This window comes from Kitasatospora sp. NPDC003701, from assembly GCF_053587085.1.
Window position 1 is genome coordinate 228,048 of the sequence record NZ_JBSFNM010000003.1, and the last position, 56,563, is coordinate 284,610.

At 73.4% G+C, this 56,563-nt stretch carries 48 protein-coding genes and 7 tRNA genes (2 of these 55 only partly in view); 14 read left to right on the plus strand and 41 right to left on the minus strand.

Features of this window, described 5'->3' with window-relative positions; genetic code table 11:
- A protein-coding gene (locus ACWDRR_RS04645; protein WP_449770717.1) for a DUF349 domain-containing protein crosses the window boundary here: on the plus strand, positions 1–687 show its 3' portion. The gene continues 543 nt to the left of window position 1, outside the view; 687 of the gene's 1,230 nt are visible here — the last part of the coding sequence; its start codon lies beyond the left edge, outside the window; it ends in the stop codon at positions 685–687.
- 108 nt (positions 688–795) lie between these two features.
- On the opposite strand, the gene ACWDRR_RS04650 is transcribed toward ACWDRR_RS04645, so the two are convergent.
- The 16 genes from ACWDRR_RS04650 to pgsA all read right to left on the minus strand — a co-directional run bounded on the left by ACWDRR_RS04650 (position 796) and on the right by pgsA (position 16,731).
- Positions 796–3,276, minus strand: a complete 2,481-nt coding sequence (locus ACWDRR_RS04650; protein ID WP_449770718.1) for a RelA/SpoT family protein — start codon at positions 3,274–3,276, stop codon at positions 796–798.
- Positions 3,277–3,403: 127 nt separating this feature from the next.
- Positions 3,404–3,955: an adenine phosphoribosyltransferase gene (locus ACWDRR_RS04655; RefSeq protein WP_449770719.1), complete on the minus strand. Its 552-nt coding sequence runs from the start codon at positions 3,953–3,955 to the stop codon at positions 3,404–3,406.
- A 25-nt stretch (positions 3,956–3,980) separates the two neighbouring features.
- Complete coding sequence (gene secF / locus ACWDRR_RS04660; RefSeq protein WP_449770720.1) at positions 3,981–5,093, minus strand: protein translocase subunit SecF; 1,113 nt, start codon at positions 5,091–5,093, stop codon at positions 3,981–3,983.
- Between the two features lie 4 nt (positions 5,094–5,097).
- Complete coding sequence (gene secD / locus ACWDRR_RS04665; protein ID WP_449770721.1) at positions 5,098–6,873, minus strand: protein translocase subunit SecD; 1,776 nt, start codon at positions 6,871–6,873, stop codon at positions 5,098–5,100.
- A gap of 145 nt (positions 6,874–7,018) precedes the next feature.
- Positions 7,019–7,426: a preprotein translocase subunit YajC gene (yajC, locus tag ACWDRR_RS04670; RefSeq protein ID WP_449770722.1), complete on the minus strand. Its 408-nt coding sequence runs from the start codon at positions 7,424–7,426 to the stop codon at positions 7,019–7,021.
- A 247-nt stretch (positions 7,427–7,673) separates the two neighbouring features.
- A complete protein-coding gene (gene ruvB, locus ACWDRR_RS04675; protein WP_449770723.1) occupies positions 7,674–8,765 on the minus strand; it encodes a Holliday junction branch migration DNA helicase RuvB in 1,092 nt (363 codons plus the stop codon).
- Positions 8,766–8,833: 68 nt separating this feature from the next.
- Positions 8,834–9,445, minus strand: a complete 612-nt coding sequence (gene ruvA, locus ACWDRR_RS04680) for a Holliday junction branch migration protein RuvA (protein WP_449770724.1) — start codon at positions 9,443–9,445, stop codon at positions 8,834–8,836.
- A complete protein-coding gene (gene ruvC / locus ACWDRR_RS04685) occupies positions 9,442–10,014 on the minus strand; it encodes a crossover junction endodeoxyribonuclease RuvC (RefSeq protein ID WP_387887425.1) in 573 nt (190 codons plus the stop codon). Before ruvC ends, ruvA begins: the two co-directional genes overlap by 4 nt.
- A 155-nt stretch (positions 10,015–10,169) precedes the next feature.
- A complete protein-coding gene (locus tag ACWDRR_RS04690) occupies positions 10,170–10,928 on the minus strand; it encodes a YebC/PmpR family DNA-binding transcriptional regulator (protein WP_329486820.1) in 759 nt (252 codons plus the stop codon).
- 99 nt (positions 10,929–11,027) lie between these two features.
- Positions 11,028–11,651 (minus strand): pyridoxal 5'-phosphate synthase glutaminase subunit PdxT, encoded by a 624-nt coding sequence (gene pdxT, locus ACWDRR_RS04695; protein ID WP_449770725.1) that lies wholly within the window; start codon positions 11,649–11,651, stop codon positions 11,028–11,030.
- Positions 11,652–11,748: 97 nt separating this feature from the next.
- Entirely contained in the window at positions 11,749–12,660 is a 912-nt protein-coding gene (gene pdxS, locus ACWDRR_RS04700) for a pyridoxal 5'-phosphate synthase lyase subunit PdxS (protein ID WP_387887424.1), read from the minus strand.
- 155 nt (positions 12,661–12,815) lie between these two features.
- Positions 12,816–13,316: a hypothetical protein gene (locus tag ACWDRR_RS04705; protein WP_360627364.1), complete on the minus strand. Its 501-nt coding sequence runs from the start codon at positions 13,314–13,316 to the stop codon at positions 12,816–12,818.
- Positions 13,317–13,389: 73 nt separating this feature from the next.
- Positions 13,390–13,761 (minus strand): 5-carboxymethyl-2-hydroxymuconate Delta-isomerase, encoded by a 372-nt coding sequence (locus tag ACWDRR_RS04710; protein WP_449770726.1) that lies wholly within the window; start codon positions 13,759–13,761, stop codon positions 13,390–13,392.
- Positions 13,762–13,845: 84 nt separating this feature from the next.
- Positions 13,846–15,030, minus strand: coding sequence for a glycosyltransferase family 4 protein (locus ACWDRR_RS04715; protein ID WP_449770727.1), 1,185 nt, complete (start codon positions 15,028–15,030; stop codon positions 13,846–13,848).
- 31 nt (positions 15,031–15,061) lie between these two features.
- Complete coding sequence (locus ACWDRR_RS04720; protein ID WP_449770728.1) at positions 15,062–16,066, minus strand: phosphatidylinositol mannoside acyltransferase; 1,005 nt, start codon at positions 16,064–16,066, stop codon at positions 15,062–15,064.
- Between the two features lie 17 nt (positions 16,067–16,083).
- On the minus strand, positions 16,084–16,731 hold the full coding sequence (gene pgsA / locus ACWDRR_RS04725) for a phosphatidylinositol phosphate synthase (RefSeq protein ID WP_449770729.1): 648 nt from the start codon (positions 16,729–16,731) through the stop codon (positions 16,084–16,086).
- 278 nt (positions 16,732–17,009) lie between these two features.
- On the opposite strand from pgsA, the gene ACWDRR_RS04730 reads away from it, so the two are divergent.
- Entirely contained in the window at positions 17,010–19,058 is a 2,049-nt protein-coding gene (locus ACWDRR_RS04730) for an elongation factor G-like protein EF-G2 (protein ID WP_449770730.1), read from the plus strand.
- A gap of 24 nt (positions 19,059–19,082) precedes the next feature.
- Here the strand turns inward: ACWDRR_RS04730 and ACWDRR_RS04735 are convergent, their stop codons facing one another.
- Positions 19,083–19,493 carry a thiol-disulfide oxidoreductase DCC family protein gene (locus tag ACWDRR_RS04735; RefSeq protein WP_449770731.1) on the minus strand — a complete coding sequence of 137 codons (411 nt, stop codon included), beginning with the start codon at positions 19,491–19,493 and terminating at the stop codon, positions 19,083–19,085.
- A gap of 208 nt (positions 19,494–19,701) precedes the next feature.
- Between ACWDRR_RS04735 and ACWDRR_RS04740 the strand changes: the two genes are divergently transcribed.
- Positions 19,702–21,348, plus strand: a complete 1,647-nt coding sequence (locus tag ACWDRR_RS04740) for a hypothetical protein (protein WP_449770732.1) — start codon at positions 19,702–19,704, stop codon at positions 21,346–21,348.
- Between the two features lie 69 nt (positions 21,349–21,417).
- Here the strand turns inward: ACWDRR_RS04740 and ACWDRR_RS04745 are convergent, their stop codons facing one another.
- The 4 genes from ACWDRR_RS04745 to ACWDRR_RS04760 form a co-directional block, all read right to left on the minus strand.
- Entirely contained in the window at positions 21,418–21,978 is a 561-nt protein-coding gene (locus ACWDRR_RS04745) for an HIT family protein (RefSeq protein ID WP_360627252.1), read from the minus strand.
- A gap of 79 nt (positions 21,979–22,057) precedes the next feature.
- A complete protein-coding gene (thrS, locus tag ACWDRR_RS04750; protein ID WP_449770733.1) occupies positions 22,058–24,037 on the minus strand; it encodes a threonine--tRNA ligase in 1,980 nt (659 codons plus the stop codon).
- Between the two features lie 87 nt (positions 24,038–24,124).
- Positions 24,125–25,297 carry a hypothetical protein gene (locus ACWDRR_RS04755; protein WP_449770734.1) on the minus strand — a complete coding sequence of 391 codons (1,173 nt, stop codon included), beginning with the start codon at positions 25,295–25,297 and terminating at the stop codon, positions 24,125–24,127.
- Between the two features lie 31 nt (positions 25,298–25,328).
- On the minus strand, positions 25,329–25,880 hold the full coding sequence (locus tag ACWDRR_RS04760) for a DUF4365 domain-containing protein (protein WP_449770735.1): 552 nt from the start codon (positions 25,878–25,880) through the stop codon (positions 25,329–25,331).
- A 148-nt stretch (positions 25,881–26,028) separates the two neighbouring features.
- On the opposite strand from ACWDRR_RS04760, the gene ACWDRR_RS04765 reads away from it, so the two are divergent.
- Positions 26,029–26,796 carry an exonuclease domain-containing protein gene (locus ACWDRR_RS04765; RefSeq protein WP_449770736.1) on the plus strand — a complete coding sequence of 256 codons (768 nt, stop codon included), beginning with the start codon at positions 26,029–26,031 and terminating at the stop codon, positions 26,794–26,796.
- A gap of 101 nt (positions 26,797–26,897) precedes the next feature.
- Here ACWDRR_RS04765 and ACWDRR_RS04770 read toward each other — a convergent pair.
- From ACWDRR_RS04770 to ACWDRR_RS04780, 3 genes are all read right to left on the minus strand, one after another.
- A tRNA-Val gene (locus tag ACWDRR_RS04770) sits at positions 26,898–26,969 on the minus strand.
- Between the two features lie 210 nt (positions 26,970–27,179).
- A tRNA-Val gene (locus tag ACWDRR_RS04775) sits at positions 27,180–27,251 on the minus strand.
- Between the two features lie 113 nt (positions 27,252–27,364).
- On the minus strand, positions 27,365–27,877 hold the full coding sequence (locus tag ACWDRR_RS04780) for a TIGR02611 family protein (RefSeq protein ID WP_449770737.1): 513 nt from the start codon (positions 27,875–27,877) through the stop codon (positions 27,365–27,367).
- 194 nt (positions 27,878–28,071) lie between these two features.
- On the opposite strand from ACWDRR_RS04780, the gene ACWDRR_RS04785 reads away from it, so the two are divergent.
- Both ACWDRR_RS04785 and ACWDRR_RS04790 read left to right on the plus strand, forming a co-directional pair.
- Positions 28,072–28,485 (plus strand): SsgA family sporulation/cell division regulator, encoded by a 414-nt coding sequence (locus ACWDRR_RS04785; RefSeq protein WP_030056266.1) that lies wholly within the window; start codon positions 28,072–28,074, stop codon positions 28,483–28,485.
- Positions 28,486–28,886: 401 nt separating this feature from the next.
- The gene (locus ACWDRR_RS04790; protein ID WP_449770738.1) at positions 28,887–29,456 is read left to right on the plus strand and encodes a CGNR zinc finger domain-containing protein; all 570 of its coding nucleotides are present in this window, start codon (positions 28,887–28,889) and stop codon (positions 29,454–29,456) included.
- Between the two features lie 34 nt (positions 29,457–29,490).
- On the opposite strand, the gene ACWDRR_RS04795 is transcribed toward ACWDRR_RS04790, so the two are convergent.
- Complete coding sequence (locus ACWDRR_RS04795) at positions 29,491–30,003, minus strand: hypothetical protein (protein WP_449770739.1); 513 nt, start codon at positions 30,001–30,003, stop codon at positions 29,491–29,493.
- Between the two features lie 119 nt (positions 30,004–30,122).
- Here ACWDRR_RS04795 and ACWDRR_RS04800 point away from each other — a divergent pair, with 119 nt between their 5' ends.
- On the plus strand, positions 30,123–30,623 hold the full coding sequence (locus tag ACWDRR_RS04800; RefSeq protein WP_449770740.1) for a DsbA family protein: 501 nt from the start codon (positions 30,123–30,125) through the stop codon (positions 30,621–30,623).
- Between the two features lie 16 nt (positions 30,624–30,639).
- On the opposite strand, the gene ACWDRR_RS04805 is transcribed toward ACWDRR_RS04800, so the two are convergent.
- The 3 genes from ACWDRR_RS04805 to ACWDRR_RS04815 all read right to left on the minus strand — a co-directional run bounded on the left by ACWDRR_RS04805 (position 30,640) and on the right by ACWDRR_RS04815 (position 33,513).
- A complete protein-coding gene (locus ACWDRR_RS04805) occupies positions 30,640–31,479 on the minus strand; it encodes a GNAT family N-acetyltransferase (protein WP_449770741.1) in 840 nt (279 codons plus the stop codon).
- A gap of 78 nt (positions 31,480–31,557) precedes the next feature.
- Complete coding sequence (locus tag ACWDRR_RS04810) at positions 31,558–32,388, minus strand: aminotransferase class IV (protein ID WP_449770742.1); 831 nt, start codon at positions 32,386–32,388, stop codon at positions 31,558–31,560.
- A 75-nt stretch (positions 32,389–32,463) separates the two neighbouring features.
- The gene (locus ACWDRR_RS04815) at positions 32,464–33,513 is read right to left on the minus strand and encodes a chorismate-binding protein (RefSeq protein WP_449770743.1); all 1,050 of its coding nucleotides are present in this window, start codon (positions 33,511–33,513) and stop codon (positions 32,464–32,466) included.
- Positions 33,514–33,830: 317 nt separating this feature from the next.
- Between ACWDRR_RS04815 and ACWDRR_RS04820 the strand changes: the two genes are divergently transcribed.
- The 5 genes from ACWDRR_RS04820 (at position 33,831) to ACWDRR_RS04840 (ending at position 34,350) form a co-directional block, all read left to right on the plus strand.
- A tRNA-Gly gene (locus ACWDRR_RS04820) sits at positions 33,831–33,903 on the plus strand.
- A gap of 40 nt (positions 33,904–33,943) precedes the next feature.
- Positions 33,944–34,017 (plus strand) — tRNA-Cys (locus ACWDRR_RS04825).
- A gap of 35 nt (positions 34,018–34,052) precedes the next feature.
- Positions 34,053–34,124, plus strand: a tRNA-Val gene (locus ACWDRR_RS04830).
- Positions 34,125–34,165: 41 nt separating this feature from the next.
- Positions 34,166–34,237, plus strand: a tRNA-Val gene (locus ACWDRR_RS04835).
- A 41-nt stretch (positions 34,238–34,278) separates the two neighbouring features.
- A tRNA-Val gene (locus tag ACWDRR_RS04840) sits at positions 34,279–34,350 on the plus strand.
- Between the two features lie 412 nt (positions 34,351–34,762).
- Here ACWDRR_RS04840 and ACWDRR_RS04845 read toward each other — a convergent pair.
- Positions 34,763–34,960 (minus strand): hypothetical protein, encoded by a 198-nt coding sequence (locus ACWDRR_RS04845; RefSeq protein WP_449770744.1) that lies wholly within the window; start codon positions 34,958–34,960, stop codon positions 34,763–34,765.
- Positions 34,961–35,411: 451 nt separating this feature from the next.
- On the opposite strand from ACWDRR_RS04845, the gene ACWDRR_RS04850 reads away from it, so the two are divergent.
- Positions 35,412–37,502 (plus strand): protein kinase domain-containing protein, encoded by a 2,091-nt coding sequence (locus tag ACWDRR_RS04850; protein WP_449770745.1) that lies wholly within the window; start codon positions 35,412–35,414, stop codon positions 37,500–37,502.
- Positions 37,503–37,725: 223 nt separating this feature from the next.
- On the opposite strand, the gene ACWDRR_RS04855 is transcribed toward ACWDRR_RS04850, so the two are convergent.
- Positions 37,726–38,535 carry a TrmH family RNA methyltransferase gene (locus ACWDRR_RS04855; RefSeq protein WP_449770746.1) on the minus strand — a complete coding sequence of 270 codons (810 nt, stop codon included), beginning with the start codon at positions 38,533–38,535 and terminating at the stop codon, positions 37,726–37,728.
- Positions 38,536–38,633: 98 nt separating this feature from the next.
- Here ACWDRR_RS04855 and ACWDRR_RS04860 point away from each other — a divergent pair, with 98 nt between their 5' ends.
- Positions 38,634–41,402 carry a SpoIIE family protein phosphatase gene (locus tag ACWDRR_RS04860; protein WP_449770747.1) on the plus strand — a complete coding sequence of 923 codons (2,769 nt, stop codon included), beginning with the start codon at positions 38,634–38,636 and terminating at the stop codon, positions 41,400–41,402.
- A 374-nt stretch (positions 41,403–41,776) separates the two neighbouring features.
- On the opposite strand, the gene cobA is transcribed toward ACWDRR_RS04860, so the two are convergent.
- The 11 genes from cobA to ACWDRR_RS04915 form a co-directional block, all read right to left on the minus strand.
- Positions 41,777–43,054: a uroporphyrinogen-III C-methyltransferase gene (gene cobA, locus ACWDRR_RS04865; protein WP_449770748.1), complete on the minus strand. Its 1,278-nt coding sequence runs from the start codon at positions 43,052–43,054 to the stop codon at positions 41,777–41,779.
- Between the two features lie 109 nt (positions 43,055–43,163).
- Positions 43,164–46,985 (minus strand): nicotinate-nucleotide--dimethylbenzimidazole phosphoribosyltransferase, encoded by a 3,822-nt coding sequence (gene cobT, locus ACWDRR_RS04870; protein ID WP_449770749.1) that lies wholly within the window; start codon positions 46,983–46,985, stop codon positions 43,164–43,166.
- Between the two features lie 495 nt (positions 46,986–47,480).
- Positions 47,481–48,746, minus strand: a complete 1,266-nt coding sequence (cbiE, locus tag ACWDRR_RS04875) for a precorrin-6y C5,15-methyltransferase (decarboxylating) subunit CbiE (protein ID WP_449770750.1) — start codon at positions 48,744–48,746, stop codon at positions 47,481–47,483.
- Between the two features lie 184 nt (positions 48,747–48,930).
- Positions 48,931–49,605: a GNAT family N-acetyltransferase gene (locus ACWDRR_RS04880; RefSeq protein ID WP_449770751.1), complete on the minus strand. Its 675-nt coding sequence runs from the start codon at positions 49,603–49,605 to the stop codon at positions 48,931–48,933.
- 204 nt (positions 49,606–49,809) lie between these two features.
- Positions 49,810–50,637, minus strand: coding sequence for a MetQ/NlpA family ABC transporter substrate-binding protein (locus ACWDRR_RS04885; RefSeq protein ID WP_449770752.1), 828 nt, complete (start codon positions 50,635–50,637; stop codon positions 49,810–49,812).
- Between the two features lie 58 nt (positions 50,638–50,695).
- Positions 50,696–51,433, minus strand: coding sequence for a methionine ABC transporter permease (locus tag ACWDRR_RS04890; RefSeq protein WP_449770753.1), 738 nt, complete (start codon positions 51,431–51,433; stop codon positions 50,696–50,698).
- On the minus strand, positions 51,430–52,455 hold the full coding sequence (locus ACWDRR_RS04895) for a methionine ABC transporter ATP-binding protein (protein ID WP_449770754.1): 1,026 nt from the start codon (positions 52,453–52,455) through the stop codon (positions 51,430–51,432). The genes ACWDRR_RS04890 and ACWDRR_RS04895 overlap by 4 nt, the downstream gene beginning before the upstream one ends.
- A gap of 557 nt (positions 52,456–53,012) precedes the next feature.
- Positions 53,013–53,516 (minus strand): GNAT family N-acetyltransferase, encoded by a 504-nt coding sequence (locus ACWDRR_RS04900; protein WP_449770755.1) that lies wholly within the window; start codon positions 53,514–53,516, stop codon positions 53,013–53,015.
- 289 nt (positions 53,517–53,805) lie between these two features.
- Positions 53,806–54,063: a hypothetical protein gene (locus ACWDRR_RS04905; protein WP_449770756.1), complete on the minus strand. Its 258-nt coding sequence runs from the start codon at positions 54,061–54,063 to the stop codon at positions 53,806–53,808.
- Positions 54,064–54,181: 118 nt separating this feature from the next.
- The gene (gene argH, locus ACWDRR_RS04910) at positions 54,182–55,606 is read right to left on the minus strand and encodes an argininosuccinate lyase (RefSeq protein WP_449770757.1); all 1,425 of its coding nucleotides are present in this window, start codon (positions 55,604–55,606) and stop codon (positions 54,182–54,184) included.
- 97 nt (positions 55,607–55,703) lie between these two features.
- A protein-coding gene (locus tag ACWDRR_RS04915) for an argininosuccinate synthase (protein WP_449770758.1) crosses the window boundary here: on the minus strand, positions 55,704–56,563 show its 3' portion. Its footprint extends 334 nt past the window's final position; the window shows 860 of its 1,194 coding nt (coding positions 335–1,194); the start codon falls outside the window, past its right edge; its stop codon occupies positions 55,704–55,706.

Consider the following 56,563-nt stretch of genomic DNA (forward strand, 5'->3'; position numbering starts at 1 on the left):
AAGCACCGCAAGGCCCACTTCGCGACCCTGGACGCCGAGCGCGACCAGGCCCGGGCCACCAAGGAGCGGCTGGTCACCGAGGCCGAGGCGCTCTCCTCGTCCACCGAGTGGGGCGAGACCGCGGCCCGCTACCGCGACCTGATGGCGCGCTGGAAGGCCGCAGGGCGCGCCCAGCGGGACATCGAGGACGAGCTGTGGGCGCGGTTCCGCGGCGCCCAGGACGTCTTCTTCCAGGCCCGGTCCGCGGTGTTCAGCGAGCGCGACGCCGAGCAGGTCGGCAACCAGAAGCTCAAGGAGGCGCTGGCGGCCGAGGCCGAGGCGATCCTGCCGATCACCGACCTGAAGGCCGCCAAGGCCGCGCTGCGCGACGTCAACGAGCGCTGGGAGGCGATCGGGCACGTGCCGCGCGACGCCCGGCCGAAGCTGGACGCCCGGCTGAACACGGTCGAGCGGGCGATCCGCGAGGCCGAGGACAGCGAGTGGAAGCGCTCGAACCCGGAGGCCAAGGCGCGCGCCGCCGGCATGGTCGGCCTGTTCGAGGCCAAGGCCGAGAAGATCCAGGCCGACCTGGACAAGGCCCGCGCGGCTGGCAACGCGAGCAAGGTCGCCAAGCTGGAGTCCGAGCTGGCCGGCGTGCAGACCCTGCTGGAGCAGGCGCACCGCAGCCAGGAGGAGTTCAGCGGCTGATCCGGCCGGCGCCGGACAGCACGACACGACGAAGGGCCCCGGGAGTTCCCGGGGCCCTTCGCGTTGCCGGCCGTGGCTGCCGCCCCGGGGCTGCGGGCCGGCTCGGGCCTACTTGCGGGCCGAGGTGACCCGGTAGACGTCGTAGACGCCCTCCACGCCGCGGACGGCCTTCAGGACGTGACCGAGGTGCTTCGGGTCGCCCATCTCGAAGGTGAAGCGGCTCATCGCCACCCGGTCGCGGGAGGTCTGCACCGCCGCCGACAGGATGTTGACGTGCTGGTCGGAGAGGACCCGGGTGACGTCCGAGAGCAGCCGGGAACGGTCCAGCGCCTCGACCTGGATGGCCACCAGGAAGACGGACGACTGGGTGGCCGCCCACTCGACCTCGATCATCCGCTCGGGCTGCTGGCTGAGCGCCTCCACGTTGACGCAGTCGGCGCGGTGCACCGAGACGCCGTTGCCGCGGGTGACGAAGCCGACGATCGGGTCGCCCGGCACCGGGGTGCAGCACCGCGACAGCTTGACCCAGACGTCCTCGACGCCCTTGACGATGACGCCCGGATCGCCCTTGGCCCGGCGGCGCGCCGCCCGGCGGGTGTCGTGCGTCGGCGTGGCGGTCTCGGCCAGGTCCTCGGTGGCGCCCTCCTCGCCGCCGAGCGCCTGCACCAGCTTCTGCACGATGTTCTGCGCGGCGACGTGGCCCTCGCCGATCGCCGCGTAGAGCGAGGAGATGTCCGGGTAGCGCATCTCGTGGGCCAGGGTGACCAACGAGTCGCCGGTCAGGATCCGCTGGATCGGCAGGCCCTGCTTGCGCATCGCCCGGGCGATCGCCTCCTTGCCGTGCTCGATCGCCTCCTCGCGGCGCTCCTTGGAGAACCAGGCCCGGATCTTGTTGCGGGCGCGCGGGGACTTGACGAAGCCGAGCCAGTCGCGGGACGGACCGGCGTTCTCCGCCTTGGAGGTGAAGACCTCGACGCTGTCGCCGTTCTCCAGGGTCGACTCCAGCGGCACCAGCCGCCCGTTGACCCGCGCCCCTATGCAGCGGTACCCGACCTCGGTGTGGACGGCGAAGGCGAAGTCCACCGGGGTGGCGCCGGCCGGCAGCGCTATCACGTCGCCCTTGGGCGTGAAGACGAAGACCTCGTTGTTGGAGAGGTCGAAGCGCAGCGACTCCAGGAACTCGCTCGGGTCCTCGGTCTCCTTCTGCCAGTCCAGCAGCTGCCGCAGCCAGGCCATTTCGTTGACGGCGCCGGCCTTGTCGTCCTTGCGGGTCTGGGTCGGGGTGTCGGTGCGGACCTTGGAGGCGCCGGCCACCGCGCGCTGCTTGTACTTCCAGTGCGCGGCGATGCCGTACTCGGCCCGGCGGTGCATGTCGAAGGTGCGGATCTGCAGCTCGACGGGCTTGCCCCCGGGACCGATCACCGTGGTGTGCAGCGACTGGTACATGTTGAACTTGGGCATCGCGATGTAGTCCTTGAACCGCCCCGGCACCGGGTTCCACCGCGCGTGGATGGTGCCCAGCGCCGCGTAGCAGTCGCGGACGGTGTCGACCAGGACCCGGATGCCCACCAGGTCGTAGATCTCGGCGAAGTCCCGGCCGCGGACGATCATCTTCTGGTAGACCGAGTAGTAGTGCTTCGGCCGGCCGGTGACGGACGCCGTGATCCGGGCGCCCCGCAGGTCGCCCTGGACCTGGTCGATGACGGTCGCGAGGTACTCGTCCCGCTTGGGGGCGCGCTCGGCGACCAGGCGCACGATCTCGTCGTACATCTTGGGGTAGAGGATCGCGAAGGCGAGGTCCTCCAGCTCCCACTTGATGGTGTTCATGCCCAGCCGGTGCGCCAGCGGGGCGTAGATCTCCAGCGTCTCGCGGGCCTTCTTCTCCTGCTTCTCCCGCTTGAGGTAGCGCATGGTGCGCATGTTGTGCAGGCGGTCGGCCAGCTTGATCACCAGGACCCGCGGGTCCTTGGCCATCGCGACGACCATCTTGCGGACGGTCTCGGCCTGCGCGGCCTCGCCGAACTTCACCCGGTCCAGCTTGGTGACACCGTCGACCAGCAGGGCCACCGAGTCGCCGAAGTCCTTGCGCAGGGTCTCCAGGCCGTAGTCGGTGTCCTCGACGGTGTCGTGCAGCAGCCCGGCCATCAGGGTCGGGGCGTCCATGCCCAGCTCGGCCAGGATGGTCGCGACCGCCAGCGGGTGGGTGATGTACGGGTCGCCGCTCTTGCGCTTCTGCCCGCGGTGCCACTTCTCCGCGACGGCGTACGCCTTCTCGATGTCCCGCAGCAGGGCCGGGTCGGCCTTGGGGTCGTTGGCCCGGATCGAGCGGAACAGCGGCTCCAGGACGGGGTTGAGCACGCTGGAGCGCTGGCCGCCGAGGCGGGCCAGCCGGGCGCGCATGCCGCCGGAGGAGGAGGGGCGGCTCGCGGGAGCCACCGGGCGCGAGGAGGTGGGCGCCGGGCGTGCCGGGGTGGCCCCCGAGGGCGTGGGACGGTTTTCGGGGGCGGCCGCTTCGGCCGTGGGCACAACCTCGTCGGGCAAGGACACTCCTCGGGGCACCGGGCCGGCCCCTCGTGCGGCTCGCACCATCACGCACAACCGGGAGGGGATGAACCTTCATGGTACCGAGCCCGGCGCCCCCGTGTTCAGCCGCCCGGCCCCGGACACGCAGAGGGCGGCGGTCGGATGATCCGACCGCCGCCCTCCGTCCGTTCGCTCAGACCGTGACCAGCGTCTCCAGCGGCGCGCCGCCCAGGTGCCCGGACAGCCGGTCCCGGCCGTCCAGGAAGCCCAGCTCCATCAGGACCACGACGCCCGCCAGCTCGGCGCCCGCCTCCTTGACCAGGTCCAGCGAGGCACCGATCGTCCCGCCGGTGGCCAGCACGTCGTCCACCACCAGCACCCGCTCACCGGGTGCGAAGGCGTCGCACTGGACCTCCAGCGTCGCCGAGCCGTACTCCAGCTCGTACGAGCGCCGGAACACCTCGCCGGGCAGCTTGCCCTCCTTGCGGATCGGCACGAAGCCGAGGCCGGCCGCGAAGGCCGCCGGGGCCGCCAGCACGAAGCCGCGCGCCTCCAGGCCCACCACCTTGGTCGCACCGAGGGCCGTCGCCCGCTCCGCCAGCGCCTTGGTGAGGGCCGCGAAGGCCTCGGCGTCGGCGAGCAGCGGCGCGATGTCCTTGAACAGCACACCCGGCTTCGGGTAGTCCGGGACGTCCCGGATCCGGCTGTTCAGCAGCTCGGCCAGTGCGGTGTCGGCGGTGGTCACGAAGAGTCCTTACGGTCGGTCGGTGTCAGCGCTTGGTGGACGGACGGCCCTTGGCACGCGAGGTGCCGGCCGCCCGGCCGCGCTGACCGACCATACCCGCCGGCAGGTCGCCGTCGGCGATCTCCTCGCCCTCGGGCGCCTCGCCGGCCGCCGCCGCGGCGGCGTTCTTGGCCTCCGAGGCCCGCCGCAGGGCGACCCGCTTGGCCAGCGCCTTCATCTCCGGCTGCTCCTCCTTGAGCTGCGCGAGCAGCGGGGTGGCGACGCAGATCGAGGAGTAGGCACCGGCGGCGAGACCGATGAACAGGGCCAGCGAGATGTCGTTCAGCGTGCCGGCGCCCAGGAGGCCGCCACCGATGAACAGCAGCGCCGCCACCGGGAGCAGGGCGACCACCGTGGTGTTGAGCGAGCGCACCAGGGTCTGGTTGAGGCCCGCGTTGGCCGCCTCGCTGTAGGTGATCTTGTTCTGCTTGGTGAGCCCCTTCGAGTTCTCCTTCACGGTGTCGAAGACGACCACCGTGTCGTAGAGCGAGTACCCGAGGATGGTCAGGAAGCCGATCACCGTACCGGGGGTGACCTCGAAGCCCACCAGGGCGTAGACCCCGATGGTGATCAGGAGGTCGTGGATGAGGGCGACCAGGGCCGCCACGGCCATCCGCCACTCGAAGGCGATCGCCAGGTAGACCGTCACCAGGACCATGAAGATGATCAGGCCGGTGAGGGCCTTGTTGGAGATCTGCTCACCCCAGCTGGGGCCGATCACCTGGGTGTCGATCTCGGCGACCGGGACGCCGAGCTCCTTGGACAGCTTGTCCGTGAAGACCGACGAGGAGACCTGCTCCTCGGAGCTGACCTGGATGCGGATCTTCTTGCCGTTGTCCACGTCCTGCACCAGCGGGTGCGAGTGGACGATCTTGTCCACCGCGTCCTGCGCCTGCGAGATGCTCAGCCCCGGCTTGGCGACGGTGTAGACCGAGCCGCCCTTGAACTCGATGCCGAGTTTCAGGCCCATGGCCAGGCCGACGGCGGCGACCAGCACGATCACGCCGGAGATGCTGTACCAGAGCTTGCGGCGACCGACGAAGTCGAAGCTGACCTCGCCCTGGTAGAGCCGGTGGCCCAGATTGGAGAAGCGCGACACGGTGTCAGGCCTCCTTCACGGCGGCAGAGGAGGAGGAGCTGCGACGACGGCTGCTGCGCAGCGGCGGGCGGGCGCCCAGGCGCTTCGGGTCCAGGCCGGACCACGGGTGACCCTCGGAGAAGAACTTCCGGCGGGCCAGCACGGTGATCAGCGGCTTGGTGAAGAGGAAGATCACCACGACGTCGAGCGCGGTGGTCAGGCCCAGCGTGAACGCGAAGCCCTGCACCTTGCCGACCGAGACCAGGTAGAGCACCGCGGCACAGAGGAAGGACACGAAGTCCGACACCAGGATGGTGCGCCGGGCGCGCGGCCAGGCCCGCTGGACCGCCGGGCGCAGCATGGCGCCCTCGCGGACCTCGTCGCGGATGCGCTCGAAGTAGACGATGAAGGAGTCGGCGGTGATACCGATCGCGACGATCGCACCGCAGACGGCCGGCAGGTTCAGCGCGAAGCCGATCCCCGCGCCGAGCAGGCTCATGATCGAGTAGGTCAGGACCGCCGAGACGATCAGACCCGCGATCGACACCAGGCCGAGGCCGCGGTAGTAGACCAGCGAGTAGAGGACCACCAGGACCATGCCGATGAGGCCGGCGACCAGGCCCGCCTTCAGCTGGTCGCCGCCGAGCTGCGGCGAGACGGTGGTGACGTCGTCGGTGGTGAACTCCAGCGGCAGGGCGCCGAAACTCAGCACGTTGGCGAGGTCCTGCGCCTCGGCCTGGCTGAAGCTGCCGGTGATCACGGCCGAGCCGCCGGGGATGGGGCCGCGCACGTTCGGGTGCGAGACGACCTGGCCGTCCAGCACGATGGCGAACTGGTTGGTCGGGTCCGGCTGGGCGGAGAGCTTGGTGGTGACGTCGGTGAACGCGTCGGCGCCCTTGCCGTTGAACTGCAGCTGGACCTGCCACCCGGCGCCCTGCTGGGTGTCGATGGTGGCCTGCGCCTTGCTGACGTCGGCACCCTTCACCGCGACCGGGCCGAGGGCCAGCTTGTAGTAGATCCCGCGCTCGTCCTTCTGGGTGCAGGCGACGGCCGGCTGCTCCTCGGACTTCTGCAGGTTCTTGCGCTGCCCGCTCTGCGAGCAGTCGATGGCGGCGAACTCCGCGGCCAGCTCCGGCGGCACGGTGCCCGAGGTCATCGCCGCGGAGAGGTCCGCGTCACTCGGCGCGGTGGCCGGCGGGGTCGCGGCGGCACTGCCGGAGGCGCCCGCGGACGGGGTGGCGTCGGCGGCGAGGGCCTCACCGACGGCGCGGCCCTGCTTGGTCGCACTGGCGCTCGCGCTGGGAGCGCCGGCGGTGGCGGCGGCCGTACCGGTGGCCGACGGGGTCGCGCTCGGGGCGGCGCTGCCGCTCGCCGAGGGGGACGCGGTCGGCGACGGGACCTTGACACCGCTCGGGGCGACGGCGAGGACCGGGCGGAAGTACAGCTGCGCGGTGGTACCGATCTGCTCGGCCGCCGTCTGCTTGTCGCCACCCTTGGGGATGTTGACGATGATGTTCCGGTCGCCCTGGGTCTGGACCTCCGCCTCGGAGACGCCCATCCCGTTGACCCGCTGCTCGATGATCCCGGTGGCGATGTCCATGTTGGACTTGTTGATCGCCTTGGGGTCGGTCGACTTCGCGCTCAGCGTGATGCTGGTACCGCCGGCGAGGTCGATACCCAGGCGGGGCTTGGTGTGGCCCGTCCCGAACATGAGGGCGACCAGTCCGACGGTGACCACCAGGATGAGGGCCAGCGCCCGCCCCGGGTAACCGTCGCGCGGGCGCGACTTGGGTGTTGCCACCTTGCTCGTTTCTCCCTGTCCATGCCACCTCCCCGACCGGACCCCCGTCCGGCTCGTGGCGGACGGGGGCGTGGCGGATCTGCGGCCCTGAGATCCTGTGGGCTCGCGGCACTGCGCCGCGCGGCCGGGCGGATGCCCGACCGTACTACTTGCTCGCGGGAGCCCCGCCCTCGACGTCGCCCTTGTCGGCGCCGTCCTTGGTGAGCGTCAGCGGCTTGTCCTCGACCGACTCGGCGTCGGCGTCCTCGGCCTCCGGCTCGGACAGCTCGTCGTCGGCCGGGCGGCCGTTGATGATCGCGTCGTACTCCTGCGGGTCCAGGACGGCCGCGATCGCGCTCTTGGTGAAGTGGGTGACCACGCCGGGCGCGAGCTCCAGCTCGACGGTCTCCTCGTTGACCGCCTTCACCTGGGCGTACAGGCCGCCGATGGTGCGCACTCCCGCCCCGGGCTCCAGCGCGGTCTGCATGTGCTGCTGCTGCTGCTGGCGCTTCTTCTGCGACCGGAACATGAGCACGATCGCGATGATCGGGAGGAGAAGGATGATGAGGTTCACTGCAGCCAGGGTCCTTTACGGGCCGCCGGGCCGGCGGCCTGTGTGGTAATGGTCGGCCCGTCAGGTGAGAGGGGCGGTCCGGCGGAGTCTAGGCGACCCCGAACTGATCGGACAACGCCAAGCATCGCATCCTGCCGCCGAAAGTGGCGAGCCTGTGCCTGCACAGATTCCCCGGACTTCTCCCTCCGCTTCTCCGCGCGGACCTGCTCAGGCGCGTTCGCGCCCCGATCGTCCCGGTGTCACCCGTTCAGCCCTCGTCCGCCGGGAAAAGTTCCGACTGGGCCGGCACCGCACCCCGGATGGTCTGGACCGCAGCGGTCTGGGCCGGCGGGACCAGACCGAGGTGCTGCCAGGCGGCGGCGGTGGCGATCCGCCCGCGCGGGGTCCGGGCGAGCAGGCCCTCCCGTACCAGGAACGGCTCGGCGACCTCCTCGACCGTCTCGGCCTCCTCACCCACCGCGACCGCCAGTGTCGACAAACCGACCGGTCCGCCGCCGAACAGCCGCAGCAGCGCGTCCAGCACCGCGCGGTCCAGCCGGTCCAGGCCGCGGGCGTCCACCTCGTAGACGGCCAGCGCCTGGGCGGCGATCTCCGGGGTGACCACGCCGTCGTGCCGGACCTGGGCGAAGTCGCGGACCCGGCGCAGCAGCCGGTTGGCGATCCGCGGGGTGCCCCGGGAGCGGCCGGCGATCTCGGCGGCGCCGGCCGGGTCGATCTCGACGTCCAGCAGCGCGGCCGAGCGGTGCACGACCCGCTGGAGCTCGGCGGGCGCGTAGAACTCCATGTGGCCGGTGAAGCCGAACCGGTCGCGCAGCGGCGGCGGCAGCAGCCCGGCCCGGGTGGTGGCGCCGACCAGGGTGAACGGCGGCAGCTCCAGCGGGATGGCGGTGGCGCCCGGGCCCTTGCCGACGATCACGTCGACCCGGAAGTCCTCCATCGCCATGTAGAGCATCTCCTCCGCGGGCCGGGACATCCGGTGGATCTCGTCCAGGAAGAGCACCTCACCCTCGGTGAGCGAGGAGAGGATCGCCGCGAGGTCGCCGGCGTGCTGGATGGCCGGACCGGAGGTGATCCGGATCGGTGCGCCCAGCTCGGCCGCGATGATCATGGAGAGGGTGGTCTTGCCGAGCCCGGGCGGGCCGCTGAGCAGGACGTGGTCGGGTGCGGTGCCGCGCTTGCGGGCGGCCTGCAGCACCAGGGACAGCTGCTCGCGCACCCGCTCCTGGCCGATGAACTCGTCCAGCTGCTTGGGGCGCAGCGCCGCCTCGACCGCCTGGTCCTCGCCGTCGGCGGCGGCCGTCACCAGCCGGTCGGCCGGGTCGGAGTCGTACGGGCTCATCGGTGCGGGCTCCAATGTCGACAAGGTGACAGGTGGTCGGATCGTTGCGGGTGGTGGCCGACGCGGTGTCAGCGGGCCCGGTTGAGCGTGCGCAGCGCGGCCCTGAGCAGCGCGCCCACGTCGGTGACGGCCTGCGCCTCGGCCTCGGGGGCGACGGCGGCGACCGCCTCGTCCGCCTCGCGCGGCGCGTAGCCGAGGCCGACCAGCGCCGCGTGCAGCTGCTCGCTCCAGGGCGCGGGCCCCGCGGCGATCGGCTTCTGGGCCGGGACGCTGCCGTGCGGGGCGCCCAGCTTGTCCTTGTACTCCAGCAGCAGCTTGGCGGCCTTCGCCTTGCCGATGCCGGGGACGGCGATCAGCGCCTTCTCGTTCCCGGCGGCGACGGCCGTGCGCAGCGCGTCCGGGCTGTGCACGCCGAGCATCGCCTGGGCGAGCCGCGGCCCGACGCCGGGCGCGGCCTGGAGGATCTCGAAGGCGGCCCGCTCGTCGTCGTCGGCGAAGCCGTACAGGGTGAGCGAGTCCTCCCGGACGACCAGCGAGGTGGCGAGCCGGGCCGGCTCCCCGAGGCGCAGACCGGCGACGGTCGCCGGGGTGCACTGGACGGCCATGCCCACGCCGCCGACCTCGACGACGACGGTGGCGCCGCTCACGGCGGCCACCGGCCCCTGGACGAAAGCGATCATCGGGCGGCTCCTCGGGGGGATCGTGCGGAGTACGGGGCTCGGGCGGCGGGTGCGGCGGGCGCCGCCTTGGCGAGGGCGGCGGCGATCCGGTCGCTCGCACCGCCGCGCCAGATGTGGCAGATGGCCAGCGCCAGCGCGTCGGCGGCGTCGGCCGGCTTGGGCGGGGCGTCCAGCCGCAGCAGCCGCTGCACCATCGCGGTGACCTGGGCCTTGTCGGCCCGGCCGGAGCCGGTGACGGCGGCCTTGACCTCGCTGGGGGTGTGCAGGGTGACGGGGATGCCGCGCCGGGTGGCGCAGAGCATCGCGACCGCACTGGCCTGGGCGGTGCCCATCACGGTGCGGACGTTGTGCTGGGCGAAGACGCGCTCGACGGCGACCAGGTCGGGCCGGTGCTCGTCGAGCCAGCTCTCGATGCCCTGCTCGACCAGCAGCAGCCGCGGCCCGATCTCCGCCTCGGCGGGCGTGCGCACCACCCCGACCCCGACCATCTTCAGCGGCCGGCCCGGCGCGCCGTCGACCACCCCGATCCCGCACCTGGTCAGCCCCGGGTCCACACCCAGTACCCGCACCTCGGCCCCGCCTCTCCGTTACGCGCCGCCCGCCGCCCGCGCGCCCTTCCGCCCGCAGCGCGGCGACCTGCGAAGGCTACCGCCAGGGTCGGACAGTCCCGCCGACGACACCGGCCCGGTGGTCGTGGGACCACCGGGCCGGGAAGTGAGAACGGTCACTCGGCGTCGAGCTGCGCACCGACCTCGTCGCTGATGTCGAAGTTGGCGAAGACGTTCTGCACGTCGTCGCTGTCCTCGAGGGCGTCGATCAGCTTCAGGATCTTGCGGGCGCCGTCGACGTCCAGCTCGACCTGCATGCTCGGGAGGAAGTTGGCCTCGGCCGAGTCGTAGTCGACGCCGGCGTCCACCAGCGCGGTCCGGACGGCGACCATCTTGGAGGCCTCGGACACGATCTCGAAGGACTCGCCGAGGTCGTTGATCTCCTCGGGCTCCTGGTCGAGGACGACCTCGAAGAGCTTGTCCTCGTCGACACCGTCGGCCTTGGGGACGATCACGACGCCCTTGCGGTTGAACAGGTACGACACGGAGCCCGGGTCGGCCATCGAGCCGCCGTTGCGGGTCATCGCGACGCGCACGTCGGAGGCGGCGCGGTTGCGGTTGTCGGTGAGGCACTCGATGAGGACGGCGACACCGTTCGGGCCGTAGCCCTCGTACATGATGGTCGAGTAGTCGGCCCCGCCGGCCTCGGCACCCGAGCCGCGCTTGACGGCGCGGTTGATGTTGTCGATCGGGACGGAGCTCTTCTTCGCCTTCTGGATGGCGTCGTAGAGCGTGGGGTTGCCGGCCGGGTCCCCGCCGCCGGTGCGCGCCGCCACCTCGATGTTCTTGATCATCTTGGCGAAGAGCTTGCCGCGCTTGGCGTCGATCACGGCCTTCTTGTGCTTGGTGGTAGCCCACTTAGAGTGGCCGGACATCGCCAGCTCCTTTACGTCGCCAAAGGGAAATGAACAGGAGAGATCTTACCGGTGCCGTCACCGGTGGGGCGCACACGGTCCGCGTGCGGCGGCGAAGCGTTACCGCGCGGCGGCCGCCAGGTGCTCCTCGACCATCCGCACGAAGTAGCCGTGCACCCGGTGGTCGCCGGTCAGCTCGGGGTGGAAGGAGGTCGCCAGCAGGTTGCCCTGGCGGACGGCGACGACGCGGCTCTCCGGACCGTCGGCGGCCGGCAGCTCGGCCAGCACCTCGACACCCGCGCCGACGGCCTCGACCCAGGGGGCGCGGATGAAGACGCCGTGCACCGGGGCGTCGTCCAGACCGCGGAAGGCGACGCCGGACTCGAAGGACTCGTTCTGGCGGCCGAAGGCGTTGCGGCGCACGGTCATGTCGATGCCGCCCACGGTCTCCTGGTCGTCACGGCCGTCCAGGATCTTGTCCGCCAGCATGATCATGCCCGCGCAGGTGCCGTAGACCGGCATGCCGGCGGCGACCCGCTCGCGCAGCGGGTCCATCACGCCGAACAGCAGGGCCAGCTTGGACATGGTGGTGGACTCCCCGCCGGGGATCACCAGCGCGTCGACCCCGGCCAGCTCCTCGGCACGGCGCACCGGGCGGGCGAGCGCGTCGGCCTCGGCCAGCGCGACCAGGTGCTCGCGGACGTCGCCCTGCAGGGCGAGGACGCCGATGACTGGAGTGCTCACGGTCTCAAACCTCTTCGATCGTTACGTCGTGTGTACGTGGCGCGGCCCGCCGCGCGCCGAGGCGCTGCGGCGGGCCGACGCGTGGCGCGGGGGCCGACTACCAGCCGCGGTTGGCGTAGCGCTCGCTCTCGGGCAGGGTGTCGCAGTTGATGCCGACCATGGCCTCGCCCAGGTTGCGGGAGGCGTCCGCGATGATCTTCGGGTCGTCGAAGAAGGTGGTGGCCTTGACGATCGCGGCGGCACGCTTGGCCGGGTCGCCCGACTTGAAGATGCCGGAGCCGACGAAGACGCCCTCGGCGCCGAGCTGGCGCATCAGCGCGGCGTCGGCCGGGGTGGCCACACCGCCGGCGGAGAACAGCACGACCGGCAGCTTGCCGAGCTCGGCGACCTCCTTGACCAGCTCGTACGGAGCGCGCAGGTCCTTGGCGGCGGCGAACAGCTCGTTGTTGTCGAAGCCGCGCAGGCGGGCGATCTCGTTCTTGATCTGGCGCAGGTGGCGGACGGCCTCGACGACGTTGCCGGTACCGGCCTCACCCTTGGAGCGGATCATGGCCGCGCCCTCGGCGATGCGGCGCAGGGCCTCGCCCAGGTTGGTGGCGCCACAGACGAACGGAGTGGTGAACGCCCACTTGTCGGAGTGGTTCACCTCGTCGGCCGGGGTCAGCACCTCGGACTCGTCGATGTAGTCCACGCCCAGCGACTGCAGGACCTGGGCCTCGACGAAGTGGCCGATCCGGGACTTGGCCATGACCGGGATCGAGACCGCGGCGATGATCTCCTCGATCATGTTCGGGTCCGACATGCGCGCGACGCCGCCGTCCTTGCGGATGTCGGCGGGCACCCGCTCCAGCGCCATGACGGCGACAGCGCCGGCGTCCTCGGCGATCTTGGCCTGCTCGGCGTTGACCACGTCCATGATCACACCGCCCTTGAGCTGCTCGGCCATGCCGCGCTTCACCCGGGCGGTACCGATCTGCGGCTGGTCTGCGGTGGTGGGGGTGGTGGACACGTGAGACCTCACTCGAAGATGAACCAGTGCTATCGCCCTATGGTAGGCGGAAGAAACGGCCTCTCCATGCGCCATCAAGTCCAGCCTGGCCGACGGGATACGACAAACAGGCCGGATCCGGGCACCCCCGGCCCGGCCGCCGGAACGCCTGACGCTCAGGCCGGAGCGCCCTCCGGGGTCAGCGCGAGGGGCGGCGCGTCGTCCATCTCGAAAGCCATCGGGAACGGCGCCTTGCCCGCCAGCCGGAAGTAGCGCACCAGCCGGTGCTCGCGCACCGCCCGGGCCGCGCGCACCGCGTCGTTGTGGAACCGCCGCGCCATCGGCACCCGGCGCACCGCGGCCGTCAGCTCCTTCACCGCCTCCTCGCCGCCCGGCTCGGCGACCAGCACGGCGACCTGCTCCGGCTCGGCGAACACCGCCCGCAGCGCCATGCTGAGCTGGCTCTCCGCGACCTCGCGCTGCTCGTCGTCGGCCTGCCGGGCCGCGTGCGCGGCGTCCAGCAGCAGCAGCGAGGCCGCCGGGTCCAGCAGCGAGGAGGCGGCCAGCTCGATCGCCACCGAGGCCCGCCGGACCAGCTGCGCGTCCAGCGCCGCCCGCGCGGCGTCGATCCGGGCGTGCAGCCGGTCCAGTCGCCCGGCCGTCCAACTCAGGTACATGCCGAACAGCACCACGGCCACGCCGGCCCAGATCCAGGTAGTCACGGGGCGCTACGCTACCGGGTGCCCGGCATCAGCCCCCGACGGTGGCGCTCCGGTAGCTGTCGCGGTCGATGTCCGCGATGTTCACCGCGGTGAACAGCCGCGAACCCGGCGCCGGCGCGATCCGCTCGGCCAGCAGCGCCAGCACGGCGTCACCGAGCGCCGCCTTCGCCTCCGGCGCACGGCCCGGGAAGATCTGGAACTCGACGTACACCTGGGCGTCCCCGCCCTCGCCCTCGCTGTCGCCCACCACGAAGTCCTGCACCTCGCGGAAGACCGTCTTGCACGCCCCGGGGCTCGCGTCGATGGTCTTCACCGCGAGCCGGTTGATCGCCAGGCCCAGCGCGCGCCGGTCGAAGGCGCCGGCCAGGCTCGGGGAGTAGTCGACGGAGATCTGCGGCATCCGGTGCCTCCAGGGGTCACGATGATCGGTGGGTCCGGCAGCCTCAACCCCGCGCGGGCGGCGCCGATTCCCGCCCGGCCCCGATCAGTCCCGGGCCAGCCCGAACCGGCCGCGCCGGCCGCCGCGCTCGTCCTCCCCGACCACCGCCACCGTGCCGGCCGTCACCGTCTCGTACACGGCCAGGATGTCCGCGCCGACCGTCGACCAGTCGAACCGCCGCACGTGCCGGGACGCCGCCTTGCGCAGCTCCTCCAGCCGGCCCGGATCCCCCAGCAGCCGCAGCGCCGACCGGGCCAGCGCGTCCGCGTCCTCGACCGGGAACAGCTCCCCCGCGTCACCGCCGTCCAGCACCTGCTTGAACGCGTCCAGATCGCTCGCCAGCACCGGCGCGCCCGCCGACATCGCCTCCACCAGGATGATCCCGAAGCTCTCGCCCCCGGTGTTCGGCGCCACGTACAGGTCGACGCTGCGCAGCAGGCGGGCCTTGTCCCGGTCGCTGACCATGCCGAGGAACTCCACCTGCGCGCGGACCTCGGGCGCCAGCCCCGCGACCGCCTCCTCCTCGTCGCCCTTGCCGGCCACCAGCAGCCGCACCCCCGGCCGCTCGGCCAGGATCCGCGGCAGCGCGGCCAGCAGCGTCGGCAGGCCCTTGCGCGGCTCGTTGATCCGGCCGATGAAGCCGATCGTGCCCGGCTCGCCGGCCGCCGCCCCGCCCGTCCAGCGCGCGTCCGGCTCGGCCTGCGCGAAGAACCCGACGTCCACCCCGTTGGGGATCACCACCGCGTCCCCGCCCAGGTGCTCGACCAGGGTCCGCCGGGCGTACTCGCTCACGGCGATCCGGGCCCGCATCTTCTCCAGGCCCGGCTGGAGGATCGGCGAGGCCGCGATCATCGCCCGCGAGCGCGGGTTGGACGTGTGGAAGGTGCCGACCATCGGCCCCGACGCCGACCACGCGGCCAGCATCGACAGGCTCGGCGAGGCCGGCTCGTGCACGTGCAGGATGTCGAACCGGCCCTCGTTCAGCCAGCGCCGGACCCTGGCCGCCGACAGGATGCCGAAGCTCAGCCGCGCCACCGAGCCGTTGTACGGCACGGCCACCGCCCGCCCGGCCGAGACCACGTACGGCGGCAGCGCCTCGTCGTCCTCGGCGGGCGCCAGCACCGACACCTCGTGGCCGAGGTCGATCAGGTGCTCGGCCAGGTCCCGGATGTGGAACTGCACCCCGCCGGGAACGTCCCAGTCGTACGGGCAGACGATGCCGATCTTCACTGGTTCCTCGTGATCCTGTAGGTGCGGCGGGTCAGGGCCCGGAGGCCCCGGCGGCGGGCTCGCCGGCCGGGGCGGGACGCGCGGTGTCGGCCGGCTGCCCGGCCCGGCGGTCGGCCCCGGCCGGCTGCGCCGCCTCGTCCACCGTCGCACGGACCGGCAGGTCGGCCAGCCAGAACCGCTGCAGCATGTGCCAGTCCTCGGGGTGCTCGCGGATCCCCCGCTCCCAGACGTCCGCCATCGCCTGCACCATCGCCCGGGTCTTCTCCTTGCGGTCCCCCTCCGGCGGCACGGCCACCTCGGGGTGGATCCGCGCCCGCAGCAGCGGACCGTCGTACCAGAGCGAGACCGGCAGCAGCGCCGCCCCGGTCCGCTGGCAGAGCGCCGCCGGACCGGCCGGCATCCTGGTCGCCTCGCCGAAGAAGGACACCTCGATCCCCGCCTCCGAGAGGTCCCGGTCGCCGACCAGGCAGACCAGCCTCCCCTGGCGCAGCCGGCGGGCCAGCGTGCCGACGACATTCACCCCGCCGCCGGTCAACGCGAGCACCTCCATGCCCAGGCTCTCCCGGAACGCCACGAAGCGGTCGAACAGCTTCTCGGGCTTCAGCCGCTCCGCGACCGTGGTGAACGGGTACCCCTCCAGCGCCACCCAGGCGCCCGCGAGGTCCCAGTTGCCCATGTGCGGCAGCGCGACCACCGCGCCGCGGCCGGACTCCATCGCCGCCCGCAGCTGCTCGAAGCCCTCCACCCGGACGTCCCGGGCCACCCGCTGCCGGCTCCACACCGGCAGCCGGAAGGACTCCATCCAGTACCGCATGTACGAGCGCATCCCGGCCCGCGACAGCTCCCGCAGCCCGGCCTCGTCCAGCCCCGGGCGGACCCGGCGCAGATTCGCCTCCAGCTGGAGCACCCGCTTGCCGCGCCTGCGCCACGCGTAGTCGGCGATCCGGTCGAACAGGCCCCGCGCCACCGGCTCGGGAAGGTGCTTGAGCACCGCCCAGCCCGACGCGTAGGCCGAGTACACCAGTCGGTCCTTCATCGAAGGCCCGCCCCCCATCAGCTCCCGGCCGCCGCTCGGTCGGCCTCGAACGCCTCCCGGCGCACCGTCAGCATCCGCTGGAACACCGTGACCAGGCTGCCCGCGGCCACCAGCCACAGCGCGATCGGCAGCAGCCACTCCACGTACGGCACCCCGAAGGTGTGCAGACCCGCGACACCGGCCGCGACCAGGCTGATCACCAGCCGCTCGGCCCGCTCCACCAGCCCCGACACATCACACGGCAGACCCTGGCTCTCCGCCCGCGCCTTGGTGTACGACACCACCAGGCCGCTCGCCAGGCAGAAGATCGCCACCGAACAGAGCAGGTTGTTGTCGCCCTCGCCCGCGTACCACATCGCCAGCCCGCCGAAGATCGCCGCATCGGCCACCCGGTCCAGCGTGGAGTCCAGGAAGGCCCCCCACTTGGTGGACCGGCCCAGCTGGCGGGCCATGTTCCCGTCCACCAGGTCCGAGAAGATGAACAGCGTGATCGTGATGGTGCCCCAGAAGAACTCCCCACGCGGGAAGAACACCAGCGCACCGGCCACCGAACCGGCGGTACCGATCAGCGTCACGGCGTCCGGGCTCACACCCAGCCGGATCAGGAACGCGGCGAACGGGGTCAGGACACGTGTGAAGAAGGCACGCGCGTATTTGTTGAGCATGGCCTTCCGGACCGCTCCGATCTCCCTGGTACCCGCCTGCGGCAGAGTGCGCGGCAGACGGCCGGACGGATCAGCCCACCCGGCGCACCCATCGTAGCCACGCCGACGACACGCCGGAGCGCACCGCACCGCCCACCGGCCCCCGCCGCCCGCCCGCCCGGCACCCCCGGCGCACGGGCGCACACGCCCGGTCACCGCGGGCCCCCACGACACGCGGCCCCGCGAACACCGCCCCTAGACTTTTCACGACAGTCTCGGCGCTACGGGAGGAGACCCCGATGCCCGACCGCAGCACCGCACGATCCGGCCAGGCGCCCACCGTCACCGACCCCGCACGGCTGCGCAACGTCGTCCTCATCGGCTGCAGCGGCGTGGGCAAGACCACCCTCGCCGAATCCCTCGCCCTCACCGCCGGCGCCGTCGGCCGGGCCGGCCGCGTCACCGACGGCAACACCGTCTCCGACCACGAGGACATCGAGCACCAGCAGCAGCGCTCCGTCCAGCTCTCGCTGCTCCCCCTCGAATGGAACGGCGTCAAGGTCAACCTGATCGACCCGCCCGGCCACCCCGACTTCACCGCCGACCTGCGGGCCGCCCTGCACGCCGCCGACGGCGCCGTCTTCGTCGTCTCCGCCACCGACCCGGTCACCACCCCCACCCGCGCGCTGTGGCGCGAGTGCGCCGCCGAAGGCATCCCCCGCGCCATCGCCGTCGCCAAGTACGACATCGCCCGCAGTGACTTCGACGACATCCTCACCGCCTGCCACGACGCCTTCGGCCTCGGCCCCGACACCCTGCGCCCGCTCTTCCTCCCCGTCCACGCGGACGGCCACCCCACCGGCACCGTCGACCTGCTCACCGGCCGCACCTACGGCCCGGTCGAACCGCCGCCCGGCACCGGCCCCGCCCGCGAGAGCCTCGTCGAAGCCATCTCCGGCCAGGACGACACCCTGATGGAGCGCTACCTCGCCGGCGAAGCGCTCGACACCGACGCCCTCGAAGCCGGCCTGCGCCGCGAGGTCCTCGCCTGCGCCCTCCACCCCGCCCTGCCCACCACCGATCACGGGCTCGGCTCGGCCGAACTCCTCGACCTCATCACCACCGCGTTCCCCGACCCCACCGAACGCACCCGCCCCGGCCCCGACTGCGACCCCGACGCCCCCCTCGCCGCCCAGGTCGTCCGCGTCACCGCCGACGCCTACGTCGGCCGGATCAGCCTGCTGCGGATCTACGCCGGCACCCTGCGCCCCGACACCCACATCCACCTGACCGGCCCGGACCACCCCGAGGAGCAGGACGGCGACGAACGCGTCACCGGCCTCACCAGCCCGTTCGGCAAACTCCAGCGACCCGTCCCGCACGCCGTCGCCGGGGACCTCGTCTGCGCCGCCAAGGTCACCTCCGCCCGCGCCGGCGACACCGTCCACGAACCCGGCCACCCCGTGAAGCTCGACGGCTGGCCGCTGCCCGAATCACTCCTGCCGATCGCCATCGAGGCCCACAGCAAGGCCGACGACGACCGGCTCTCCCAGGCCCTCGCCCGGCTCACCGCCGAGGACCCGGCGCTGCGCCTGGAGCAGAACCCCGACACCCACCAGCTGGTCCTCTGGTGCACCGGCGAGGCCCACGCCGAGGTCGTCCTCGACCGGCTCCGCGGCCGGCACGGCGTCCACGTCGACACCGTCGAACCCAAGGTCGCCCTGCGGGAGACCTTCGGCACCGCCGCCGCCGGCCACGGCCGGCTGGTCAAGCAGTCCGGCGGGCACGGCCAGTACGCGATCTGCGAGCTGGAGGTCGAACCGCTGCCGGCCGGCAGCGGCTTCGAGTTCCAGGAACACGTCGTCGGCGGCGCCGTGCCCAAACACTTCATCCCCTCGGTCGAGAAGGGCGTCCGCGCCCAGCTCGCCAAGGGCGTCGGCGCCGGGTACCCGCTCGTCGACATCCGGGTCACCCTCACCGACGGCAAGGCGCACTCCGTCGACTCCTCCGACTCCGCCTTCCAGAACGCCGCCGCCCTCGCCCTGCGCGACGCCGCCGAACACGCCGTCATCCGGCTGCTCGAACCCGTCTCGGCCGTCAGCGTCCTGCTCCCCGACGACTACCTCGGTGCCGTCCTCGGCGACCTCTCCGCCCGCCGCGGCCGGGTCCTCGGCACCGAGACCGGCGGGCCCGGCCTCACCCTGCTGCGCGCCGAGGTCCCCGACCTCGAACTCGCCCGCTACCCCGTCGACCTGCGCTCGCTCACCCACGGCACCGCCGAGTTCTCCCGGGCCCACCTGCGCCACGAGCCGATGCCCGCCGCCCTCGCGGCGAAGTACACCGACTGAACCGGGCCCCGGCGGTGCGCCGGCCTAGCGCTGCGGCAGCGCGCAGGCGGGCGTACCGCCCGGCATCCGGTGCCGGTTCTTCGCCACCCAGCGGTACACCGCGCCCGCGGCCGGCCGCACCGGCGCCAGCGCCAGCAGCCCGCCCAGGTACGCCCAGACCCCGCCCGAGCGCATCAACAGCCGCGCCACCGCCTGCGCCCCGCCGTGCACCCGGCCCGCCGGCGTCACCCAGAGCACCTCGCGCTCGGCCCGCTCCCAGGACACCTCACCGCGCCCGCCGGCCAGCGCGTCCAACGCGGCGAGGTCCGCGAACTGGAACGGCACCGCCTCCCAGCCGCCCGACGCCAGCGTCTGCCGCAGGTACCGCTCGGCCCAGCCGGCACACGTCGTGCAGAACGCGCAGTCCCCGTCGAAAACCAGTACCGGATCCTTCATGACGGCTCCCTCCGTACGGCCCATGCGCCCATCGTGCACCAATACGCCCGGCCGCCCCCAACCTGGGGGTATCGCACCGCCGAAAGGTGGGCATCATGCCCCACAGGCCCGTGGTGGCCCGAACGTGACGGCACTTCAGACGATCATCCGCGCGCCGGTACCGCGGCACGGTAACCTGCCGCTGACAAGGGGAGGAGGGGACGCCACCGTGACGACACTCGACATGACCCCGGGTGCGCAGATACCCCGGACCGACACCGGCCCGCAGACCGCCGTCACCCAGGCGCTCTCCTCGGCCGCCTACCGCGACGGCGAGGTCCGCGCGTTCGTCGAGACGGTCACCCACGCCACGGAGAAGAAGGGCCGCTTCGCGCTCTTCCGCCCCAACCTGGGCGAGGCCTTCAGCCGCGCCGTCGTCGGCCGCACCCTCGGCGGCGACCGCAAGCCGCTCGTCCCCTCCTTCGGCATCGACACCCGCCAGATCGTCGAACACTGCCTGGCCGCCGAGGACCTGCGCGCCGCCCGCGACCGCAGGCTCACCACCGTCACCGTCGTCACCGGCCTGCTGTTCCTGCCCGGCACCCTGATCTGGCTCGGCGCCTTCCAGCTGCGCGCCTGGCTCAAGCGGGACAACCCCAAGAACGCCGCCTTCTTCGGCGCCCTGGTCCTCGCCGCGGCCGCCGCCGTCGCCGTGCTCCTCGCCGTCAAGCCGCCCACCGGCGGCCCGTTGAGCCTCTACCTGCGCATCGTGATGTTCGCGCCGATCATCGGCTGGTACCTCGCCAAGCGCATCGTGGTCGCCTCCGCCGTCGACCTGCGCACCCGCTGGCTGGACCTCGTCGAGGGCAACGCCGTCGCCGCCACCGTCCCCAGGGCCGTCCCCCGCGACGACCTGGACAAGAAGGCCGCCGACCTGCGCGCCAAACTCGGCCGCCTGGAGGGCGAGCAGGAGACCAACATCCAGCACTACGCCGGTCCGAAGGGCATCCTCGGCGCCGGGCGGCGCTGGGGCGAGTGGAAGATGGTCGACGCCCTGCGCCCGGCCGAGGGCCACGCCGACTTCCGCGCGTTCCACCCCTGGGACCTCGTCCGCAAGATCGCCGGCCACCTCAAGGGCCTCGGCATCAGCGAGGTCGCCAACAGCGGCATCCCCAACGTCGCCGTCAAGCAGTGGGTGGTCTTCGAGGTCGGCGAGGGCGCCGACGAGATCGGCCGGCCCGACAACGCCGACATGGACGGCGACCGGATGCGCGAGTTCGCGGTGCAGTCCATCGCCGACAAGCAGACCTTCCCCGGCGGCCCGCGGCACTACCTGGCCACCCAGTTCGTGACGCACGACGGCAAGCTCGTCCTGACCTTCACCGTCACCGTCGTCCTGCTCGCGCACACCCTGAACGTCAGTGTGGCGGGCTACGCGCTCGGCCCGGTCAACGGCGTCTTCTCCGACAAGCCGAAGGACAAGGAGAAGTCCGTCCCGAAGAGCCTGAAGTTCTGGGAGGAGCGGACGGTCAAGCTCCCCCTGATCGACAACGACGAGGTCGTCCGGCAGGCCGTCCGCGCACCGCTCTACCGCAGCCCCGGCCTGCTCGCCTGGCTCGGCGGCGGCCTCGGCCTGCCCGAGCCGTTCGGCCTGCGGCACGTCTGGGCCGCACCCCCCTGGAACACCCGGTCGATGACCGACAACGCGCTCAACGCGGCCACCCCCGTGCTCACCGCCGTCCACGCGGCCGTGCTGGAGTTCCTGGAGGAGCACGACCTCGACACCGAGCGCTTCTTCAAGACCCGCGCCTCGATCATCAAGTCCGAGGCGCAGGGCACCCGGCCCTACAAGGTCGACCAGTACGACGCGGGCTGAGCGCCAGGACCGGCGAAGAAGGGGCCCCACCGGATTCCCCCGGTGGGGCCCCTCCGCGTTCCGCCGGGCTCAGCCCTGCGGCCAGGCCTCGGCCAGCATCTTGCGGGTGTCCGCCAGCAGCTGCGGCAGCACCTTGGTGTGGCCGACCACCGGCATGAAGTTGGTGTCCCCGCCCCAGCGCGGCACCACGTGCTGGTGCAGGTGCGCCGCGATCCCGGCACCGGCCGCCGCACCCTGGTTCATCCCGATGTTGAACCCGTGCGCCCCCGAGGCCGCCCGCAGCGCCGCCATCGCCTTCTTGGTGAACACCGCCAGCTCGGCCGTCTCCGCCTCGTCCAGCTCGGTGTAGTCCGCGACGTGCCGGTACGGGACCACCATCAGGTGGCCGCCGTTGTACGGGTAGAGGTTGAGCACCGCGAACACGGCGCTGCCCCGCGCGACGACCAGCCCGTCCTCGTCGCTGAGCGACGGGATCGAGCAGAACGGACAACCGTCGTCCGGAGCCGGGCCGGTGGGCTTGTTCTCGCCCTGGATGTAGGCCATCCGATGGGGGGTCCACAGGCGGCGGAAGCCGTCCGGCTCGCCGACGCCCCGCTGCAGTTCCGGCTCAGTCGTCATGCTGATCAGCATATTCGCACGGCGTGGCTTGCAAAGCAGTGCGGGGCAGACTCCCTGAGGAGACTGCCCCGCACCGACCGCCTCTTCGGCGTCACACCTGGATGCGGCGCTCCACGGCGTCCACGATCTCGGCGATCGCCTGGTCGAGAGGCACGCCGTTCTTCTGCTCGCCGTTGCGGTAGCGGAAGGAGACCGCGCCCGCCTCGACGTCGTCGTTGCCGGCGATCAGCATGAACGGCACCTTGGTCTTCTGGGCGTTGCGGATCTTCTTCTGCATCCGGTCGTCCGAGGTGTCGACCTCGACCCGGATCCCGCGCTTCTTCAGCTCGGCCGCGACCTCCCGCAGGTACGGCACGTGCTCGTCGGTGATCGGGATGCCGGTGACGGTGACCGGGGCCAGCCACGGCGGCATGGCGCCGGCGTAGTGCTCCAGCAGCACCGCGAAGAAGCGCTCGATGCTGCCGAACAGCGCGCGGTGGATCATGACCGGCCGCTGGCGCGAGCCGTCCGCCGCGGTGTACTCGAGATCGAAACGCTCGGGCAGGTTGAAGTCCAGCTGGATGGTGCTCATCTGCCAGGTGCGGCCGATGGCGTCCCGCGCCTGGACCGAGATCTTCGGGCCGTAGAAGGCCGCGCCGCCCGGGTCCGGGACGAGCGGGAGGCCCTGCTTCTCGGCCACGCTCGCGAGCACCGCGGTGGCCTCCTCCCAGGCCTCGTCCGAGCCGACGAACTTCTCCTCGTCCTTGGTCGACAGCTCCAGGTAGAAGTCGGTCAGACCGTAGTCGCGCAGCAGGTTGAGCACGAAGGTCAGCGTGGAGTCGAGCTCCTCCGCCATCTGCTCACGGGTGCAGTAGATGTGCGCGTCGTCCTGGGTGAAGCCGCGGGCCCGGGTCAGACCGTGCACCACGCCGGACTTCTCGTACCGGTACACCGTGCCGAACTCGAAGAGGCGCAGCGGCAGTTCGCGGTAGGAACGGCCGCGCGCGTCGAAGATCAGGTTGTGCATCGGGCAGTTCATGGGCTTCAGGTAGTAGTCCACGCCCTCGTCGAGCTGCATGGGCGGGTACATACCGTCGGCGTACCAGTCCAGGTGGCCGCTCTTCTCGAAGAGCTTCCCCTTGGTGGCGTGCGGGGTGTAGACGAACTCGTAGCCCTCTTCCTCGTGCCGCTTGCGCGAGTAGTCCTCCATCGCGCGGCGGATGATGCCGCCCTTGGGGTGGAAGACGGCGAGGCCGGAGCCGATCTCCTCCGGGATGGAGAAGAGGTCGAGCTCGTTGCCGAGCTTGCGGTGGTCGCGCTTCTCGGCCTCGATCAGGAAGTCGAGGTGCGCCTTCAGCTCGTCCTTGGTCGGCCAGGCCGTCCCGTAGATGCGCTGCAGCATGGGGTTGCGCTCGCTGCCGCGCCAGTAGGCGGCCGCGTTGCGCATCAGCTTGAACGCCGGGATGTGCCGGGTGGACGGCAGGTGCGGGCCGCGGCAGAGGTCGCCCCAGCAGTGATCGCCGGTCTTGGCGTCCAGGTTGTCGTAGATGGTCAGCTCGCCCGCGCCGACCTCGACGTCGGCGCCCTCGCCGGCGGTCGCGGCGGAGCCCTTGAGGCCGATCAGCTCCAGCTTGTACGGCTCGGCGGCCAGCTCCTCGGTGGCGGCCTCGTCGGTGACCACCCGGCGGGAGAACTTCTGGCCCCTCTTGATGATCTCCTGCATCTTCTTCTCGATGGCCTTGAGGTCATCGGGGTGGAACGGCTTCTCGACGTCGAAGTCGTAGTAGAAGCCGTCCTTGACCGGCGGGCCGATGCCGAGCTTCGCCTCGGGGAAGAGCTGCTGCACGGCCTGCGCCATGACGTGCGCGGTGGAGTGGCGCAGGATGTCCAGGCCGTCCTTGCTGCCGATCGCGACCGGCTCGACCTCGTCGCCGTCCTGGACGGCGTACGCGAGGTCCTTGAGCTGGCCCGCGACGCGGGCGGCGATGATCGAGCGGTCGTCGGCGAAGAGCTCGGCGGCCGTAGTGCCCGTGGTCACCACGCGCTCTTCCCGATCGGGTTCGCGGTTGATGATTACCCGGACGTCCGTCACCGGTCTCTCCTGACGTGCTGGATTCATAGGACGCAACACTGCGCTGCGCGTGACGATGGTACCGAGAGCACCAGCCCCGCCGTGCACCTACGCCCCCTGTCCCCCTTCCCCCAGGGTCTTCAGCAGCCGCTCCCGCTCGGCCTCCTCCAGGCCGAGCGGTTCCAGGGCTCCCGGGTGGGTGAGCCGCCGGAAGCCGCCGCGCCGCTCCAGGCGGCCGCTGACCCGCACCGGGGCACCCGCCAGGTGGGCCTCGACCGCGGCCCGGTACGCCGGGTCGGCGAGGCGCACCCGCACCTCGCTGACCTCCGCGCCGGCGAGCACCTTCAGCCGGACGGTGCCCGGTCCGGCCGGGTCCGCGCGCTTGAGCCGGACGACCAGGCCGACCACGGTGACGGCGACCGCCGGTTCGATCCGCTCCAGCAGGGCGGCGGCCTCCTCCAGCGCGGGCAGGTCCCCCGGTGAGAACTCCAGGGCGATCCGCCGGTCGCCGAAGCCGCCGGGCGGACCGGCGGCGGCGGACCAAGCGACGGTCAGCTGCGCCGCCGTCGCGCCGCGCACCAGTTCCCCGACGGACTGCACCAGCTCCCGGCTGACGCCGGCCTGCACCGCGTTCTCGAAGGCCTCCGGGCCGCCGCTGACCCGCCGGTAGTCCACGGCGTCCCGCAGCGCCTCCAGCGCGCGGACCAGGGTGGTGACCACCGCCCGCCCCTCGGGCGCCGGGGTGTACGCGGTGAGCCCGGCGCCGCTCTCCGCCACCGGGCCGCCGCCGACCACCAGCACCTGCTCCAGGAAGTCCCCGGCCCAGGTGTCCAGCCGGGCACCGAAGTAGGCGGCCCTGGTCCGTCCGGCCTTGGCCCCGGCCGCGAGCATCGCCCGCGCGGCCTGCTGGAGCCGCTCGGCGCCGTCCCAGGGCGCGGTGCCGGCCGGGCCCGGCAGCTCGCGCCGCCACTGCAGCTCGTCCCCCGGCACGGCCAGGGCGAGCAGGATCGAACGGGCGGAGGGGCTGCGCGAGCGCGACAGCGCGGTGACGGCGTCGGCGAGCAGCTCGACGGCGTCGTCGAAGCCCTCCCCGGCCGGGACCAGCAGGCTGGTGCCGGGGTCGGTGTCGTCCGGGGGCGTCCAGCGGCCGTACCGGGCCGAGGGGCCGCCGCGCCGGACCCAGCCGTGCCGGGCGAGCAGGGTGGCGAGCACCGCAGGGTCGACGGCCGCCGGATCGGGCAGTGTCCGGGCGTTCTCCTGCGGCCCGCGTGGCAGCGTCATGGTCCTGCTCCTCCCCGCCGGGGCCGGGCCGTCACGGGCTGCCGCCCGCACCGACCCGCGCCATGATGTCGCACAGTGCTCGGTCGTCGAAGACCTTCGCGGTGGGCACCCGGACATTGGTCCGCCGCTGCCCGGTGACCGGGTGGCCGGCCAGGTTGACCCAGTAGCAGCAGTGCCGCAGCTCCAGCGCGTCCGGCCCGGCCGCCAGCCAGCGGTCGACCCGGCGCGGCAGCAGCATCACGACGAGGATCCTGGGCACCGCGACCCGCACCCGCGCGAGCTTGCGCAGGTGGTCGTTGTCCAGGGTGAAGCTGAAGAAGGGGCCGCGCGGATCGGGCGCGATCTGCTGGGTGGCCTTCAGCTGGATCTTGATGGTGACCTCGTCGTCCACCTCGTGGGCGCGCGAGCCGTGGCTGACCTGCCAGTCGATGCCGTTGTCGGGGAAGGGCTGGGACAACGAGCAGCCGGCCGCCGCCACCACCGCGTGCAGATAACCGACCTGCAGTGTCTCCATGCAGGCCGTCACGGCCAGATCGCCCCGCAGGACGGCCGCCTCGTCGGGCTGCGGCTCTGTCAGCGTCATCGCCCCGTAGCCTCCCCCGGCCCCGGGCCCGTCCGGATTCGAACAGGGCATCTTCCCGCAGGGTGCCCGGCCCGGACACCGCCAAACGGTTGAACGGGTGTCAGGGGCGGGTATCAACCGGGCGGAACGCAGTACCTGAGGGGCAGTCATGCAGCAGCACTGGTACACCGGCCCGCTTGCCTCCTTCGACACCGAGACCACCGGCGTGGACGTCGAGACCGACCGGATCGTGTCGGCCGCCCTGGTCGTCCAACTCAGCCCCGGCGCAGCCCCGCAGACCACCTCCTGGCTGGCCGATCCGGGCGTGCCGATACCCGACGGCGCCCGCGCGATCCACGGCATCGGCGACGACCGGGTGCGCGCGCACGGCCGCCCGGCCCCGGCGGTGGTGGCGGAGATCGCCCGCGCCCTCGCCGAGCAGACCCGTGCCGGGCGCCCGGTGGTGGTGATGAACGCGCCGTACGACCTGACGCTGCTGGACCGGGAGTTGCGCCGCCACCGGGCCACGGAACTGGCGGACGCACTGGGCCCGGAGGGGCTGCTGGTGCTCGACCCGCGGGTGCTGGACAAGCACGTGGACCGCTACCGCAAGGGCCGGCGCACGCTGACCGACCTGTGCGCGCACTACGGGGTGGAGCTGACCGGCGCCCACGACGCCGCGGCCGACGCGACGGCGGCGCTGGGGCTGGTCCGCAGGATCGGGGCGCGCTACCCGGCCGCGCTGGGCGGGTTGTCGGCGGCCGAGCTGCACCTGCGGCAGGCGGTCTGGCACGCGGCGCAGGCCCGGGGGCTGCAGAACTGGTTCGACCGCTCGGGGACGCCGGAGCGGGTGGACTTCTCCTGGCCGTTGCGCCCGGCCCGGTGCGGCTGCGGGCGGCGGCTGACGGCGGAGCACAGCTGCGAGGTGGCGGCGTAACGGCCTGCCCGGCCGCCGGGTTGCCGGTTGCCCCGCTTGCTCGGTCCACGAACGCAGCAGGCCCCGATCGGTCTCCCGATCAGGGCCTGCATGCTGTCCGGTGGGCGATACTGGGATCGAACCAGTGACCCCTTCGGTGTGAACGAAGTGCTCTCCCGCTGAGCTAATCGCCCGGGCAACGAGAAGAACAGTAGCACCATTCGGGGGGTGTCGTACAACTCGCACCCCGCCGGGCGGCCGACGCATCCGCAGAACTCGCGCTCCGCACGGAAGATGACTGCGCCTCAGTCCGATTCTCCGGCAGCAGTTCCCGGGGATTGCGGAAATACATGTGAGGCCCAGCCGATAATCGACTGGGCCTCACATATCACAATGCATTCCGGTGGGCGATACTGGGATCGAACCAGTGACCCCTTCGGTGTGAACGAAGTGCTCTCCCGCTGAGCTAATCGCCCGGGTGCAGGGAAAACATTACCGCATCTCCCGGGGTGGTCCGAACACCCCCGCCCCGGGCCCCCCGCCCCGACCCGTCACCCGGACGGGCGGCCACCGGTCGCCGGCGGCCGGGTCAGTGCTTGCTGATCTTCCAGGGCATGGTGAGCCCGTACTTCCAGAGGTACCAGGCGCCGATCGCGGCGATCACCGCCAGCCCGATCGCGGTGAGTGTGATGTTGCGGCGCCGGACCCTCGGGTCCATCGCCTTCTGGGCCGCCTCGGACACCTTGCGGCGGGTCCAGCGCAGGGCCAGCTGGGCCCAGACGAACTCGGTGGCCCAGATGCCCATGCCCAGGAAGATGACCACCCAGCCGGGGCCGGGGAGCGGCAGCATGATCACGCCGGCCACCACCACCGCCAGGCCGACCAGGAAGACGGCCACCTGCCAGCTCAGGTGCAGCGGCCTGGACCGCCGGATGAAGTGCGGTGCGCGCGAGCCCAGCGGCCGGCCGCCGTCCGCGCCCCCCGTCTCCGCTCCCCCGCCCTCGTCCGGCGTGTGTACCCCCGAGTCGTCCGGCACGACCGCATCACCCGTTCTCGTGTTCCCGCCCGCGTTCCCGCGCGCCTTGTCGCTTCGCACAGTCATGCCAGGAAACTAACCGAGAAGTGGCCCGGTAATGCCCCGCAGGGCACTCCGTGCCGATTCCGCAATGCGCCGTAAGGGGTACGACTCGGCCCCGAATCGGGACAGAGGGGTTTACATCGGTCGTGGAGGTGGGATGGTCCGTTCGCCGACGTGCGATTCCCCGAGCGCACACTGAGCGAAAGGCCATGGCGCTTATGAACACCACGGTCAGCTGCGAGCTGCACCTGCGCCTCATCGTGTCCAGCGAGTCCTCACTGCCCGTCCCCGCGGGCCTGCGCTACGACACCGCCGACCCCTATGCCGTGCACGCCACGTTCCACACCGGCGCGGACGAGACCGTGGAGTGGGTGTTCGCCCGAGATCTCCTTGCGGAGGGGCTGCACCGACCCACCGGTACCGGCGACGTCCGGGTCTGGCCGTCGCGCAGCCACGGGCAAGGGGTGGTCTGCATCGCGCTGAGCTCTCCGGAAGGAGAAGCCCTGCTGGAGGCCCCGGCCCGAGCGCTTGAGTCGTTTCTCAAGCGGACGGACGCCGCGGTGCCGCCCGGCACCGAACACCGTCACTTCGACCTCGACCGGGAGCTGTCCCACATCCTCGCCGAAAGCTGACCCCCACCGGAGGCGGTCACGCCCTGTCGTCGGCAGGGCCGTCACCCCCTGCCGTCATCGCAGCCGTCCTACTCGGGGGCACGGCAGCACGACTCAGCCGCGCACGACGCGGTCTCGGGGCCGGTGAAACGGTTCGCCCCCACCGGGGCGGGCCCGAAGCACCGCAGGCGCCCGGCACCGGAGCCGGCCATCCGTACGGGTGGCCGGCCTCGCTGCCGGGCGCCGCTGGTTTGCCGGGCGCCCGGTCGGGCCGACCGCGCGGCAGACCGGCCCGCACGCCCTGACGCGATCCGTACACCCCTTCGAACGAAGCGGCGGCCCGCCGCTGCGGGGCCCGGTAAGGTCTGAGATGACCGTAGACGCGGGGTGCCGACGGCCCCCTCCGCGCGAGGAGCCCCCACGTGCTGATCACCCATGACACCGAGTGCGCGCTGAGCATCCTCGTCGAGCTGCTCAACACCGCGCCAGAGGTGTGCGGCAGCGAGCTGCTGCCCGACGTGGCCGCGCTGGACGCCTTCGTGATCCGCCAGGAGATCAGCGAGATCGACTCGCTGACCGAGGACGACCTGCGCAAGGTCCACGAGCTGCGCACCCGGCTGCGGGAGGTGTTCGGCACCGAGTCCACGGCGGAGGCCGCCGAGCTGGTCAACGCGCTGGTCGCGGCCGCCGGCACCACGCCGCGGCTGACCAACCACGACCACCACGGCTGGCACATCCACTACTTCGCCCCGCACGCCGCCCTGGGCGACCACCTGGCGGCCGAGCTCGGCATGGCGCTGGCGTTCATCCTGATGGCGGGCGAGCGCGAGCGGCTGCGCCGCTGCGAGGCGCCGGACTGCGCCCGCGTCTTCGTCGATCTCTCGCGCAACCGCTCCCGGCGCTACTGCGACAGCCGGACCTGCGGCAACCGGCTGCACGTCGCCGCCTACCGGGCGCGCCAGCGCTCGGCGGAGACCGTGCCCTCCGCCTGAGCCCCGGCGCCCCCGGGCGCGACGGCCGTGGCGGTCAGATGCCGCGGCGGCGCAGGATCTCCTCGATGTCCTCGAAGTCCCCCAGGCCGTCGTCGCGCTTTCCCGCGTTCGACTTCGGGGCGGCACTCCTGGGGGCGGCGGTCTTCGGGGCAGCGCTCCCGGGGGCCGCGGCTCCCGGGCCGGCCGGCGCACCGGTGACGGCGGCCCGCCCCGGCGCGGGGCCGGCGGCGGCCGGGCCGGACCCGGCGGCGTCCACCGCGCGGCGGCGGCTCACCCAGCGGGTGGCGACCAGCAGCGCGGCCGAGACCGCGAGCAGCACGATGCCCGTCCAGACCCGGGGGTCGAACACCAGCTTCGTCGCCCAGTCGGCGAACTCGCTGCCGATCGTCCGCGCCACCGGGAAGAGCCCGGTCAGATAGAGCCCGGCCGGGACCAGTGCCACGGCGAACCAGCGGGTCGCGGAGAGGAAGCGCCGGCGATAGGCGCGCAGGCCCGCCACGGCCACGCCCCCGGCCGTGAGCACGAAGGAGACCGCCGCCGTCAACACGGCCGTCCTCCGTCATGTCCAGTCGTCCTGGTCATCGGATCGGACCTCCCGTCGCTTCCGGCCGGCGCCCGGGCACACCGCCGGGACGGCGCGGTACCCACTAGTGGAACACTGGGAGCATGATCGAAGGTTCCCTCCCCCGGCTTGAGTTCTGGTGCGAGCTCCAGTGCCCGGACTGCCGCACCGCCCTGGACGACGTACGGGCGCTGCGCGAGCAGTACGGTGACGCGCTCGTCGTCGAGCTGCGCCACTTCCCGCTGGAGAAGCACAAGCACGCGTACGCCGCGGCGCAGGCCGCCGAGGAGGCGTTCGCCCAGGGCCTGGGGTGGCCCTACGTGGAGGCGCTGCTGGAGCGGGTCGACGACCTGGCGGCACGCGGCGAGGAGGTGCTGCTGGAGGTCGCCCGCGCGGTCGGGGCGGACGCCGAGGAGGTCGACACCGCGCTGATCGACGGCCGGCACACGCTGATCGTGGACGCCGACCAGGCGGAGGGGAAGGCGATCGGGGTGCAGGGCACCCCGACGTACGTGATCGGCGGGCAGCGGCTGGACGGCGGGCAGAGCCAGGACGGCCTGCGGGCCCGGATCGTCGCCGCCATCGAGGCGGCGAAGGCCTCCTGACGGTCGGTCAGGCCGGTCAGGTCAGTGGTTTGCCGTAGACCCGGTTGGTGATCCGGTAGCCGAGCGACTCGTAGAGCCGGATCGCGACCGTGTTCCCGGTGAACACGTTGAGCCCGAGGTCGCGCACTCCGGCGGCCAGGCACTCGCGTTCGGCGAGCAGCATCAGCGAGCGGCCGTGGCCGGCGCCGCGGTGCGCCTCGGCCACCTCGACGACCATCACCCAGGCGAGCGGGGCGCCGTCGGGGAGGTCCCGGACCCGCAGGGCCAGCCAGAGCGAGCCCAGCGGGTCGGGCCCGTCCCCGTACAGCCGGCGCAGGGCCACCCCGGGGCTGTCGGCGCCCTGCGGCAGCAGGGACAGGTGGTCGGCGTCCGACTTGGCGCGGGCCTGCTCCGCGCCGAGGCCGGAGGAGACCAGGTCGGTCAGGTAGCCCTCCTTGGCGGCGGCCAGCCACCCGGGGAAGGCCTCGGCGTCGATCCGGCGCGCGGCGACGCCGGCCGGCAACGCGGGCGGGGCGGCGAGGCGCTTGGCCATGTTCCGCATCCGCTCGGTGTAGCCGAGGGTGACGGCGAGGGCGCGGGCGACCGGCGCCGCCTCGGGGACGTCGGCGTCGACCCGGGTGCAGCCCCACCCGCGGAGCACCTCCTCGGCGGCCAGCGCACCGAAGGTGCCGCGCCCCCGGCCGCGCCCCTCGTGCACCTCCAACTCCGATATCTCACCCCAGAGTTGGCTGCCGCGAGGAACTGCCGTGGTGCGCAGTGCGCCGACCGGGCGGCCGTTGGCGCAGATCTGCCAGCGTCTGGTTCGGCCGCCGGCGGCGGGTGACTCCGGCCCCTCGGGGCGCAGCGTGGTGGTCATGTCGTGGTCCCTTCCCCGCCGCCCGGGTGTTCTATCCGCCGGGGGCCCGCGAGGAGTCCGGGGCCCGCTCGGCGGGGATCAGGGGTCGAGGTCGTCGCCGCTGCGCTCGGTGAAGACGGCCATCGCCTTGGCGGTGACGGGGCCCGGCCCGGCGAGCTCGCGGTCGTCGACCCGGGTGACGGCCTGGACGTCGCGCAGGGTGGAGGTCAGGAAGATCTCGTCGGCCTCCCGGAGCACGGCCAGCGGCAGGTCCGTCTCCTCGGCGCCGCACCAGTCGATGACGAGCTGCCGGGTGATGCCGGCCAGGCAGCCGGAGGCGAGGGTGGGGGTGAGCAGGCGGCCGCCGAGGACGACGAAGACGTTGGAGCCGGTGCCCTCGCAGAGCTGTCCGGCGGTGTTGGCGAACAGTGCCTCGGAGGCGTCGGCGCGGTGGGCGGCGGCGAGCGCGACGACGTTCTCGGCGTACGAGGTGGTCTTGAGGCCGGCGACGGCGCTGTGCTCGTTGCGGCGCCACAGGACGGTGGCGGCGGCGGTGGTGTCGGGGCGGCGGGCCGCGCTGCCGAGGGAGGCGACCAGGGTGGGGGTGCCGTCGCCGCGCTCGGAGCCGAGCGGGGCGCGGCCGCCGGTGTAGGTGAGGCGCAGACGGCCGAGCGGCATCGGGTTGGCGGCCAGGACCTGGGCGCAGGCCTCGCGGACCAGGTCGTGGTCGGGGTCGGGCAGGCCGAGGCCGCGGGCAGAGCGGGTGAGCCGGTCGAGGTGGCGGGTGACGGCGAAGGCCCGGCCGTCGACGGCCTTCATGGTCTCGAAGACCCCGTCGCCGGTGGTGAGGCCGTGGTCGAGGACGGACAGGGCGGCGTCGGCGGAGTCGACGAGTGACCCATTGACCCAGCTCTTGGTGGGGTGCTGCATCGAGGCTGCTCCTCAAAGCGGTTGTGCGGTGCGGTGAGCCTGGGTCGATGGCGGCCCGGGGGTGTTCGTCCCGCTTCAGTCGGTTTCGGTGCCCGACGCTATCGCGACCAGGCGGGCGGCCTTCAGTTCGGTTTCCGCCCACTCGCGCGCGGGGTCGGAGCCCCAGGTGATGCCCGCGCCGGTGCCGAAGCGCAGGACGGGCGTGCCGGGGTCGGTCCGGTCGATCCAGAACGTGCGGATGCCGACGGCGAGTTCGCCCTCGCCGCGGTCCGCGTCGACCCAGCCGACGGCACCACAGTAGGGGCCGCGCGGGGCGGTCTCCAGGGCCTCGATGATCCGCAGTGCGCTGGACTTGGGGGCGCCGGTGACGGAGCCGGGCGGGAAGGTCGCGCCGAGGAGCTCCGGCCAGCCGGCGTCCGCGCGCAGGGTGCCCCGGACGGTGGAGACCAGGTGGACCAGGCCGGGGTGCTTCTCCACGACGCAGAGGTCGGGCACGGTGACGGTGCCCGTCCCGCAGACCCGGCCGAGGTCGTTGCGGACCAGGTCGACGATCATCACGTTCTCGGCGTGGTCCTTCTCCAGCAGGTCGGCCTCGGTGCGGCCGGTGCCCTTGATCGGACCGGAGGAGACGGTGCGGCCGTCGCGGCGCAGGTAGAGCTCGGGGGAGGCGGTCGCGATCTCGACGCCGTGCCCGGGCAGCCGGACGGTGCCCGCGTAGGGGGCGGGGTTGCCGTGCGCGAGCAGACCGGTGAGGGCGTCGACGTCGGTACGGGCCGGGTCGGGCAGCGGCGCGGAGAGGACGCGGCAGAGGTTGGCCTGGTAGACCTCGCCGGCCGCGATGTGGTCGCGGATGCGGCGGACGCCGGCCTCGTAGGCGGCGCGGTCCAGGGAGCTGTGCCAGCTGCCGGCGGCCGGGCCGAGCCAGCCGGCACCGGACGGGGGCGCGGGGGCGGGGCGGACGTCGTCGAAGCGGGCGCAGGTGAGGCGGCCCTCGAAGTCGTGGGCGACGGCCCAGAAGCCGGCGGAGTCGAGGGCGGCCGGGTCCGAGGTGACGTCGCGCAGCCCGGTGGCGAGGCGGCCGCCGAAGCGGGCGAGCGGGCTGTGGGGGACGGGGTGGCCGGACACGGTTCTCCTGCGCGGGGTGGCTGGGCTGCGGTGCCTGAAGTGTAGGTCGGGGGCGCGAACGGGGGTCGAGCCGCCGCAGGGGGCGTGAGCAGATGAGGGCATCACGCGGGTGTGCGCCGGGTGGCCTGCGGCTGTCCGTCGGGTGCGCCGCAGGTGGGGGCGGTGACCCCGCGGAACGGCTGCCGCGACGGCACCCCGGGGGCACCCCCGCGGCACGCTGCGGGAACGGATTTTTAGCTGGCCCGGGAATCCGCTAGAGTTCAACACGTCGCCAGGGAGCGCAGCCGAAGAAAAGCGGTGAAGCCCCCGGGAGACAGGCGGACGTGGCTCAGTTGGTAGAGCATCACCTTGCCAAGGTGAGGGTCGCGAGTTCGAATCTCGTCGTCCGCTCGATGGAGAACAGTGTAAGATCGTTCTTCGAGTGTTGCCTGGTGGAGTGGCCGAGAGGCGAGGCAACGGCCTGCAAAGCCGTCTACACGGGTTCAAATCCCGTCTCCACCTCCAAGAGGTACGACCGGTTCCGACCGGACGACCTCCCCGCGCGATTAGCTCAGCGGGAGAGCACTACCTTGACACGGTAGGGGTCACTGGTTCAATCCCAGTATCGCGCACGTCGGATCCTTCGGGGTCTGCTGCAGGACCGCCACACCAGGCGCGATTAGCTCAGCGGGAGAGCACTACCTTGACACGGTAGGGGTCACTGGTTCAATCCCAGTATCGCGCACGTCGGGCCCTTCGGGGTCTGCTGTAGGACCGCCACACCAGGCGCGATTAGCTCAGCGGGAGAGCACTACCTTGACACGGTAGGGGTCACTGGTTCAATCCCAGTATCGCGCACAGTAACGGCCGGGGCCGTGATCCGTCAGGATCACGGCCCCGGCCTTTTGCGTTCTCCGGGCCTCCGCTCCCGGGTGCTGCCGCGCCGGCTCCACGGTCGCGCCGGGGCCCGCTGCGGGGGCGGCGCCGGGGTGGAGCTCCGGGGAGGAGCTCCAAGGAAGCCTCGCGGGAGGCTCGGAGAAGGCTCGGGGGAGACTCAGGAAAGAAGAAGAGCCGCGTACGGACGCCCTCACCGACGTCCATACGCGGCATCTCCGCCTGCCGGGGTGCTCTGTGCACCGCTCACGCCCGTCCGCGTGGTCATTGCGGGCACGGCCTTCCCCGGCGGCACTGGTTCCCCGTCCCCAGGGGATCAGTGCCCGTTCAGTGGCCGGCCGGGCTGGTGCCCGGCCGGGATTCACAGGTCGATCGGTCAGTGTGTGATCAGGTCGGCGACGGCCTGGGCCTGGCTCGCCATCTGCTCCCAGCCTCCGAAGAGCATGACCAGCAGCACGGCGCAGGGCAGCGCGATGGCCAGCGCCACCGCCGGGTGCCTGGTCGGCTCCGCGGCCTGGCGCTGGGTGAAGGCCGGCCGACGGCGGCGGGGGGCTCCCGTGAGCTGCGTTGCCATGCCCTCACTCCTGCTTCCTGCGCTGCTTGGATCGTGCGCTGCTCGTGCCGACCGGTGGGCCGAAGTGGACGCGGTGGACGGCTTACCTCGGGGGACGAGTGCCCCGTCCACCGCTGAGGACAACGCTATGGCCCGAGGGGGTGGTCGGATGTCATGCCGTCGTACTGTTCTCCGGGCATCCCCGAGGATGACGCTCCGACTTGAGGACTACTACCGCAGGGGGAGACGCCCTCCGCCGCACCCCCGGGGGAACCCTGAGAGCCGACCCCGAGAAACGATGCGCCGCCGCGCGCGCGACTGTCAGTGCAAGATCGGACAATCGCACGGAGGGTTCAGGTGTTGCGTATCAGCACACCGCAGCAGGCAGTCCGTAAGCTGTGCCCGACAGGAACTGACGATGCCCCAAACCGACGGGGCCTCATCCACAGGCTGACGGGGAACGATGATGGCGATGATGCGGCTGAGGCGTGAGGACCCCCGCATCGTCGGGCCGTACCGGCTGCACCGGCGGCTCGGAGCCGGCGGCATGGGCGTCGTCTACCTCGGCTCGGACCGGCGCGGGCAGCGGGTGGCGCTCAAGCTGATCCGCGCGGAGCTGGCCGAGGACCTGGAGTTCCGGACCCGCTTCGCCCGTGAGATCGCCGCCGCCTCCAGGATCCGGGGCGGCTGCACGGCCCGGGTGGTCGGCTCCGACATCGAGACCGACCGCCCCTGGCTGGCCACCGCGTACGTCCCCGGGCCCTCGCTCTACAAGCGGGTCGGCGACGGCGGGCCGCTGAGCTGGCCGGAGGCCGCCAGGATCGGCGCCGCGCTGGCCGACGGACTGGTCAAGGTGCACGAGGCCGGGGTCGTCCACCGGGACCTCAAGCCCTCCAACATCCTGCTCTCGCCCCGCGGGCCGCGGATCATCGACTTCGGGATCGCCTGGTCGCGCGGGGCCAGCACGCTCACCCACGTCGGCACCGCGGTCGGCTCCCCCGGCTTCCTCGCGCCCGAGCAGGTCCGCGGCGCCGCCGTGACGCCCGCGACGGACGTCTTCGCGTTCGGGGCGACACTGGCGTACGCGCTCACCGGGGACACCCCGTTCGGCTCGGGCGCCTCCTCCGAGGTGATGCTGTACCGGGTCGTGCACGAGGAGCCCGACCTGTCGGCCGTACCGCCGCCGCTGGCACCGCTGATCCGGGCCTGCCTGGCGAAGGAGCCGGCCGAGCGGCCCGGCGCGGCCGCCCTGCACGAGCGGCTGAGCGAACTGGCGGCCCGCGGCACCGGCGACGGAGCGGCGACGGAGCGGCCCGGGCGCGGGGTCGCCGGCCGCGCTGCCGCCGGGGCCCGGCCGGGCACCCCCGGGCACGGCCCGGCCTCCGCGCCGGGGCAGCCGGCCGCCGCCGCGCGCGGCGTACCCGCGCCGGGGCGCGCACCCGACCCGGCGGGCGCCTCGCGCGCCCGGGCCGCGGCCGGCAGCCGCCAGGCCGGCCAGCAGCCCGCCGCGCATCCCGGTGCCCATCTCGGCGCCCACCCGGGGTCCCACCCCGGCGTCGACCGGCGGCGGCCGCAGGGCAGGCCCGGACAGGCGGCCACCACCCCGATGCCCCGGCCCGAGGCGACCCACGCCACCCGGCCGCTGCGCGAGCGCCAGCAGACCCCGCCCCCCGGGCGCACCGGCGGACCGGGCAGCCCGGCGGGCCCCCGCGAGCGGGAGCAACGGCCGGACCGGCCGCGCGGAGGGGGCCGCGACCGACAGCACACGCCCGTCCCCGGGCGCCCCGGCACCGCCCGGCAGCGGCTGCTGCGGCAGCGGCTGGTGGTCTTCGTCACCGTGACGGTCGGCGTGGCGCTGGCGATCGCGGCGGCGCAGGGGTGCGAGAACCGGGACAACCAGAGCCTCGGCCCGACCCGCGGTGCCGGGGCGGCGGTGAGTGCTCCGGCCGCCGAGCAGCCGAGCGCCGGCGCGCCGGGAGCCGGGCTCTCGGCGGACGGCGCGGCCCAGTCCGCGACACCGTTGGCGGCCGCGGCCGCGGCGGCGGCCCACGGCAGTGCTGCGGGGGGTGACGGCGCGCTGGCACCGCCGCAGGGCGCCGGACCGGTGGTGGACTGGCCCAACCGCGGCTACCCCGATCCGGCGGGCGGCCCGGCGATCTCGCTGCGGGACGGCCGCTCGGCGGGGGCGGGGCCCCAGGTCGCGCTCAGCGCCGTCCTCCCGGCCCGTTACAAGGGCGCGCCGGCGGCCCTGGTGGTGCTGCGCCGGGCGGAGGGCTCGGTGCCGGCCGACCTGGTCCAGCTGTTCGGCTTCAACGGGGACGCGCCCGTGGCGCTGGCCTCCCGCTCGTCGGCCGCCGATCCCCAGGCGACGGCCACCTGGCGGCTCGACAACGGCGCGCTGGTCCGCGAGGAGCGGGCCACCCAGACCGGCGCGGTGGCCTCCACCCGCTACACGGTGCGGTCGGACGGGACCATCGAGGAGTCCTGGCCCGGCGCCCCCACCCTGATCGTCACCCCGCCGCCCGCCGCGGCACCCGCGCCGCCGACGGCCCCGGCGGGCTGACTCGCGGGGCGCCCGGCCCCGGGCCCGCGCCGCCCGTGCGCCGGAAGTCGGCCGGTCCGACGTCCCACTCCACCGCTCCCCCGGCCTCCCGCTCCCCCGGCCTGGTCGCCGTCCTCGGCCCCGTCCTCGGCCTCGGCCTCGGCCCCGTCCCCGTCCCCGTCCCCGTCCCCGTCCCCGTCCCCGTCCCCGTCCCCGGCAGGGTGACGGGTCGGACGGGTGCGGGTCAGGCCGTGGCGGTGACGGCGTAGAAGGCCACGGCTGCGGCGGCGCCCACGTTGAGGGAGTCGATGCCGTGGGCCATCGGGATGCGGACCGCGTGGTCGGCGGCGGCGATGGCCCGGCGGGTGAGGCCGTCGCCCTCGGCACCGAGCATCAGGGCCGCCTTGGGGAGACGGTGCGGCGCCAGGGCGGCCAGGTCGACGGCGTCCTCCGCGGGGGTGAGGGCGAGCAGGCTGAAGCCCGCGGCGCGCACGGTGTCCAGCGCAGCCGGCCACGGCTCCAGTCGCGCGTAGGGGACGGCGAAGACGGCGCCCATGGAGACCTTGACGGCCCGCCGGTACAGCGGATCCGCGCAGTCGGGCGAGAGCAGCACGGCGTCCATGCCGAGCGCGGCGGCGCTGCGGAAGATCGCGCCCAGGTTGGTGTGGTCGACCAGCCCCTCCAGCACGGCCACCCGGCGGGCTCCGGCCAGCAGCTCGGCGGCGTCCGGCAACGGCCGGCGCTCCATCGAGGCGAGCGCGCCGCGGTGGACGTGGTAGCCGGTGACCGCCTCGGCCAGGTCCGGTTCGACCACGTGGACGGGGGCGTCGCTCTCCGCGATCACGTCCGCCATCACGTCCAGCCACTTGGCCGTCAGCAGCATCGACCGCATCCGGAAGCCGGCGGCCAGGGCCCGGCGGATGACCTTCTCGCCCTCGGCGATGAAGAGGCCTTCGGCGGGCTCGCGGCGACGGCGCAGTTCGACGTCGGTCAGACCGGTGTAGTCGCCTAGGCGCGGGTCGGCGGGGTCGGTGATGGTGCTGGGTTCGGACACCCTGCGATCTTGCCAAGCCGGAGTGGAGAAGGCCAAACGGCCCAGGGCGCGATGTGCCTGGCCTTGGCCTCCAGGTCTATGGAGTGCAAATATGACGTATGGCCCGTTTTCCGGGCCGATCATGGGCTCCGTCGGCCTCTGGCACTTCCGGCTCCGCCATCTCCTCCCGTGCCCCTGGTACCGCCGGCTCCTCCGGTGGGCGCCCACACGGTCGGCAACAGCAGCCGAACGGCGCCCGGCCGAAGCCGGTGCGACGCCGGTCGGTGGCCGGGCAGGTCTTCGCGCTGCAGGTTCTGGTGGTGCTGCTGCTGGTCGCGGCCGCCGTGATCGCCCTGGTGGTGCAGTCCCGCAACGACGCCCGGCACGAGGCGACCAACCGGTCGGTGGCGGTCGCGCAGACCTTCGCCAACTCGCCGGGCATCGTCGAGGCGCTGCGCTCCCCCGACCCGACCGCGATCCTCCAGCCGAAGGCGCAGGCCGCGGCGCTCAACGCGGGCGTGGACTTCATCGTCGTCCTCAACACCGACGGCATCCGCTACACCCACCCCAATCCGGCCCGGATCGGCCAGAAGTTCGTCGGCAACTACCAGCCCGCGCTGAACGGGCAGGTGGTGACCGAGCAGGTCAACGGCACCATCGGACCACTGGTCCAGGCGATCGTGCCGGTCCGCGCACCGGACGAATCGGTGGTCGGCATGGTCTCGGCGGGGGTCACGATCGCCAACATCAGCAGCGCGAGCGAACGGCAGCTGCCCGTGGTACTCGGCGCCGCGGCGGTCGCCCTGGGGCTGGCCACCTGCGGGACGGCGCTGGTCAGCCGGCGGCTGCGGCGGCAGACCCACGGGCTGGGCCCGGCCGAGATGACGCGGATGTACGAGCACCACGCGGCGGTGCTGCACGCGGTGCGCGAGGGCGTGCTGATCGTCGCCGGCGACGGCCGGCTGCTGCTCTGCAACGACGAGGCGCGCCGGCTGCTGGACCTGCCCGCCGACGCCGAGGGGCGGCTGGTGACGGAGCTGGGCCTGGACCGGGCGCCCGAGGATCTGCTGACCGCCAACCGGCCGGTCACCGACGAGGTGGTGCTGGCCGGTGAGCGGCTGCTGGCCGTGAACGTCCGTCTGACCGACCGCGACGGCGGTCCGCCGGGCTGCGTCGCCACGCTGCGTGACTCCACCGAGCTGCTGGCGCTGTCCGGGCGGGCCGAGGTGGCGCAGCGGCGGCTGCGGCTGCTGTACGACGCCGGGGTGACGGTGGGCAGCTCGCTCGACGTGACGCGCACGGCCGAGGAGCTGGCGCAGGTGGCGGTGCCGCGGTTCGCGGACTTCGTCAGCGTCGATCTGGCCGAGCAGGTGCTGGAGGGCGACGAACCGCCCCAGGGGCAGGCGCTCGGGCGGATGCGGCGGACGGCGCTCAGCGGCGTCCGGGACGACTCGCCGTTCTATCCGGTGGGCACGGTGCTGGACATAGTGCCGTCGACGCCGCTGGCGGGGGCGCTGGACACCGGGCTGCCCGGCTTGGAGCCGCGGCTGGCGGAGTCGGAGGACTGGCGGGCGCAGGACCCGGAGCGGTCGGCCCAGGCACTGGAGTACGGGGTGCACTCGCTGGTCCGGGTGCCGCTGCGGGCGCGCGGGGTGCTGCTGGGGGTGGCGCGGTTCTGGCGGGCGGACCGGGCCGAACCGTTCGACGAGGAGGACCTGGCGCTGGCCGAGGAGCTGGTCTCGCACGCCGCGGTCTGCATCGACAACGCCCGCCGCTACACCCGCGAGCACGCCATGGCGGTGACGCTGCAGCACAGCCTGCTGCCGCGCAGCCTGCCCGCGCAGAACGCGCTGGACGTGGCGCACCGGTACCTGCCGGCGCAGGCGGGAGTGGGCGGGGACTGGTTCGACCTGATCCCGCTGCCGGGCGCGCGGGTCGCGCTGGTGGTCGGGGACGTGGTGGGGCACGGGTTGCACGCGGCCGCGACGATGGGCCGGCTGCGGACGGCGATCCACAACTTCTCGACGCTCGACCTGCCGCCGGACGAGCTGCTCGGGCACCTGGACGAGTTGGTGAACCGGATCGACCAGGAGGAGTCGGCGACCGGCGGTTCGGCGGCGGTCACCGGCGCGACCTGCCTGTACGCGATCTACGACCCGGTGTCGCGGCGCTGCATCCTGGCCAGCGCGGGGCACCCGCCGCCGGCTCTGGTCGGTCCGGACGGACGGGTGGAGTTCCCCGAGCTGCCCACCGGGCCGCCGCTGGGGCTGGGGGTGCTGCCGTTCACGACGACCGAGGTGGAGGTGGCGGAGGGCAGCCGGCTGGTGCTGTACACGGACGGGCTGGTGGAGGACCGCGACCGGGACATCGACGAGGGGCTGGAGATGCTGCGGGCCGCGCTCGCCGGGCCGCCGAGGACGCCGGAGCAGACCTGCGCGGACGTGCTGGGCGCGATGCTGCCGGCCCGGCCGCAGGACGACATCGCGCTGCTGGTGGCACAGACCCGGGTGCTGGCGCCCGACCAGGTGGCGGAGTGGGACGTGCCGTCCGACCCGGCCGCGGTGGGCGCGGTGCGGGCGGCGGTGGCGGAGCGGCTGGAGCAGTGGGGGCTGGACGAGGCGGCGTTCGTCACCGAGCTGATCCTGAGCGAGCTGGTGACCAATGCGATCCGGTACGGGCGCGGGCCGATCCGGGTCCGGCTGCTCCGTGACCGGGCGCTGATCTGCGAGGTGTCCGACGCCAGCAGCACCTCGCCGCATCTGACGTACGCGGCCACGACGGACGAGGGCGGGCGTGGGCTCTTCCTGGTCGCGCAGTTCGCGGACCGCTGGGGCACCCGGTACACGGCCAGCGGCAAGGTGATCTGGACGGAGCAGCCGCTGGAGTGACGGCGGCGGGGCCGGGCCGGGCGTCGGGTGTGGCGGTGCGGCTCGCGGGGTGGAGTGGGAAGTCGGCTGGGCCGACTTCCCACTCCTTGGTGTTTGCAAAGGCGCACTTTGCAAACACCAAGGGCGGCCCGTGGACGGCGGGGAGATCCAGCAGGGGGGCAGCAGGGAGGAGGGGCACAGGAGGACAGGAGGAGGGGCGGCAGGCGGAGGCAGTAAGAGGGACTGCCAAGCAGGCATCGGGGCCCCGGGGGTGCGTACCCCCGGGGCCCTGCTGTTTGCAAAGTGCAGGTTTTGCAAACAGCAGGGCCGGAGCGGGCGGCGGGACCGGGGCGCACGCGACCACGGTGGGCCCGCGGGGGTGCTGCCAGGGCGGATCAGGCGGGGAAGGCGGGGGCGAGGACGTTGACCACGTCGCCGATGACGATCACGGCGGGGGGCTTGATCTGCTCGGCCTCGACGGTGGCCGCGACCGTGGCGAGGGTGGCGTCCACCCGGCGCTGGGCCGCGGTGGTGCCCTCCTGGACGACGGCGACCGGGGTGTCGGCCGGGCGGCCGCACTCGATCAGCTTGTCGGCGATGGCGCCGATCTTGTCGACGGCCATCAGCAGCACCAGGGTGCCGGTCATCCGCGCGACGGCCTCCCAGTTGGTCAGCGAGCGCTCGTCGGCCGGGCCGACGTGCCCCGAGATCACGGTGAACTCGTGCGTCATGCCGCGGTGGGTGACCGGCACGCCGACCGCCGCCGGGACGCTGATCGAGCTGGAGATGCCCGGGACCACGGTGACCGGCAGCCCGGCCTCCGCGCAGGCCAGCAGTTCCTCGCCGCCGCGCCCGAACACGTACGGGTCGCCGCCCTTGAGCCGGACCACGAACTTGCCGGCCTTGGCGTGCTCGATGAGCGTCCGGTTGATCGCCTCCTGGGCCATGAACCGCCCGTACGGGATCTTGGACGCGTCGATCACCTCGACGTGCTCGGGCAGCTCGGCGAGCAGCTCGCGCGGGGCGAGCCGGTCGGCCACCACCACGTCGGCGTCGGCGAGCAGCCGGCGGCCACGCACGGTGATCAGGTCCGGGTCGCCCGGACCGCCGCCGACCAGGGCGACGCTCCCCGTGCCCGGCGGCCGGGAGTCGCCGCCGACACCGTGCGAGCGGAACTGGCGGGTCGCCAGCGAACCGTCCCGCAGGCCCTCCACGATGGCGTCGCGCAGGGCGGCGGAGTGCCGGGGGTCGCCGGTGAGGACGGCGACGGTGGCGCCCGCGTCGCGGCCGCTGGCCGGGGTCCAGGCGGTGGCGGCCGCCGCGTCGTCGCTGCGGGCGCAGAACACCCGCTCGCGCTCCGCCTCCGCGCTGACCGCGGCGTTGACCGCCGGGTCGTCGGTGGCGACCAGCGCGTACCAGGTGCCGGCGAGGTCGCCGTCCTGGTAGCGGCGCTCGTGCCAGGTGAACTCGCCGGCGTCGGCCATGGCCTGGACGGCGGGGGTGGTGGTGGGCGATATCAGGTGCAGGTCCGCGCCGGTGGCGATCAGCGCGGGGAGCCGGCGCTGGGCGACGTGGCCGCCGCCGACCACGACGACGCGGCGGCCGGCCAGCAGCAGGCCGACCGGGTACGGGGTCCGGCCCTCGGTGCCGGGGTGCGGGTTGGGCGCGGTCATGGGCGGAGCTCCTGGATCAGGGTGAGGGTGCGATGTGGGGGTACGGCGCGGCACCGCTCCGCGCGCCGGCGCGCCCTCGGGCCGGTGCACGGAGCGGTGCGGGCGGACGTCAGGCCTTCTCGGTGACCCCGGCGGAGTCGAACGTGGCTACATCGTGCATCGCCCGGGCCGCACTCTGCACCAGCGGCAGGGCCAGCAGGGCGCCGGTGCCCTCGCCGAGCCGCAGGTCGAGGTCGATCAGCGGACGCAGGCCGAGCTTGGCCAGCGCGGCCTGGTGGCCGGGCTCGGCGGAGCGGTGGCCGGCAATGCAGGCGGCGAGCACCTCGGGGGCGATCGCCTTGGCCGCCAGCGCGGCCGAACCCGCGATGACGCCGTCCAGGATCACCGGGGTGCGCAGCGAGGCCGCGCCGAGCAGGAAGCCGGCGATCGCGGCGTGCTCCAGGCCGCCGACGGCGGCGAGGACGCCGATCGGGTCGGCCGGGTCCGGCTGGTGCAGGGCGAGCGCGGCGCGGATGACCTCGATCTTGCGGGCGTGGGTCGCGTCGTCGATGCCGGTGCCGCGGCCGGTGACCTCGGCCGGGTCCAGCCCGGTGAAGACCGAGATCAGGGCGGCGGAGGCGGTCGTGTTGGCGATCCCCATGTCGCCGGTGACCAGGGCCTTGTTGCCGGCGGCGACCAGGTCGCGGGCGGTCTCGATGCCGATCTCGAGGGCCTTGAGAGCCTCTTCGCGGGTCATCGCCGGGCCCTGGGTCATGTCGCCGGTGCCGGGCCTGACCTTGCGCGGCAGCAGGCCGGTGGTCCGGCCCTGCTGGATGGCGTCGGGCAGCTCGGCGGCGACGCCGACGTCGACGACGCAGACCTCGGTGCCGATCTGCTTGGCGAAGGCGTTGACCACCGCTCCGCCGGCCAGGAAGTTGCCGACCATCTGGGCGGTGACCTCCTGCGGCCAGGGGCTGACGCCCTGGGCGTGGACGCCGTGGTCGCCCGCGAAGATCGCCACGCAGGCGGGCTCCGGGATCGGCGGCGGGCACTTGCGGGAGAGCCCGGACAGCTGCGCCGAGATGATCTCCAGCATGCCGAGCGAGCCGGCCGGCTTGGTCATCCGCTTCTGGCGGTCCCAGGCCTCGCCGAGCGCCTTGGCGTCGAGCGGGCGGATGCCGCGCAGGGTCTCGGAGAGCAGGCTGTGCGGCTCCTCGCCGGGCAGCGCGCGGTTGCCGTACTGCTCCTCGTGGACGACCCAGGAGAGCGGGCGCTTCTTGGCCCAGCCCTGCTGCTGGAGCTCGGGCTCGTCCGGGAAGGCGTCGACGTAGCCGACACAGAGGTAGGCGACGACCTCCAGGTGCTCGGGCAGGCCGAGCTCGCGGACCATCTCGTCCTCGTCGAAGAAGCTCACCCAGCCGACGCCGAGGCCTTCGGCGCGGGCGGCCAGCCAGAGGTTCTCGACGGCGAGGGCGGCCGAGTAGGGCGCCATCTGGGGCTGGGTGTGCCGGCCCAGGGTGTGGCGGCCGCCGCGGGTGCGGTCGGCGGTGACCACGATGTTGACGGGCGTTTCGAGGATGGCCTCGATCTTGATTTCCTTGAACTGCTTGGCCCGGCCCTTGGGCAGCGAGTCCGCGTAGGCCTCGCGCTGGCGCTCGGCCAGTTCGTGCATCTTGCGGCGGGTCTTGGCCGAGCGGATGACGACGAAGTCCCAGGGCTGGGAGTAGCCGACGCTGGGCGCGGTGTGGGCGGCCTCCAGGACGCGGATCAGCACCTCGTGCGGGATCGGGTCCGGGCGGAAGCCGTTGCGGATGTCGCGGCGCTCGCGGATGACCTGGTGGACGGCCTCGCGGTCGGCGTCACCGTAGCCGGGGGCGGCCGGGCCGCGCGGCTCGGCGGGCTCCGCCTCGAGCTGCTCGGCGGCGGGCTCCTCGGCGGCGGGCTCCTCGGCGGCGGGCTCCTCGGCAGGCTGCTCGGCGGCGGGCTCCTCCGCGGGCTGGTCCGCGACGGGCTCCTCCGCGGTGGGCTCGACGGCCTCGGCGACGGGGTCGACGACGTCCGCGGCCTCGGCCGTGGGCTGCTCCGCGGGGGCCTCGCCCTCCTCGGGCCGGGCGTCGGCCTCGACGGCGGGCTGCTCCGCGGGGGCCTCAGGAGCCTCGGGGGCGTCGGCGGCCGCCTCGGTGGCGACGGGCGCGTCGTCACCGGCTGCGGCGGCCTCCGGGGCGGCCTCAGCAGCCTCGGGGGCGGCGGCCTCGGCGTCCGCCGGGGCCTCCTGGGGCTGCTCGGCCTCCGCGACGACGACGGCCTGGCCGCCGGGCATCTCGCCGGTGCCGACAGCGGTCTCGGCGGTGGCCTCGGCAGGGGCCTGGGCCTCGGCGGCCGGCTGAGCCTCGGTGACGGGCTGGGCCTCGGTGACGGCCTGGGCCTGCTCACCGGCGTCCGGGGCCTGCGCGGGCTGCGCCGCCTCGGCGGCGGGCTGCTCGGCAGCGGGCTGCTCGGGGGCGGCGGGCTGCACCGGCTCGGCGGCGGGAGCCTGGGCCTGCTCGGCGGCCGCTATGGGGACGGACTGCTCGACCGCCGCCTCCGCGAGTGCCTGGACCGGCTCCGTCCCCTCGACCTGCGGCAGGCCGTGCGGGGTGGGCGCGGCGAGGAAGGCGGAGATCCGGCGGGGCTGACCGGTCTGGGCGGCCGGCTGCTGCGGCGCGGGCTGCGGGGCGGCCTGCTCCTCGACGGCCTGCTCCTCGACGGGCTGCTCCCCGGTGCCCGGCTGGGTAGCGGTCTGCTCGACGGCGGGAAGGCCGGCCGCCGACGGGTCGGCGGCGGGTGCCTGGACCTCGGCGGGCTGCTCGGCGGCGGGCGCCTGGGTGTCGGCCACCACGAGCTCGACGGCCTGCTCGGCGACGGCCTCCGCACCGGCCGGCACGGCGGTGTCCGCGAGGGGCGCGGCCACGAACGCCTCGGCGGCCGGACCGGCCGGCTCCACCACGTCCACGGCCTGCGCGGCCTGGAGGGCCTCGGCGTGCTGCGGAGCCTGCGGAGCCTCCTGGACCGGCTGGACGCCCTGCGGCTGCTGGGCCGGGACCACCGGCTGCTGCACCGGCTGGGCCTGCACGGGCGCGGCGGCCTGCGGCTCCGGCTGCCCGACGACGACCGGGATGCCGTGGGCGGGCGTGCCGCCCTGCGACGGGCCGCGGTCGGCGAGCGAGCGCACCGGGACGTGGCCGGTCATCAGCGACGGGTCCGGGATCGGCGGGCCGGCGTGGAGCGGGCGGCGGGGCTGCTGAGCCGCCGTCAGCGACTCCTGGCCCTGCGACTGGCCCTGCGACTGCCCGTGCGGCTGGCCCGGCATCTGGACCTGCGGCGGGAGCGGAGCCTGAAGGGTCTGACCCTGGAGCGGCTGCGGCTGGAGCTGCTGGACGGCCGGGTCGGCGACGCCGAGGAGCGGCGGCTCCAGCGGCGGCCAGGACGGCTCGACCGGGGTACCGGGTGCGCCCTGGTCGGCGCCCAGCGGCTCGCCCCAGGAGCCCTGCGGGCCGGGCATCAGCAGCACGTCGTCCTCGTCGTCGAGCAGGTCCGGCTGGTCGGGCTGGTCGAGGAAGTGGAACGCGGGGCGCGGGGCGCCCGGGTCGGCTCCCCAGCCCTCGCCGGGGGCGCCCGGGAGCGACGCACCGGCGACCGGGACGCCGTAGCCGGGCACGCCGAGCGGCTGCGGCTGGCCGGCGAGGCCCTGCGAGGGAACCATGCCGATGCCCTGGGACACCGCGCCGGGCAGGCCGTTCCCCGGCCCCGCAGGGTGCGGGATCGGACCGCCGTCCATCGCGACGCCCTGGACGCGTGCGACGCCCTGCACGGGTGCGGCAGTCGCGACGCCCTCCGGGCCGCCGAGTGGGTCGGACCCGGCGAGCAGGTGCTCCGGCAGTCCCTCGTTCGGGACGTGGCCGCCATCGGTCATGTCAAAGCTCCTTCCAGGCCGCTGCCGCGCCCTTGGCGACGCGATCACCGACCGCAGCGCCCATCCGCACGGGCCGGGCCTTGCAACCGGCCCGCCCCTCAACCACACGCGGCCGCCGCGCCGAGGCGCTGCGGCCGAAGTCTTCCGGCGCGCTGCGGCACCCCGGCCCGCGCACCACCCGGGTGGGGCGGCACGCCATCTGAAACAACGACAAGGCGGGGCAACCGGCAACGACCGCACCGGACCCTACGGCATTCTCCAGGTCCGGCACGCGGCCCGTCGAATTGCCCACACTCCGAGCCGTTCCGGGTTGCACCGCGTCAAAAAGGCGACAAACCGACCGGATCGGGCGAGCCACCGGACGCCGCAGGCGTCCCGGACGCCACACTACCGGCCCGGCGCCGTCACCTCTCGAATCGGTGTCCGGATGCGACCTGGATCACCGCCGGCGCCCCGGAACCGCCACCCGGGCGGACCGGCGGCGGCACCTCGTCTTCACACGATCTGCTCACCCCAGAGCAGGAGTACGCCGGGCTCCCCCGCCGCGAGCCCCAGGCCGCCGTCGGGCCCGGCCGGGCGCAGCGGCGTGGACTGCAGCAGCGTGCCGTCGGCCCGGTAGCCGGCCTCCACGACGGCGCGGCGGATCTCCTCCGCCTCGGCGAGGGTGCGGGCGACCGCCACGAACCGCTCGGGGCGGCGGGCCAGGACGGCGCGCACCACCGCGGTGCCGCCGGCCTCGACGACGGCCGCGTCCGGCTCCGGCAGGCCGCCGAGGACCTCCGGGCCGGAGCCGTGGACGGTCTCCACCTCGACGCCGAACCGGCGGGCGTTGACGGCCAGCCGGGCGCAGGCCGAGCGGTCGGCCTCGACCGCGACGACGGCCGCGCCGAACCGGGCGGCCTCGACGGCGAGGGCGCCGCTGCCCGCGCCGACCGACCAGACCAAGTCCCCCGGACGGGCGCCGAGACGGGCCAGCACGAGGGCGCGCGCGTGCGCGGGAAGCGCCTCCGGTGCGCCGGGCGCGTCCTCCGCGCGCCCGGCGCCCGTGTAGGTGTCGCCGGGGAGGGCCCAGCCGCGGTCCGGGCCGGGGTAGCCGACGGGTCGGCCGGCCAGCCAGCCGGCCGCCTCGCCCACCGCGCCCGCCTGCGGTCCGGCGCCGTTGCCGCCGATGACCAGCACCACGTTCGGGTCGCGCCAGACGTGGTCGGCGACCCGGTCGGAGGTGAGGACGGTGACGTCCTCCTCGGGGGTGCCGAGCGCCTCGCAGACCACGAAGGTGCGGTGCACCCCGCGCAGCATCAGGGCGAGTTCGCTCGGCCCGGCGCCGGGGGCGGTGAGCACGGCGACCTTGGGGTGGGCCCGGCAGATGTTGGCCGCGCGGCGCAGCCGTCCGCCGTGGGCGCTGACCACGTGGGCGTCCTCCCAGGGCATGCCGGCGCGGGCGAAGGCGGCGGCGACCGAGGAGACGGCGGGCAGGACTTCGAGTTCGAGGCCGTACTCGGGGCGGCGCAGGGTGCGCACGACGCCGAAGAAGCCCGGGTCGCCCTCGGCGACGACGACGGCGGCGCCGCGGTGTTCGGCGATCCGGCGGGCGGCGAGCCGGATGTTGCCGAGGACGATCCGCTCGGCGGCGGGGGGCACCGGGAGGGCGCTGAGCTGGTAGGGGGCGCCGGCCACCAGGGTGGCCGCGGCGAGGGCCGCGCCGGCGGCCTCGGTCAGCGGGGTGCCGTCCCACCCGATGACCGTGATCCGGTCAGCCATCTGCGGCCGTTCTCCTCGCCTCGGTGCGCCGACATGCTGCGCCCGCGTACGGCGCCGGTGGAAGGCTACCGGGTGTGCTCCCCTCGGCGCCGGGTTCTCGCACACATGTCCGCTGCCCGTCGGCCGCCGCTCCCCCGGCGGTCACCGTGCGGCCGGCCCGGTCCGGTGGCCCGGTGGCGGCGGGTCAGTCCCGCAGGACGTAGCGGTGGTCGCCGTGCCAGGCGCTCTCGGGCTCGGCCGGGTTCTCCATGTCCTCGGGCAGCAGGCTCCACAGGATGAGGTCGCTGCGGCTCTCGGCCTCGCCCCGGCGGCCGAGCGGCGCGCCGGCGGTGGAGCCGCCGCTCTCGCCGTGGTCGCCGCGCACTATCCAGGCGCTGCGCAGCACGCCTTCGCTGATGCCGCCGACCTTCTGGGCGACCTGCTGGGCGGCGGTGTTGCCGGCGGCGGTGCGCATCTCCAGGCGCAGGAAGCCGCGGTCCTCGAAGAGCCACTGCGCGGTGCCGAGGACGGCCTCCGGTGCGTAGCCCTCGCCGCGTGCCCAGGGTGCGGTGACGTAGGCGATCTCGGTGGAGCGCAGCCGCCAGTCGGTGTTGCGCAGTTCGACCAGGCCGACCAGCCGCTCGGTGAGGTGTTCGGTGACGGCGAAGACGATGCCGCGGCCGGACGCGCGGTGGGCGGGGGCGAGGGTGCGGGCGAGTTCGGCGGCGTAGGCCTCGGTGAAGGGGTGGGGGAGGTCGGTCCAGGTCAGGACGAGGTCGTCGGCCATCATCGCGGCCAGGCCGGGGGCGTCGTTCTCCGCAAGGGGGCGCAGCAGCAGCCGTTCGGTGCTGATGGCGGTCTCGGGGAAGCTCGCTGCCATGCCGTCTCTCCTCGCCGGTCGTGGACACACCGTACGCCTCGCCGGTGCCCCGGGTGTCGCGCGGTGCGCGGACCGCACGACGGTACGTCAGAACACGGTCTGTCAGGGCATCACTGGTGCATACTGCCCGACCGGGCCCCCGCCGAGGTGCGGCGGGGGCCCGGTCGTGGAGGTGCGGTCGGCGGTACCGGGTGGGGCTGCCGGTCAGAACGCCGGGATGACGGAGCCCTTGAAGGTGTCGTCGATGTACTTCTTGACCTCGGCGGAGTGGAGCAGCTCGGCGAGCTTCTTGACCCGGGGGTCGTTCTCCTTGCCCTGCTTGACGGCGAGGATGTTGGCGTAGGGGTTGCCCTCGGCCTTCTCCAGGATCAGCGAGTCGCCGGCGGGCTTGAGGCCCGCGTCGAGGGCGTAGTTGCCGTTGATGACGGCGGCGTCGAGGTCGTCGATGGAGCGGGGCAGCTGGGCGGCCTCCAGCTCCTTCCACTTGAGGTTCTTCGGGTTGCCGGTGATGTCCTGCGGGGTGGCGGCGGTGCCGACGCCGGCCTTGAGGGTGATCACGTTGTTGTCGGCGAGCAGCTTGAGCGCGCGGCCCTCGTTGGTGGCGTCGTTGGGCAGGCCGACGGTGGCGCCGTCCTTGAGGTCGCCGATGGCCTTGACCTTCTTGGAGTACACGCCCAGCGGCTCCAGGTGGACCGGCTCGACCGAGACGATCTGGGTGCCGTGCTTCTTGTTGAAGTCCTCCAGGTACGGGACGTGCTGGAAGTAGTTCGCGTCGGCCGAGCCGTCCTGCACCGCGGTGTTGGGGGTCACGTAGTCGGTGACCTCCTTGATGGTGAGCTTGAGGCCGGCCTTCTCCGCGAGGTTGTCCTTGACGAACTTGAGGATCTGACCGTGCGGGGTGGGGCTGGCGACCACGGTGAGCGGGGCGTTCGGGTCGGAGGAGCCGGACGAGCCGGAGCTTCCGCAGGCGGCGAGCGAGAGGGCGATGCCGGCCGTGGCGAGGACGCTGGTGAACTTCAGGGCGTTGCGCACGAAAAGTGCCTTTCTGCGTGATACGGGGAGCCGCGTCCGGAGGCGGACGTCGGGAGGTCTAGGAGGCGACGAGGTCCTCGTCGGGGGTGGCCGGGCTCTTGCCGCGCGGGCCGAGCAGGCGGGTCCGGCCGCCGGTGCGGCCGCGGTTGGCGAGGCGGCTCACGGCCCAGTCACCGAGCAGCTGGACGATGGTGACGATGATCACCAGCTCCGCGACGATGATCCACATGAAGGCGGTCTCGAAGCGGAAGTAGCCGTAGTTGATGGCGAGGGTGCCGAGGCCCCCGCCGCCGACCACGCCGGCCATCGCGGAGTAGCTGATCAGCGTGATGATCGTGGTGGTGACGGAGGCGGTGAGGGCGGGCAGCGACTCGGGGAGCAGCGCCTTGCGGACGATCGTCCAGGTGGAGGCGCCCATCGCCTGCAGGGCCTCGATCAGGCCGCGGTCGACCTCGCGGACGGAGGTCTCGACCAGCCGGGCGAAGAAGGGGATCGCGCCGATGGTGAGCGGCACGGTCGCGGCCTCCCAGCCGATGGAGGTGCCGACCAGCCAGCGGGTGAAGGAGATCAGGGCGATCATCAGGATGATGAACGGCACCGAGCGGACGATGTTCACGATCGCGCCGAGCACCTTGTTGACCGGCCGGTTCTGCAGCAGCCCGCCCTTGTCGGTGAGCACCAGCAGCACGCCGAGCGGCAGGCCGACCAGGACGGTGCCGACGGTGGCGACGCCGACCATCTGGAGGGTCTCCCAGGTGGCGGGCCACATCAGTTCCTGCATCTGGTCCCAGGTCATGCCACCGCTCCGTTCACCGTGTCGAGCACGTCCACCTGCAGGCCCTGCTCGCGCAGGAAGCCGATCGGCACCACGTTGTCCTGGTGGCCGCCGGAGAGTTCGACCCGCATCCGGCCGACCATGCGGCCGGCGATGGTCTCGACGGCGGCGCCGAGGATGTTGATGTCGATCTGGTAGGTGCGGGCGAGCTGGGAGACGAAGGGCTGGGCGGAGGTGTCGCCCTGGAAGGTGATCTCCAGCACGGTGCTGCCGGGGTGGCCGGTGCCGAACTCGCTGAGCGGGAAGAGTTCGCGGGCGAGCTCGGAGCCGGGCTTGGCCAGCAGGTCGGTGAGTGCGCCGGACTCGACCACCCGGCCGCCGCGCATCAGGGCGGCGGAGTCGCAGACGGACTTGATGACGTCCATCTCGTGGGTGATCAGCAGGACGGTGAGGCCGAGCTGCTGGTTGAGGTCGCGCAGCAGCTTGAGGATCGAGCGGGTGGTCTCGGGGTCGAGCGCCGAGGTGGCCTCGTCGGAGAGCAGCACCTTGGGGTCGCCGGCGAGGGCGCGGGCGATGCCGACGCGCTGCTTCTGTCCGCCGGAGAGCTGGCCGGGGTAGCTGCGGGCCTTGTCGCCGAGGCCGACCAGGTCGAGCAGTTCGGCGGCCTTGCGGCGGCGCTCGGTGCGGTCCAGGCCGATGATCTCCAGCGGGAGTTCGACGTTCTGCTGGACGGTGCGGGAGGCGAGCAGGTTGAAGTGCTGGAAGACCATGCCGATCCGGCGGCGTGCCTCGCGCAGCTCCTTGCCGGCCCGGTTCTCGCCGCCGGCGAGCGCGGTGAGTTCGACGCCGTCCACGGTGACGGTGCCGGAGCTGGGGCGTTCGAGCATGTTGACGCAGCGGATGAGGGTGGACTTCCCGGCACCGCTGGTGCCGACGACTCCGTAGACCTCGCCGGGGCGCACGTGCAGGTCGACGCCGGCGAGGGCGGTCACCTCGCGGCCGCGGGAGCGGTAGACCTTGGTGAGGTCCGTGGTGGTGATCACAGCTGCTTCCGTGGGTCGGGGGTGGACGGCGTTGGGCCGCCGGACCGGGTTGCGGTCGGCGGGACGGACGGCGTCGCACCAGGGGGATCCGGACCTGCCACCCCTTGATCGTCGCCGCTGGGCGGCCGGGCCGCGCGACGGCGTGGCCCTTACGAGTCATCAGGGACGACCACCCGCCCGTGGGTGGGCAGGCGGAGGGAGTGGTGGTGCCGTGGCAGGCGGGGCGTGCTCGCTCCGACGGGAGCAGGCCGGGTCTCGCTTCGGGGCGCGAGGGGGAGGACCCCGGCCGGCGGCCGGGGAGGGGACGATGGCCCTCAGCGGTGACACATTCGACGACACATGGCGCGCTCACCTGCCGGCAGGGTGCCGGTGGGGGTCCATTTCGTCGTCGCAGTCATGTGAGCCAGTAAATCAGATGGGTCGATTTCGTCCCAACTATTTGGATCCACTGTCCGCAATGCGGACAACAACGGTCGTGAGCTGCGGTGATACACCTCGGCGCCGCCTCCGGATCGTCCGGATGATGGCGGCGCCGGGCGGCGGCGACGGTGTGGGGCTCAGGCGGTGGCGGCGAGCGGCGCCACCGCGGGCTTCTCCAGGTGGACCAGGCTCGGCCGGCCGTCGACGTGCTCGACGGCGGTCTGCCGGTAGCCCTGGCGGGCGTAGAGGCGCAGGTTGCCCAGGCTGCGGTGGCCGGTGAACAGGCGGTAGGCGGTCACCGGGCGGCCGTCCGCGGCGAGGCGGCGCTCCAGGGCCTCCAGCAGGCGGCCGCCGAGGCCGTGCCGCTGCATCCGGGGGTGGACGACCAGACGCCCTATCCGGCCGATGCCGTCGGGGCCGATCCGGCCGCGGACGGTGCCGACCACCTCGTCGCCGAGCCGGGCGACCAGGACGTACTGCTCGGTGAGTTCGCCGCGCAGGCTCTCCAGGGTCTGCGTCAGCGGCTCCAGGGTCCAGTCGCCGTACAGCTCGGCCTCGCTCTGGTAGCCGAGGTACTGCAGCTTGAGGATCTGCTCCGCGTCCTCGGTGTCCGCCACCGAGATGATCACGCTCATGCCCATGTGCTGGGGCCTCCCCATCGTCGTGCCCGGCGCGCAAACGTGAGGGTGTCGCACCGGATGCCCTGCCGGAGGTGCCCCGGCCGGGGATCCGCCCAGGCCGGGGGTGGCGCACGAACGCACCGGTCGCGCGGCCCGGTGGGGCCACGGCGACGGCGGCGCGCTCACGCTCAGTATCCGAGTGATCGCGCCGCCGTCAAGAGCTGCGTTCGCCAGCGCTCTACCCGCGTGTCAGCTGCTCTCAACCTTCCGGCCGTGCGACGTGGCGAGGGTCACGTCGTACGGGTGGGGGCTAGGGGTAACGCTCGGCATGGAGGGCGACCCGCAGGCAGGCGAGGCAACGGGAGCGGGTGGGGCCGATCGAGCCGCGCGGCATGCCGAGCCGCGCGGAGAGTTCGCGGTAGCTCGGCGGCGGGTCCTCGGCGAGGGCGGCGACGAGCTGCGGGCAGCGGCCCGGCAGGGCGGCCACCGCCTCCCGGACGACGCGGCGCCGCAGTTCGGCGAGGACCTCGTCCTCGGCGGAGGGGACGAGGGGAAGGTTGGTGCACATACCGTGCATGACCGGCTCCGGGCCGGGCCGGTTACGGCCGGGCGGGCGTGCGCACGCGAAGGGGGCGCGGCGGTCGACCCGCCACGCCCCCTTCGAGGGGTACCACCCCGAGGCGCCGTCAGCCCTGGACCCACTCCTCCTGGAGCGCCAGGTCGGCCTTCACCTCGGCGAGCTGGACGGCCACCGCCGAGGGGGCCGTACCGCCGCGACCGTTGCGCGAGGCGATCGCGCCGTGGACGCTGAGCACCGAACGCACCTCGGGCGTCAGGTGCGGGGAGATCCGCGCGAACTGCTCGTCCGTCAGGTCGGACAGCTCGATGCCCTGCTGCTCGCAGACCTTGACGCAGGCGCCGGCGACCTCGTGCGCGACCCGGAACGGCACGCCCTGCTTGACCAGCCACTCGGCGATGTCGGTGGCGAGCGAGAAGCCGGCCGGGGCGAGCTCCTCCAGCCGGTCCCGGTGCACGGTCAGGGTGGCCATCATGCCGGTGAAGGCCGGCAGCAGCACCTCCAGCGTGTCGCAGGAGTCGAAGACCGGCTCCTTGTCCTCCTGGAGGTCCCGGTTGTAGGCGAGCGGCAGCGCCTTCAGCGTCGCCAGCAGGCCGGTCAGGTTGCCGATCAGACGGCCGGACTTGCCGCGGGCCAGCTCGGCGATGTCCGGGTTCTTCTTCTGCGGCATGATCGAGGAACCGGTGGAGAAGGCGTCGTGCAGCGTGATGAAGCCGAACTCCTTGGTGTTCCAGATGATCACCTCCTCCGCGATCCGGGAGAGGTTGATCCCGATCATCGCGGTGACGAAGGCGAACTCGGCGACGAAGTCGCGCGAGGCCGTCCCGTCGATGGAGTTGCCGACCGAACCGCGCTCGAAGCCGAGGTCGGCGGCGACCGCCTGCGGGTCGAGGCCGAGCGAGGAGCCGGCCAGCGCGCCGGAGCCGTACGGGGAGACGGCGGTGCGGACGTCCCACTGGCGCAGCCGCTCGGCGTCCCGGCCGAGGGCCTGCACGTGCGCGAGGACGTGGTGGGCGAAGAGGACGGGCTGCGCGTGCTGGAGGTGGGTGCGCCCCGGCATCGCGGTGTGCGGGTGCTCCTCGGCCAGGCCGACCAGGGCGTGCTGGAGGTCCAGGATCAGCCCGCCGATGATCCGGGCGTGGTCGCGCAGGTACATCCGGAACAGCGTGGCGATCTGGTCGTTGCGCGAGCGGCCGGCCCGCAGCTTGCCGCCCAGCTCGGCGCCGAGCCGCTCCAGCAGGCCGCGCTCCAGCGCGGTGTGGACGTCCTCGTCGGCGACGGTGCCGGTGAAGGTGCCGGCCTCGACGTCGGCCAGCAGCTGGTCCAGGCCGGCGAGCATGCCGTCGAGCTCGGCGGCGCTGAGCAGGCCGGCCTTGTGCAGGACGCGGGCGTGGGCCTTCGAGCCGGCGATGTCGTACGGCGCGAGGCGCCAGTCGAAGTGCACCGAGGCGGAGAGCCTGGCCAGCGCCTCGGACGGGCCGTCGGCGAAGCGCGCGCCCCAGAGGCGGACGTCAGCATTCTGGTCGGCGGGCATCGCTGGGCTCCTTACGTAGGGCGGGTCGGGGGCGGCCCCGGCCGCGGGGTGGCGCGGCCGGGGCCCGGCGGGTGGTCGCGGGACCGGGCGGGGTGGATCAGCCGAGGTCGCGGCGGGCGGCGATCTTCGAGGAGAGCCCGAAGATCTCGATGAAGCCCTTGGACATCGACTGGTCGAAGGTGTCGCCGGTGTCGTAGGTGGCGAGGTTGAAGTCGTACAGCGACTGGTCGGACTTGCGGCCGTTGACGACGGCCCGGCCGCCGTGCAGCACCAGCCGGATGTCGCCGGAGACGTGCTGGTTGGCCTCGTTGACGAAGCCGTCCAGGGCGCGCTTCAGCGGGGAGAACCAGAGGCCGTCGTAGACCAGCTCGGCCCAGCGCTGCTCCACCTGCCGCTTGTAGCGGGCGAGTTCGCGCTCGACGGTGACGTTCTCCAGGGCCTGGTGGGCGGTGATCAGGGCGATCGCGCCGGGGGCCTCGTAGATCTCCCGGGACTTGATGCCGACCAGCCGGTCCTCGACCATGTCCAGGCGGCCGATGCCCTGGGCGCCGGCCCGCTGGTTGAGCTCCTCGATGGCCTGCAGGACGGTCACCTTGCGGCCGTCGACGGCGACCGGGACGCCGGCGTCGAAGGTGATGACCACCTCGTCGGCCTCGCGGGGGGTGGCCGGGTTCTGGGTGTACTCGTAGACGTCCTCGATCGGGGCGTTCCAGATGTCCTCCAGGAAGCCGGTCTCGACGGCCCGGCCGAAGACGTTCTGGTCGATCGAGTACGGGGACTTCTTGGTGGTGGCGATCGGCAGGCCCTTGGCCTCGGCGAAGGCGATCGCCTTGTCCCGGGTCATCGCGTAGTCGCGGACCGGGGCGATGCACTTCAGCTGGGGGGCCAGCGACTGGATGCCGACCTCGAAGCGGACCTGGTCGTTGCCCTTGCCGGTGCAGCCGTGGGCGACGGTGG

Coding starts and splice junctions, on each gene's coding strand:
- ACWDRR_RS04650 (WP_449770718.1), bottom strand. CDS start 3,276: ATGGTGCGAGCCGCACGAGGGGCCGGCCCGGTGCCCCGAGGAGTGTCC.
- ruvB (WP_449770723.1), bottom strand. CDS start 8,765: ATGAGCCCGTACGACTCCGACCCGGCCGACCGGCTGGTGACGGCCGCC.
- ruvA (WP_449770724.1), bottom strand. CDS start 9,445: ATGATCGCTTTCGTCCAGGGGCCGGTGGCCGCCGTGAGCGGCGCCACC.
- ACWDRR_RS04690 (WP_329486820.1), bottom strand. CDS start 10,928: ATGTCCGGCCACTCTAAGTGGGCTACCACCAAGCACAAGAAGGCCGTG.
- ACWDRR_RS04705 (WP_360627364.1), bottom strand. CDS start 13,316: ATGTACCTGAGTTGGACGGCCGGGCGACTGGACCGGCTGCACGCCCGG.
- ACWDRR_RS04710 (WP_449770726.1), bottom strand. CDS start 13,761: ATGCCGCAGATCTCCGTCGACTACTCCCCGAGCCTGGCCGGCGCCTTC.
- ACWDRR_RS04720 (WP_449770728.1), bottom strand. CDS start 16,066: ATGAAGGACCGACTGGTGTACTCGGCCTACGCGTCGGGCTGGGCGGTG.
- pgsA (WP_449770729.1), bottom strand. CDS start 16,731: ATGCTCAACAAATACGCGCGTGCCTTCTTCACACGTGTCCTGACCCCG.
- ACWDRR_RS04730 (WP_449770730.1), top strand. CDS start 17,010: ATGCCCGACCGCAGCACCGCACGATCCGGCCAGGCGCCCACCGTCACC.
- ACWDRR_RS04735 (WP_449770731.1), bottom strand. CDS start 19,493: ATGAAGGATCCGGTACTGGTTTTCGACGGGGACTGCGCGTTCTGCACG.
- ACWDRR_RS04745 (WP_360627252.1), bottom strand. CDS start 21,978: ATGCTGATCAGCATGACGACTGAGCCGGAACTGCAGCGGGGCGTCGGC.
- ACWDRR_RS04755 (WP_449770734.1), bottom strand. CDS start 25,297: ATGACGCTGCCACGCGGGCCGCAGGAGAACGCCCGGACACTGCCCGAT.
- ACWDRR_RS04760 (WP_449770735.1), bottom strand. CDS start 25,880: ATGACGCTGACAGAGCCGCAGCCCGACGAGGCGGCCGTCCTGCGGGGC.
- ACWDRR_RS04765 (WP_449770736.1), top strand. CDS start 26,029: ATGCAGCAGCACTGGTACACCGGCCCGCTTGCCTCCTTCGACACCGAG.
- ACWDRR_RS04780 (WP_449770737.1), bottom strand. CDS start 27,877: ATGACTGTGCGAAGCGACAAGGCGCGCGGGAACGCGGGCGGGAACACG.
- ACWDRR_RS04785 (WP_030056266.1), top strand. CDS start 28,072: ATGAACACCACGGTCAGCTGCGAGCTGCACCTGCGCCTCATCGTGTCC.
- ACWDRR_RS04800 (WP_449770740.1), top strand. CDS start 30,123: ATGATCGAAGGTTCCCTCCCCCGGCTTGAGTTCTGGTGCGAGCTCCAG.
- ACWDRR_RS04805 (WP_449770741.1), bottom strand. CDS start 31,479: ATGACCACCACGCTGCGCCCCGAGGGGCCGGAGTCACCCGCCGCCGGC.
- ACWDRR_RS04810 (WP_449770742.1), bottom strand. CDS start 32,388: ATGCAGCACCCCACCAAGAGCTGGGTCAATGGGTCACTCGTCGACTCC.
- ACWDRR_RS04845 (WP_449770744.1), bottom strand. CDS start 34,960: ATGGCAACGCAGCTCACGGGAGCCCCCCGCCGCCGTCGGCCGGCCTTC.
- ACWDRR_RS04850 (WP_449770745.1), top strand. CDS start 35,412: ATGATGCGGCTGAGGCGTGAGGACCCCCGCATCGTCGGGCCGTACCGG.
- ACWDRR_RS04860 (WP_449770747.1), top strand. CDS start 38,634: ATGGCCCGTTTTCCGGGCCGATCATGGGCTCCGTCGGCCTCTGGCACT.
- cobA (WP_449770748.1), bottom strand. CDS start 43,054: ATGACCGCGCCCAACCCGCACCCCGGCACCGAGGGCCGGACCCCGTAC.
- cobT (WP_449770749.1), bottom strand. CDS start 46,985: ATGACCGATGGCGGCCACGTCCCGAACGAGGGACTGCCGGAGCACCTG.
- cbiE (WP_449770750.1), bottom strand. CDS start 48,746: ATGGCTGACCGGATCACGGTCATCGGGTGGGACGGCACCCCGCTGACC.
- ACWDRR_RS04880 (WP_449770751.1), bottom strand. CDS start 49,605: ATGGCAGCGAGCTTCCCCGAGACCGCCATCAGCACCGAACGGCTGCTG.
- ACWDRR_RS04890 (WP_449770753.1), bottom strand. CDS start 51,433: ATGACCTGGGACCAGATGCAGGAACTGATGTGGCCCGCCACCTGGGAG.
- ACWDRR_RS04900 (WP_449770755.1), bottom strand. CDS start 53,516: ATGGGCATGAGCGTGATCATCTCGGTGGCGGACACCGAGGACGCGGAG.
- ACWDRR_RS04905 (WP_449770756.1), bottom strand. CDS start 54,063: ATGTGCACCAACCTTCCCCTCGTCCCCTCCGCCGAGGACGAGGTCCTC.
- argH (WP_449770757.1), bottom strand. CDS start 55,606: ATGCCCGCCGACCAGAATGCTGACGTCCGCCTCTGGGGCGCGCGCTTC.